Origin of the sequence: Sphingopyxis sp. HIX (assembly GCF_001468285.1) — a bacterium.
Taxonomy (GTDB): domain Bacteria; phylum Pseudomonadota; class Alphaproteobacteria; order Sphingomonadales; family Sphingomonadaceae; genus Sphingopyxis.
On record NZ_LNSB01000025.1, the window covers coordinates 1 to 55,129 of the forward strand.

At 68.3% G+C, this 55,129-nt stretch carries 56 protein-coding genes (1 of these 56 cut by a window edge); 30 read left to right on the plus strand and 26 right to left on the minus strand.

The window, feature by feature from the left end:
* From ATE62_RS12930 to ATE62_RS12950, 5 genes are all read left to right on the plus strand, one after another.
* On the plus strand, window positions 1-882 hold an 882-nt coding region (locus ATE62_RS12930; protein WP_231736263.1), incomplete at its 5' end, for a DsbA family protein.
* A gap of 4 nt (window positions 883-886) precedes the next feature.
* Window positions 887-2,482: a tetratricopeptide repeat-containing sulfotransferase family protein gene (locus tag ATE62_RS12935; protein ID WP_231736264.1), complete on the plus strand. Its 1,596-nt coding sequence runs from the start codon at window positions 887-889 to the stop codon at window positions 2,480-2,482.
* Between the two features lie 147 nt (window positions 2,483-2,629).
* Entirely contained in the window at window positions 2,630-5,092 is a 2,463-nt protein-coding gene (locus ATE62_RS12940; RefSeq protein WP_058810359.1) for a TonB-dependent receptor, read from the plus strand.
* Window positions 5,093-5,096: 4 nt separating this feature from the next.
* Window positions 5,097-6,425, plus strand: coding sequence for an APC family permease (locus tag ATE62_RS12945; protein WP_058810360.1), 1,329 nt, complete (start codon window positions 5,097-5,099; stop codon window positions 6,423-6,425).
* A gap of 244 nt (window positions 6,426-6,669) precedes the next feature.
* Window positions 6,670-8,661 carry an AAA family ATPase gene (locus ATE62_RS12950; RefSeq protein WP_058810361.1) on the plus strand — a complete coding sequence of 664 codons (1,992 nt, stop codon included), beginning with the start codon at window positions 6,670-6,672 and terminating at the stop codon, window positions 8,659-8,661.
* On the opposite strand, the gene ATE62_RS12955 is transcribed toward ATE62_RS12950, so the two are convergent.
* Window positions 8,620-10,227 carry a phytoene desaturase family protein gene (locus tag ATE62_RS12955; protein ID WP_058810362.1) on the minus strand — a complete coding sequence of 536 codons (1,608 nt, stop codon included), beginning with the start codon at window positions 10,225-10,227 and terminating at the stop codon, window positions 8,620-8,622. The two genes, ATE62_RS12950 and ATE62_RS12955, sit on opposite strands and share 42 nt — an antisense overlap.
* On the minus strand, window positions 10,224-11,399 hold the full coding sequence (locus ATE62_RS12960; protein WP_058810363.1) for an aromatic ring-hydroxylating oxygenase subunit alpha: 1,176 nt from the start codon (window positions 11,397-11,399) through the stop codon (window positions 10,224-10,226). The genes ATE62_RS12955 and ATE62_RS12960 overlap by 4 nt, the downstream gene beginning before the upstream one ends.
* Window positions 11,400-11,432: 33 nt before the next feature.
* Here ATE62_RS12960 and ATE62_RS12965 point away from each other — a divergent pair, with 33 nt between their 5' ends.
* Window positions 11,433-12,026, plus strand: coding sequence for a TetR/AcrR family transcriptional regulator (locus ATE62_RS12965; protein WP_231736265.1), 594 nt, complete (start codon window positions 11,433-11,435; stop codon window positions 12,024-12,026).
* 51 nt (window positions 12,027-12,077) lie between these two features.
* Here ATE62_RS12965 and ATE62_RS12970 read toward each other — a convergent pair whose 3' ends face one another.
* The gene (locus tag ATE62_RS12970) at window positions 12,078-12,809 is read right to left on the minus strand and encodes an SDR family oxidoreductase (RefSeq protein ID WP_058810365.1); all 732 of its coding nucleotides are present in this window, start codon (window positions 12,807-12,809) and stop codon (window positions 12,078-12,080) included.
* Window positions 12,810-12,973: 164 nt separating this feature from the next.
* On the opposite strand from ATE62_RS12970, the gene ATE62_RS12975 reads away from it, so the two are divergent.
* Complete coding sequence (locus ATE62_RS12975) at window positions 12,974-13,870, plus strand: AraC family transcriptional regulator (protein WP_058810367.1); 897 nt, start codon at window positions 12,974-12,976, stop codon at window positions 13,868-13,870.
* Between the two features lie 56 nt (window positions 13,871-13,926).
* Here ATE62_RS12975 and ATE62_RS12980 read toward each other — a convergent pair whose 3' ends face one another.
* From ATE62_RS12980 to dapB, 6 genes are all read right to left on the minus strand, one after another.
* The gene (locus ATE62_RS12980; RefSeq protein ID WP_058810658.1) at window positions 13,927-15,300 is read right to left on the minus strand and encodes a M20/M25/M40 family metallo-hydrolase; all 1,374 of its coding nucleotides are present in this window, start codon (window positions 15,298-15,300) and stop codon (window positions 13,927-13,929) included.
* A gap of 230 nt (window positions 15,301-15,530) precedes the next feature.
* Window positions 15,531-16,187 (minus strand): endonuclease III, encoded by a 657-nt coding sequence (gene nth / locus ATE62_RS12985; RefSeq protein WP_058810659.1) that lies wholly within the window; start codon window positions 16,185-16,187, stop codon window positions 15,531-15,533.
* A complete protein-coding gene (locus ATE62_RS12990; protein WP_058810660.1) occupies window positions 16,184-17,362 on the minus strand; it encodes a M48 family metalloprotease in 1,179 nt (392 codons plus the stop codon). Before ATE62_RS12990 ends, nth begins: the two co-directional genes overlap by 4 nt.
* 22 nt (window positions 17,363-17,384) lie before the next feature.
* Complete coding sequence (locus ATE62_RS12995) at window positions 17,385-17,918, minus strand: hypothetical protein (RefSeq protein ID WP_058810661.1); 534 nt, start codon at window positions 17,916-17,918, stop codon at window positions 17,385-17,387.
* Window position 17,919: 1 nt separating this feature from the next.
* A complete protein-coding gene (locus tag ATE62_RS13000; RefSeq protein WP_058818529.1) occupies window positions 17,920-18,858 on the minus strand; it encodes a YwqG family protein in 939 nt (312 codons plus the stop codon).
* Window positions 18,855-19,583, minus strand: a complete 729-nt coding sequence (dapB, locus tag ATE62_RS13005) for a 4-hydroxy-tetrahydrodipicolinate reductase (protein WP_058810032.1) — start codon at window positions 19,581-19,583, stop codon at window positions 18,855-18,857. The genes ATE62_RS13000 and dapB overlap by 4 nt, the downstream gene beginning before the upstream one ends.
* A gap of 167 nt (window positions 19,584-19,750) precedes the next feature.
* Between dapB and ATE62_RS13010 the strand changes: the two genes are divergently transcribed.
* Window positions 19,751-20,455 (plus strand): NAD-dependent deacylase, encoded by a 705-nt coding sequence (locus ATE62_RS13010; RefSeq protein ID WP_058810031.1) that lies wholly within the window; start codon window positions 19,751-19,753, stop codon window positions 20,453-20,455.
* Between the two features lie 46 nt (window positions 20,456-20,501).
* Here the strand turns inward: ATE62_RS13010 and tadA are convergent, their stop codons facing one another.
* Complete coding sequence (gene tadA / locus ATE62_RS13015) at window positions 20,502-20,957, minus strand: tRNA adenosine(34) deaminase TadA (protein WP_058810030.1); 456 nt, start codon at window positions 20,955-20,957, stop codon at window positions 20,502-20,504.
* 128 nt (window positions 20,958-21,085) lie between these two features.
* On the opposite strand from tadA, the gene rpmB reads away from it, so the two are divergent.
* Complete coding sequence (rpmB, locus tag ATE62_RS13020; RefSeq protein WP_058810029.1) at window positions 21,086-21,379, plus strand: 50S ribosomal protein L28; 294 nt, start codon at window positions 21,086-21,088, stop codon at window positions 21,377-21,379.
* Between the two features lie 37 nt (window positions 21,380-21,416).
* Here the strand turns inward: rpmB and ATE62_RS13025 are convergent, their stop codons facing one another.
* On the minus strand, window positions 21,417-22,400 hold the full coding sequence (locus ATE62_RS13025) for an esterase-like activity of phytase family protein (RefSeq protein WP_058810028.1): 984 nt from the start codon (window positions 22,398-22,400) through the stop codon (window positions 21,417-21,419).
* Between the two features lie 188 nt (window positions 22,401-22,588).
* Between ATE62_RS13025 and ATE62_RS13030 the strand changes: the two genes are divergently transcribed.
* The 4 genes from ATE62_RS13030 to ATE62_RS13045 all read left to right on the plus strand — a co-directional run bounded on the left by ATE62_RS13030 (window position 22,589) and on the right by ATE62_RS13045 (window position 25,558).
* Entirely contained in the window at window positions 22,589-22,996 is a 408-nt protein-coding gene (locus ATE62_RS13030; RefSeq protein WP_058810027.1) for a glycine zipper 2TM domain-containing protein, read from the plus strand.
* 222 nt (window positions 22,997-23,218) lie between these two features.
* Window positions 23,219-24,496 (plus strand): 3,4-dihydroxy-2-butanone-4-phosphate synthase, encoded by a 1,278-nt coding sequence (ribB, locus tag ATE62_RS13035; RefSeq protein WP_058810026.1) that lies wholly within the window; start codon window positions 23,219-23,221, stop codon window positions 24,494-24,496.
* Window positions 24,496-24,921 carry a 6,7-dimethyl-8-ribityllumazine synthase gene (gene ribH, locus ATE62_RS13040; RefSeq protein WP_058810025.1) on the plus strand — a complete coding sequence of 142 codons (426 nt, stop codon included), beginning with the start codon at window positions 24,496-24,498 and terminating at the stop codon, window positions 24,919-24,921. The genes ribB and ribH overlap by 1 nt, the downstream gene beginning before the upstream one ends.
* Window positions 24,914-25,558 carry a hypothetical protein gene (locus ATE62_RS13045; RefSeq protein WP_156420660.1) on the plus strand — a complete coding sequence of 215 codons (645 nt, stop codon included), beginning with the start codon at window positions 24,914-24,916 and terminating at the stop codon, window positions 25,556-25,558. The genes ribH and ATE62_RS13045 overlap by 8 nt, the downstream gene beginning before the upstream one ends.
* 104 nt (window positions 25,559-25,662) lie before the next feature.
* Here the strand turns inward: ATE62_RS13045 and ATE62_RS13050 are convergent, their stop codons facing one another.
* Window positions 25,663-26,748 carry an alkene reductase gene (locus ATE62_RS13050; RefSeq protein ID WP_058810023.1) on the minus strand — a complete coding sequence of 362 codons (1,086 nt, stop codon included), beginning with the start codon at window positions 26,746-26,748 and terminating at the stop codon, window positions 25,663-25,665.
* Between the two features lie 142 nt (window positions 26,749-26,890).
* On the opposite strand from ATE62_RS13050, the gene ATE62_RS13055 reads away from it, so the two are divergent.
* From ATE62_RS13055 to ATE62_RS13080, 6 genes are read left to right on the plus strand one after another with little or no spacing between them, the layout of a single operon-like run.
* Window positions 26,891-27,778, plus strand: coding sequence for a DMT family transporter (locus ATE62_RS13055; RefSeq protein ID WP_058810022.1), 888 nt, complete (start codon window positions 26,891-26,893; stop codon window positions 27,776-27,778).
* Window positions 27,779-27,783: 5 nt separating this feature from the next.
* Window positions 27,784-28,449, plus strand: coding sequence for a COQ9 family protein (locus ATE62_RS13060; RefSeq protein WP_058810021.1), 666 nt, complete (start codon window positions 27,784-27,786; stop codon window positions 28,447-28,449).
* A gap of 54 nt (window positions 28,450-28,503) precedes the next feature.
* Window positions 28,504-28,770 (plus strand): FeoA family protein, encoded by a 267-nt coding sequence (locus ATE62_RS13065; protein WP_058810020.1) that lies wholly within the window; start codon window positions 28,504-28,506, stop codon window positions 28,768-28,770.
* Window positions 28,767-30,632, plus strand: a complete 1,866-nt coding sequence (gene feoB / locus ATE62_RS13070) for a ferrous iron transporter B (protein ID WP_058810019.1) — start codon at window positions 28,767-28,769, stop codon at window positions 30,630-30,632. The genes ATE62_RS13065 and feoB overlap by 4 nt, the downstream gene beginning before the upstream one ends.
* Before the next feature lie 32 nt (window positions 30,633-30,664).
* Complete coding sequence (gene ssb / locus ATE62_RS13075) at window positions 30,665-31,222, plus strand: single-stranded DNA-binding protein (RefSeq protein ID WP_058810018.1); 558 nt, start codon at window positions 30,665-30,667, stop codon at window positions 31,220-31,222.
* Window positions 31,223-31,233: 11 nt separating this feature from the next.
* Window positions 31,234-31,704: an MmcB family DNA repair protein gene (locus ATE62_RS13080; RefSeq protein WP_058810017.1), complete on the plus strand. Its 471-nt coding sequence runs from the start codon at window positions 31,234-31,236 to the stop codon at window positions 31,702-31,704.
* 289 nt (window positions 31,705-31,993) lie between these two features.
* Here the strand turns inward: ATE62_RS13080 and ATE62_RS13085 are convergent, their stop codons facing one another.
* From ATE62_RS13085 to ATE62_RS23910, 6 genes are all read right to left on the minus strand, one after another.
* The gene (locus tag ATE62_RS13085; protein ID WP_058810016.1) at window positions 31,994-32,608 is read right to left on the minus strand and encodes a riboflavin synthase; all 615 of its coding nucleotides are present in this window, start codon (window positions 32,606-32,608) and stop codon (window positions 31,994-31,996) included.
* 7 nt (window positions 32,609-32,615) lie between these two features.
* Window positions 32,616-33,560, minus strand: a complete 945-nt coding sequence (ribD, locus tag ATE62_RS13090) for a bifunctional diaminohydroxyphosphoribosylaminopyrimidine deaminase/5-amino-6-(5-phosphoribosylamino)uracil reductase RibD (RefSeq protein ID WP_058818531.1) — start codon at window positions 33,558-33,560, stop codon at window positions 32,616-32,618.
* 33 nt (window positions 33,561-33,593) lie between these two features.
* Complete coding sequence (locus tag ATE62_RS13095) at window positions 33,594-34,100, minus strand: hypothetical protein (protein WP_058810015.1); 507 nt, start codon at window positions 34,098-34,100, stop codon at window positions 33,594-33,596.
* Between the two features lie 278 nt (window positions 34,101-34,378).
* On the minus strand, window positions 34,379-34,834 hold the full coding sequence (locus ATE62_RS13100) for an acyl-CoA thioesterase (protein ID WP_058810014.1): 456 nt from the start codon (window positions 34,832-34,834) through the stop codon (window positions 34,379-34,381).
* A gap of 2 nt (window positions 34,835-34,836) precedes the next feature.
* A complete protein-coding gene (locus tag ATE62_RS13105; protein ID WP_058810013.1) occupies window positions 34,837-36,663 on the minus strand; it encodes an aminopeptidase P family protein in 1,827 nt (608 codons plus the stop codon).
* 16 nt (window positions 36,664-36,679) lie between these two features.
* Window positions 36,680-36,829, minus strand: a complete 150-nt coding sequence (locus tag ATE62_RS23910; protein WP_231736266.1) for a hypothetical protein — start codon at window positions 36,827-36,829, stop codon at window positions 36,680-36,682.
* Between the two features lie 49 nt (window positions 36,830-36,878).
* Between ATE62_RS23910 and ATE62_RS13110 the strand changes: the two genes are divergently transcribed.
* Window positions 36,879-38,897, plus strand: coding sequence for a S9 family peptidase (locus tag ATE62_RS13110; protein ID WP_231736269.1), 2,019 nt, complete (start codon window positions 36,879-36,881; stop codon window positions 38,895-38,897).
* A gap of 104 nt (window positions 38,898-39,001) precedes the next feature.
* On the opposite strand, the gene ATE62_RS13115 is transcribed toward ATE62_RS13110, so the two are convergent.
* The gene (locus tag ATE62_RS13115; RefSeq protein WP_058810012.1) at window positions 39,002-39,622 is read right to left on the minus strand and encodes an ankyrin repeat domain-containing protein; all 621 of its coding nucleotides are present in this window, start codon (window positions 39,620-39,622) and stop codon (window positions 39,002-39,004) included.
* Between the two features lie 167 nt (window positions 39,623-39,789).
* Here ATE62_RS13115 and ATE62_RS13120 point away from each other — a divergent pair, with 167 nt between their 5' ends.
* Genes ATE62_RS13120 through ATE62_RS13130 form a run of 3 tightly spaced genes read left to right on the plus strand, consistent with a single transcriptional unit; the run spans window position 39,790 to window position 41,481 of the window.
* A complete protein-coding gene (locus ATE62_RS13120; protein WP_231736267.1) occupies window positions 39,790-40,338 on the plus strand; it encodes an SCO family protein in 549 nt (182 codons plus the stop codon).
* The gene (locus ATE62_RS13125; RefSeq protein ID WP_058810190.1) at window positions 40,326-40,769 is read left to right on the plus strand and encodes a YcgN family cysteine cluster protein; all 444 of its coding nucleotides are present in this window, start codon (window positions 40,326-40,328) and stop codon (window positions 40,767-40,769) included. The genes ATE62_RS13120 and ATE62_RS13125 overlap by 13 nt, the downstream gene beginning before the upstream one ends.
* The gene (locus tag ATE62_RS13130; RefSeq protein ID WP_231736268.1) at window positions 40,750-41,481 is read left to right on the plus strand and encodes a M48 family metallopeptidase; all 732 of its coding nucleotides are present in this window, start codon (window positions 40,750-40,752) and stop codon (window positions 41,479-41,481) included. The genes ATE62_RS13125 and ATE62_RS13130 overlap by 20 nt, the downstream gene beginning before the upstream one ends.
* 218 nt (window positions 41,482-41,699) lie before the next feature.
* Here ATE62_RS13130 and ATE62_RS13135 read toward each other — a convergent pair whose 3' ends face one another.
* The 5 genes from ATE62_RS13135 to ATE62_RS13155 form a co-directional block, all read right to left on the minus strand.
* Window positions 41,700-43,790 (minus strand): transglycosylase domain-containing protein, encoded by a 2,091-nt coding sequence (locus ATE62_RS13135; RefSeq protein ID WP_082662804.1) that lies wholly within the window; start codon window positions 43,788-43,790, stop codon window positions 41,700-41,702.
* Window positions 43,791-43,957: 167 nt separating this feature from the next.
* Window positions 43,958-44,362, minus strand: a complete 405-nt coding sequence (gene msrB / locus ATE62_RS13140) for a peptide-methionine (R)-S-oxide reductase MsrB (RefSeq protein ID WP_058810188.1) — start codon at window positions 44,360-44,362, stop codon at window positions 43,958-43,960.
* Between the two features lie 92 nt (window positions 44,363-44,454).
* Entirely contained in the window at window positions 44,455-45,552 is a 1,098-nt protein-coding gene (locus tag ATE62_RS13145) for an NAD(P)/FAD-dependent oxidoreductase (RefSeq protein WP_197411763.1), read from the minus strand.
* On the minus strand, window positions 45,549-46,214 hold the full coding sequence (locus tag ATE62_RS13150; protein ID WP_058810192.1) for a methyltransferase domain-containing protein: 666 nt from the start codon (window positions 46,212-46,214) through the stop codon (window positions 45,549-45,551). The genes ATE62_RS13145 and ATE62_RS13150 overlap by 4 nt, the downstream gene beginning before the upstream one ends.
* Before the next feature lie 52 nt (window positions 46,215-46,266).
* Entirely contained in the window at window positions 46,267-47,343 is a 1,077-nt protein-coding gene (locus ATE62_RS13155; RefSeq protein ID WP_058810187.1) for a type III polyketide synthase, read from the minus strand.
* Window positions 47,344-47,438: 95 nt separating this feature from the next.
* Here ATE62_RS13155 and ATE62_RS13160 point away from each other — a divergent pair, with 95 nt between their 5' ends.
* Both ATE62_RS13160 and ATE62_RS13165 read left to right on the plus strand, forming a co-directional pair.
* The gene (locus ATE62_RS13160) at window positions 47,439-47,951 is read left to right on the plus strand and encodes a DUF4402 domain-containing protein (RefSeq protein ID WP_058810186.1); all 513 of its coding nucleotides are present in this window, start codon (window positions 47,439-47,441) and stop codon (window positions 47,949-47,951) included.
* Window positions 47,944-48,690 (plus strand): hypothetical protein, encoded by a 747-nt coding sequence (locus tag ATE62_RS13165; RefSeq protein ID WP_058810185.1) that lies wholly within the window; start codon window positions 47,944-47,946, stop codon window positions 48,688-48,690. Before ATE62_RS13160 ends, ATE62_RS13165 begins: the two co-directional genes overlap by 8 nt.
* On the opposite strand, the gene ATE62_RS13170 is transcribed toward ATE62_RS13165, so the two are convergent.
* On the minus strand, window positions 48,687-49,349 hold the full coding sequence (locus ATE62_RS13170; RefSeq protein WP_058810184.1) for a YggS family pyridoxal phosphate-dependent enzyme: 663 nt from the start codon (window positions 49,347-49,349) through the stop codon (window positions 48,687-48,689). The genes ATE62_RS13165 and ATE62_RS13170 overlap by 4 nt on opposite strands.
* Before the next feature lie 62 nt (window positions 49,350-49,411).
* Between ATE62_RS13170 and ATE62_RS13175 the strand changes: the two genes are divergently transcribed.
* The gene (locus tag ATE62_RS13175) at window positions 49,412-49,999 is read left to right on the plus strand and encodes a thiamine phosphate synthase (RefSeq protein ID WP_058810183.1); all 588 of its coding nucleotides are present in this window, start codon (window positions 49,412-49,414) and stop codon (window positions 49,997-49,999) included.
* Window positions 50,000-50,171: 172 nt separating this feature from the next.
* Here ATE62_RS13175 and ATE62_RS13180 read toward each other — a convergent pair whose 3' ends face one another.
* Window positions 50,172-50,885: a hypothetical protein gene (locus ATE62_RS13180; RefSeq protein WP_058810182.1), complete on the minus strand. Its 714-nt coding sequence runs from the start codon at window positions 50,883-50,885 to the stop codon at window positions 50,172-50,174.
* A 268-nt stretch (window positions 50,886-51,153) separates the two neighbouring features.
* Between ATE62_RS13180 and ATE62_RS13185 the strand changes: the two genes are divergently transcribed.
* The 4 genes from ATE62_RS13185 to holA all read left to right on the plus strand — a co-directional run.
* Complete coding sequence (locus ATE62_RS13185; RefSeq protein WP_058810181.1) at window positions 51,154-51,615, plus strand: DUF3576 domain-containing protein; 462 nt, start codon at window positions 51,154-51,156, stop codon at window positions 51,613-51,615.
* Between the two features lie 48 nt (window positions 51,616-51,663).
* Window positions 51,664-54,213, plus strand: a complete 2,550-nt coding sequence (leuS, locus tag ATE62_RS13190; RefSeq protein ID WP_058810180.1) for a leucine--tRNA ligase — start codon at window positions 51,664-51,666, stop codon at window positions 54,211-54,213.
* A gap of 131 nt (window positions 54,214-54,344) precedes the next feature.
* On the plus strand, window positions 54,345-54,887 hold the full coding sequence (lptE, locus tag ATE62_RS13195) for an LPS assembly lipoprotein LptE (RefSeq protein WP_058810179.1): 543 nt from the start codon (window positions 54,345-54,347) through the stop codon (window positions 54,885-54,887).
* Window positions 54,884-55,129: the start of a DNA polymerase III subunit delta gene (gene holA, locus ATE62_RS13200; RefSeq protein ID WP_058810178.1), read on the plus strand. The gene runs 786 nt beyond the window's last position; only the first 246 of its 1,032 coding nucleotides appear in the window; the start codon lies at window positions 54,884-54,886; its stop codon lies off the right edge, out of view. The genes lptE and holA overlap by 4 nt, the downstream gene beginning before the upstream one ends.

Sequence of the window (55,129 nt, forward strand, 5' to 3'; positions counted from 1 at the left end):
GCGCGATGCGGGGTGCGGTCGTCGGCGGCGAAGCCCGCCAAGGCCGCGAGCGCAGCCCCGCCCCCCTCGATCTCGGCGCCCGCCGCCGACGACCGCACCCCGCATCGCGCCCCGCCGGGACGCGGCAACGGCGGCGGAAGCGGCGGCGGGGGTTTCGCCCTGCCCGCCCCCCTTTGGGCGCTCGCGCTCGGCGCGATCCTGCTGCTCGGCGCGACCTTCTGGCTCGGCGGCCGCTTCGGCGGCGGGATGAGCAAGAGCGAGGTCGAGACGATCGTCGCCGACTATATCAAGGCGAACCCGCAGATCATTCCCGAGGCGCTGTCGGCGCAGCGCGACCGCGAGATGGCGAAGGCGATCGACCAGATCCGCCCGGCGCTCGAAAAGCCCTATGCCGGGGCCTGGGCGGGCAATGCCGACGGCGATGTGACGCTGACCGTCTTCACCGACTACGCCTGCGGTTTCTGCCGCGCCAGCTTGCCCGACATCGACCGGCTGATCCGCAGCGACCGCCGCGTGAAAGTCGTGTTCCGCGAGCTGCCGATCATCTCGCCGCAGAGCCGCGACGCCGCGATCATGGCGCTCGCCGCGGCGCGCCAGGGCAAATATGACGCCTTCCACCACGCAATGTTCCGCGCCCCGTCGCTCGACGCCAGCGCGATCGCCGCAGCGGCGGAGAAGGCAGGCGTGGTCACCGACGGCAGCGCCGACGCGACCGCCAACGAGGCGCTCTTCCAGCGCGAACTCGACAGCAATCTCGCGATCGCCAGCCAGCTGCAGCTCAACGCCACCCCGACCTGGGTCATCGGCGACCAGCTGCTGCAGGGCCAGATCGGTTATGAAGGGCTGCGCGACGCGGTCGCCAAGGCGCGGGCGAAGGGCTGAGGCGATGACCGCGGGATCGGCCGAGACCTCGATCACCCGCGCGGTCCGCAACCCTGCGCTGATGGACGCCGCGCTCGCGCTCTACGAGGGACGGCTGCACGACGCCGAGCCGGTGCTGAAGGCGCATCTGAAGCGCGACCCGTTCGACGTCGCCGCGATGCGCATGCTCGCCGAGCTGGCGGCGCGGATCGAACGCTACCGCGATGCCGAGGCGCTGCTGCGCCGCGCGCTCGAACTCGCGCCCGAATTCCTCGCCGCGCGCTCGAACCTCGCGACCGTGCTCCACCGCCAAGGCCGGTCGGGCGAGGCGGTCGAGGAGCTCGACCGGCTGCAGCAACTCGACCCCGACAACCCGACCAACGCCAATCTAAAGGCCGCGGCGCTGGGCCGCGTCGGCGAGTTCGACGAGGCGCTCGAACTCTACGAACAGGTGCTCCAGAATTTCGGCAAGCAGCCGAAGATCTGGATGTCCTATGGCCATATGCTGAAGACCGTGGGGCGGCAGGTCGACGCGGTCGCCGCCTATCGCGAGGCGCTCGCGCTGAAACCGACGCTCGGCGAAGTGTGGTGGAGCCTCGCGAATTTGAAGACGCTGAAGTTCGACGACGGCGATATCGCGGCGATGCGCGCGGCACTCGATGCCGACGGCATCGGCGCGCCGGACCGGTTCCACCTGCATTTCGCGCTCGGCAAGGCGCATGAGGACCGCGGGCAGGCCGCCGCGGCCTTCGAGCATTATGCGACGGGCAATGCGCTGCGCAAGGAACTGCTACCCTACGATGCCGGCCAGACGCGCGCCGCGGTCGATCATGCGATCGCGCTCTATACCCCCGAATTTTTCGAAGCGCGCCGCGGCCATGGCGCGGCGGCGAGCGACCCGGTCTTCATCATCGGCATGCCGCGCGCCGGATCGACGCTGATCGAGCAGATCTTGTCGAGCCATTCGATGGTCGAGGGCACGATGGAATTGCCCGACATCCCGAAACTTTATGGCCAGGCGCGCGGCATGGGCGGCATCGCCCGGTTGTCGGCCGAGGACGCGCGCGTGCTCGGTGAACGCTATCTGCACGACACGGCGGTGCAGCGGAAGAGCGGCAAGCCCTTCTATATCGACAAGCTGCCCAACAACTGGCTGCACAGCGGTTTCATCCGGCTGATCCTGCCGAATGCCAAGATCATCGACGCGCGGCGCCACCCGATGGATTGCTGTTTTTCGAACTTCAAGCAACATTATGCCCGCGGCCAGGCGTTCAGCTACGACCTCGCCGACATGGGGCATTATTATGCCGATTATGTGCGCCTCATGGACCATTTCGACGCCGTCCTGCCCGGCCATGTCCACCGCGTCTTCCACGAGCGGCTGATCGACGATCTGGAAGGCGAAGTGCGCGCGTTGCTCGCTTATCTCGGCCTCCCGTTCGAGGCCGCCTGCCTCGATTTCCACACCAACGAGCGCGCGGTGCGGACCGCCAGTTCGGAACAGGTGCGGCGCCCGATCAACCGCGACGGCGTCGGCCAGTGGCGCGCGATGGAAGAATGGCTGGGACCGCTGGTCGATGCATTGGGGCCCGCGCTGACGCAGTATCCGGCGACGCCCTGAGGCGATTGTTGCAATTTTGTCATAGTGGCCGCGAAACGGCGGTCGCACGCCGTCATTTCGCGGGCGCCCGATTGACGGCGCGCCGAAACTGTTCAAGCTTCCCTTTCCGCCGCTGCAACGGCGATCGCACATATGAGGGGGTCTTTTATGCGGTTCCAATTTTCGCGCCGCGCGCTGCTTCTGGCATCGCTGTCCGGCACGGTATTGTCGGCCACGCCGGCGCTGGCGCAGGATGCTCCAGCCGACACCGGCGACGACGACGAGATCGTGGTCACGGCGCAGAAGCGCGAAGAAAATCTGCAGGACGTCCCGATCAGCATCCAGGCGCTCGGCACGCGCAAGCTCGACCAGCTGAACGTCGCCAATTTCGAGGATTTCTCGAAACTGCTGCCCAGCGTCTCCTTCCAGTCGAGCCAGCCGGGCGTGACCACCGTCTATATGCGCGGCGTCGCGAGCGGCGGCGACGGCAACCATTCGGGCTCGCTGCCCAGCGTCGGCGTCTATCTCGACGAACAGCCGGTGACGACGATCGGCGGCACGCTCGACGTCCATGTCTACGACATCGCGCGCATCGAATCGCTCGCCGGGCCGCAGGGCACGCTCTACGGCGCCTCGTCGCAGGCGGGCACGATCCGCATCATCACCAACAAGCCCGACACCAGCGGTTTCGAGGGCCGCGTCGACGGCGAGATCAACACGGTCAAGAGCGGCGGCGTCGGCGGCAAGGTCGAGGGCATGATCAACGCCCCGCTCAGCGACATGGCGGCGGTGCGCTTCGTCGGCTGGTACCAGCGCGATTCGGGCTATATCGACAATGTCCCCGGCACGCGCAGCTTCCTGCCGACGCCCGGCGGCATCACGGTCAACAACAATGCCTTCGTCGAAAAGGATTTCAACGACGCCGAAATCTATGGCGGCCGCGCCGCGCTGAAGGTCGACCTCGACGACAATTGGACGATCACCCCGACCGTCCTCTACCAGAAGCAGAAGAGCAGCGGCGTCTTCGTCCAGGATCCGCTCGTCGGCGACCTGCAGGTCCAGCGTTTCTATCCCGACCAGCGCCGCGACAAGTTCATCCAGGCGGCGCTGACGATCGAGGGCAAGATCGGCAATTTCGACCTGACCTATGCCGGTGCCTATCTCGACCGCAAGACGTACCAGATCAACGACTATACCGATTATGCCGAGGCCTATGACGCGCTCTATGCCGATTATGGCGGGCTGGCCGGCTATTTCTACCTCGAGGACAATGGCGGCAACGACATCGACCCGCGCCAGTTCATCATCGGGACCGACCATTTCCGCAAGATGAGCCAGGAAGTGCGCGTGTCGTCGCCGCAGGACGAACGCTTCCGCGTCGTCGCCGGGCTCTTCTACCAACGCCAGAGCAACGAAATCCACCAGGACTATATCGTCCCCGGTCTCGCGAGCGCGCTGTCGGTCAACGGCCGCCCGGGCACTCTCTGGCTCACCGAGCAGAAGCGCGTCGACAAGGATTATGCGGCGTTCGGCGAAGCGAGCTTCGACATCACCCCGACGGTCACGCTGACCGGCGGCGGGCGCTATTATAAATATGACAACAGCCTGATCGGCTTCTTCGGCTTCGGCCGCAACCCGAACGGCCCGCCGTTCAACGGCGCGGGCAGCTCGCGCACGGGCGTCGCCGGCTGTTATACGACGACGGGCGCGATCCTGCGCGATAATCCGGGCGGCACGCTGCTGCCCGCCGCGGTGCCGGGCGGACCCTGTACCAACCTTGCCGATTTCGTGGGCGGCGAGCTTGTCCCCAAGCGCACCAAGGATACGGGTTTCACCCACCGCGTGAACCTGACGTGGAAAGCCAGCGAGGATGTGATGACCTATGCGACCTGGTCGCGGGGCTTCCGTCCGGGCGGCATCAACCGGCGCGGGACGATCGCGCCCTATGACGCCGACTTCCTGACCAATTACGAGCTGGGGATCAAGACGACGCTGGCCGACGGCAAGGTCCGGCTGAATGCGGCGATCTATATGCAGGACTGGAAACGCTTCCAATTCTCCTTCCTGGGCGAGAACAGCTTCACCGAGATCCACAATGGTCCGAACGCGCGGATCAAGGGGATCGAGGCGGACGTCAATATCCGGGCGACCGACGGGCTGACCTTCACCGCGGCGGCCTCCTATACCGACGCCAAGACCCGGAATAATCTCTGCGCGATCGACGATCCGACCTATCAATGTACCGACCCGGGCAACTCGATTTCGGCGGCCAAGGGCACGCGCCTGCCGGTGACGCCGAAGTTCAACGGCAATGCGACGGTGCGTTACCAATTCCCGGTCGGGCCGGGCGAGATGCACTTCCAGTCGGTGATCGCGCATCGCAGCTCGGCCACCCCCGACATCCGCGTCGCCACCGCCAATGCGCTCGGCCGGATCAAGGGGTCGACCACGGTCGACTTCGGCGCCGGGTTCGAATGGAGCAACTACAGCTTCGAGCTGTTCCTGCAGAATGCGTTCGACGAGCGGGCACAGCTCGCGCGCTTCTCGAATTGCGGCCAGTGCGACGGGCGCGTGCAGGTGTTGGTGAACCAGCCCCGGACGATCGGGGCGCGACTGGGCGCCAAGTTCTGATCGGGTGACCGAACCGCAAACCAACAACGAAAGGCCGGGCCAAAAGCTCGGCCTTTTGATGTGCGTCGCGCTCGGCATGGGCAATATGATCGGGTCGGGGGTGTTCCTGCTCCCGCGCGATCTCGCGCCGCTCGGCTGGAACGCGATCATCGGCTGGGGCGTGTCGATCGCGGGGACCTTGTGCCTCGCCATCGTCTTTGCACGGCTCGCGAAGCGGCTGCCGACCGGATGCGCGGCCTATACCTATGCCGCCGAAGCCTTCGGCCCCGGCACCGGCTTCATCGTCGCATGGAGCTACTGGATCAGCTGCTGGACGGTGGTCGCGACGCTCGCGGTCGCGGCGCTCAGCAATCTGTCGATCCTGATGCCCTGGCTCGCCGACGCCGGCGCACTGACCGCGTGGATCGCGATCGGCTGCATCTGGCTTTTCACCCTCGTCAACCTCGCGGGCGTCCGGCGCGCGGGCGGCGCGCAGCTGCTGACGCTCGGGCTCAAGCTGATCCCGGTCGTCGGCGCGATATTCGTCGGCATCTGGGCGCTCGGCACCGGTACCGCGCCCCCGCCGACGATGGCCGGGACCGAGCCGGTCAGCCTGTCGGCGGTGAGCTCGGCGGCGACGCTGACCCTGTTCGCGCTCCTCGGTTTCGAAAGCGCGTGCGTGGTCAGCGACCGGGTCAAGGATCCCGAGCGCACGATCCCGCGCGCGACGGTGATCGCCGCCGCGGCGGTGGGCCTGCTCTACCTCCTGTCGTGCACGACGGTGACTTTGCTCGTGCCGCTCGACACGCTCCATAGTTCGAACGCGGCCTATGCGACCTTCTTCTCGCGGCTCGTCAGCCCCGAGGCTGGACAGGTCGTCGCGCTCTTCGCAGCGATCGCGGCGCTCGGCGCGCTCAACGGCTTCGTGCTGCTGCAGGGCGACATCCCGCGCGATCTGGCGCACCGCCGGCTGCTCCCCGCCGCCTTCGCGCGCGACAATCGTTTCGCCTCGCCGTGGATCACCCAGCTCGTGTCGAGCGGGCTGGCGAGCGTGATCGTCTATGCCAATTATTCGCGCGGGCTCGCCGACCTCTTTGCCTTCATGGTCAAGGTGACGACCTCGACCGCGATCATCCTCTATATCGTCGGCGCGCTCGCGGCGCTGTGGCTCGAGCGGCGGGGCGAGATGAAGGTCTCGGCGGGTTTCGTGGCGGCTACGGTCGCGGGCTTTCTCTACAGCGGCTGGGCCTTCTACGGCGCCGGGCTGGAGGCGAGCGTGTGGAGCCTGATCATGACCGCCGCAGGGCTGCCGATCTATCTGGCGATGCGGTACGCGAAGCCCGCGGCCGCCTGAAGCTTGATTCCGGCCGCCGAATCGCCTATCGGCGCGGTCCCACGAGCCCGGATTCGGGCTTTTCTGGAGAAATGACGTGTCGGACCGCCGGACCATCCAGGGTTTGAAACCCTGCGGCATCCGCCCGCTGTCGTAGCGCGTTTTTCCTGACGCGGTGCGCCCGGGCGCTGCCGCAATTTCCAACCCGCCCATCATCACTTCTGCCGCCGGGCGCCATGCGTCCGCCGGCCGCAGGCAGGTATCTATGTTGCACGACAGCCACTGGGCGCGTGCGCTCGCGCGCGCCATCGCCACGGATCATCCAGGCAAGACCAAGACCGGCCGGGCCCTGCTCGGCTGGGCCCGCGCGCGCGCCGCCGCGCTCGGGCTCGATGAAAGGAATATCTCGCGCGCGGCGCTGCTGGCGGAGCTCCCGGCCCCGCCCCCGGGCGCGCACGCGGACGAAGGCCTGATCCAGGCCGGCCGACTGGCCGAGGCGCTCGAGCTGCCCGGCGAGGAACGCGCGTTGCTGCTGCTCGCGACGGCGCTCGACCGCGCGCCGCTGACCCGCAGCCTCGAGCAGCTGATCGGCGCGGAGAAGCTCGACATGGAGGCCCTGGCGGGCGCGGTCACCGGGATCGCGCCGCACGCGCTGCGCCGCGCCGAGGTGGTGCGGCTCGACCTCGTCGGGCGCTGGACCGACAAGAGCGGCGGGGTCGAGTTCGGCCTCTGCTGGGCGTTCGAGCGGCTGCTCGACGCCCCGCCCGGGCGCCACGAAAGCCTGCTCGACGGCCTGCTCGGCGCACGGCAGGCCGCGCGCCACGCGCTCGAGGATTTCCCGGCGCAGCGCGGCGAGGCCGAGCTCGCGATCCGGCTGCTGCGCGGGGCGATCGATCGCGGCGCGCGCGGGATCAACATCCTGATCCACGGCCCGCCGGGGACGGGCAAGACCGAGCTGGCGCGCACGCTGGCCGCCGCGGTCGGCGAACCGCTGCACGGGGTCGGCGAGGCCGACGGCGACGGCGACGAGCCCAGCCGCTTCGACCGCGTCGCCGCTCTGCGGCTGGCGCTGCGCACGCTCGAAAAGCGCGGTCGCGCGCTGCTGCTGTTCGACGAGATGGAGGACCTGCTCGGTAATGCCCGGCGCGAGCAGGACGGCCGCGTGCGCGATCGCGCGGGGTCGAAGCTGTTCGTCAATCGCCTGCTCGAAGACAATGTCGTGCCGGTGATCTGGACGTCGAACGCGGTCGCCGACGTCGATGCCGCGATCCTGCGGCGCTTCAGCCTGTCGATCCATATGGACTTCCCCGGTGCCGCGCACAGCCCGGCGATGCTCGAACGCGTGAGCGCCGAGGAAAGCGTCGCGGTCGACCCCGCGCTGCAGGCGCTGGCCGCGACCGCGCCCGAGACGGCATCGCTGTTCCGCATCGCGGCACGCGCGGCCGCGCTCGCGGGCGACGCGGCGAGCGCCAGCCGCTTCGCGGGCTCTGTGCTCGGGACGCTGCGCGGCGAGACGATCGCACCGCGGCCGCAGGGCGCCTTCGACGAGACCTTGCTCGCCGCCGACACCGACCTGCCCGCGCTATTCGGCGCGCTGGCCCGCCCCGGCGCGCCCGCCGATTTCTCGCTGCTGCTCACGGGGCCGCCGGGCACGGGCAAGACCGAGGCCGTGCAGGCGCTGGCGCGGCAGCTCGGGCGGCCGCTGCATGTCAAGCGCGCGTCGGACCTGATGTCGAAATGGGTCGGCGAGACCGAACAGGCGATCGCAGCAGCCTTTGCCGAGGCGCGGCGGCAGGGCGCGATGCTCTTCTTCGACGAGGTCGATTCGCTGCTCGCCGACCGGCAGGGGGCGTCGCGAAGCTGGGAGGTCAGCCAGGTCAACGAACTGCTGACCTGGATGGCGGAGCATCCGCTGCCCTTTGCCGCGGCGACCAATCATGCGGCGAAGCTCGACCCCGCGTCGGCGCGGCGTTTCGTGTTCAAGGTCGAGATGCGCACGCTCGACGCCGGGCGGGCGCGGCGGGCGTTCGTCCATTTCTTCGGGCGCGAAGCACCGGCAGCGCTCGACCGGCTCGGCGGGCTCACGCTCGGCGACTTTGCGGTCGTCGCGCGGCAGATGCGCTTTACCGGCGCGGCGAACGATGCGGCGCTGGTCGAACGGCTGCGGCGCGAGCGCGCGGCGCGCCCGGCGATGCCGCAGCCGATCGGCTTCGGATCAGGCGCGCCAACGGGGCGCGAAGAAACCCCGGTCGCGTAGCACCACCTCGGCGGCATTGTGTCCCGGCGCGCCGGTGACCCCGCCGCCGGGGTGCGCGCCCGCGCCGCACATGTAGAGGTTCCTGACCGGCCCGCGGTAACCGCCGTTTCCGAGCACCGGGCGCGCGGCCCACAGCTGGTCGAGCGTCATATTGCCGTGCATGATGTCGCCGCCGATCAGCCCGAACTTGCGCTCGAGCCCCTTGGGCGACAGGCGCGTATGGCCGACGATGCTGGCGCGGAAACCCGGCGCATGCGCCTCGACGGTGTCGATGATCGCGTCGGCGGCGGCGCCTTCCTCATCGTCCCAGTCCCGGCCGTCGGGCAATTCGGGGGCGAACTGCTGGCAGAAGAGGCTGGCGACATGCTGGCCCGGAGGGGCGAGGCTGTCGTCGACGGTCGAGGGGATGAGCATCTCGACGATCGGCTTCTTCGACCAGCCGAACTGCTTCGCGTCGAGGAAGGCGCGATCCATATAATCGAGCGTCGGGGCGAGGATGATGCCCGACTGGTGATGCTCGCCCGGTTCCGGAAGACAGGTGAATTTGGGGAGTTCGCTGAGCGCGACGTTCATGCGGAAGGTGCCGCTGCCCGCCTTGAAGCCGCGGATGCGGCGCTGGAAATCGCCCGGCAGGTCGGACGCGTCCATCAGCCGTTCGTAGAGCAGTTTCGGCCCGACATTGGCGATGACCCGCGCCGCGGCGACCTCCTCGCCGCCGACGAGCTTGACCCCGACCGCCTTGTCGCCGTCGACGAGCACCTTCTCGACCGGGCTTTCGAGGCTGATCTCGACGCCCATGTCGCGGCAGACCTTCGCCATGATCTCGGTGATCTTGCCCATGCCGCCGACGCTGTGGCCCCACGCGCCCTTCTTGCCGTTCACTTCGCCGAAGACGTGGTGGAGCAGCACATAGGCGCTGCCCGGGGTATCGGGGCTCGCATAGTTGCCGACGACGGCGTCGAAGCCGAAGGCGGCCTTGACCGCCTCGCTCTCGAACCAGCTGTCGAGCATCGTGCGCGCCGATTTGGTGAAGAGGTCGAGCACGTCGCGCTGCTGTTCGAGGCTGAGCCCCGCGAAGCGTCGCCCCTGCCGTGCGCCGTCGATCAGCGTGCGGAAGCCTTCGCCCACATTGGGCGGCACGCGCAGCGCGAGGTCGCGGAGCAGTTCGGCGACATTTTCGAGCGCGTCATAATAGGCGGGCAGCACCTCGGCGTCGTGGTTCGAGAATTTGCGAAATTCGGCCTGCGTGCGTTCGAGACCGCCGCCGAGCTTCAGATAACCGCCATCCTCCTGCGGCAGGAAATTGCTGATCGGCCGCTCGATGACACGATAGCCGTGATCGGCGAGCTTCATGTCGGCGATCACCTTGGGCTGGAGCAGGCTGACCGTGTAGCTCGCGACCGAGTTGCGGAAGCCCGGCGCGAATTCCTCGGTCACCGCGGCGCCGCCGACGACGTCGCGCGCCTCGACGATGCGCACCTTGAGGCCCGCCTTGGCGAGATAGAAGGCGCAGACGAGGCCATTGTGGCCGGCGCCGATGATCAGCGCGTCATATTTTTTGGTCATTTTTGGCTCCATCCCGCACGCGGGGCTTGGTCGAGGCGGGATTCGGGGATCAGGTCGCGCATCCGCGAACAGAAATGCTTGAGGCAGACTTCCTTGTCGCTGAGCGGGCCCACCTGGAAACTCTTCGATTGCATGCCTTGCTGGACGCGCGTGATGAGTTCGGTGTCCTCGGCATTGACCTGGCGGTTGATGCGCCAGTTCAGATAGCGCGTCGCTTTCATCTCGCGGCGCTCATCGGGGAGGACATAGCTGATCTCGCGGATCAGGCAGGTCGTCGGGCCGGTCGGCAGCCACTGCATGAAGTCGACCTGGTCGGGATAGATGTCGAAGGCGACATTGGGCCAGAGCTTGAAATAGAGCCAGTGGCGCTGGCGATCCGCGGGCAAATGCGGGACCGGCGGCAGCAACCGCTGGTACATGCGCTCGGACCAATTGGCCGACGGCCGGTCGATCAAATCGCCCCACATACGGTCGACATTGTCCTTCGCCTCGACGCCATAGCTTTTGCCGAACAGACGCGTGAGGCCCGGGTGCGCGACGGGGATGTGGAGGCCGTCCGAATAATTATCGCCGACATTCTTCCAGTTCACCTCGCGCGGACGCAGCGTGACGCGCCCCAATGCGCCGAGTTCCTCGAAGCGATAGGGTTCGACCATCGCCTCGTATGGCGCCATCATCGTCGCGACCGACGGGCCGCCGTCATCCTCGAGCCGGACGAACCAGAAGCCGCGCCATTGTTCGAGCCCGACGGGGACGAGCCCCGCCCTGCCCTTGTCGAGCGTCGGGTAGCTCGCGCTGTCGGGCACGCCCGTGAGGCGGCCGTCGAGTTCGTAGGTCCAGGCGTGATAGGGGCAGACCAGCTTCTTCGCGCAGCCCGCCGCGCCGTCGAGCAGGCGCGAGCCGCGGTGGCGGCAGACGTTGGTAAAGGCGCGGACATTGCGGTCGGCGCCGCGGACCAGGATCACGCTCTCGCCGCAATAGTCGATGCTGTGCCAGTCGCCCACGTTCGGGATGTCGCTGTCGTGGCAGACGACCTGCCAGCTGGGGCGGAAGATGCGCTCCATCTCCACCGCGTGATACTCGGGGTCGCTGTAGGTCCAGGCGGGCAAGGACCAGCCGTCGAGTGGGTCGATGTTCCGGAAATTGTCGAAAGTGTCGCGCAGCGTTGCCATGAGTCGATCCTTATTGTACAAGTGTATAACAAGATGCAGCCCGCTCGCCAAGCCTTTACGCGCGAAAGCGCCGACGCCCGCCGCGCCGACCTGATCGAGGCGACCGCGGCGTGCCTCGCCGCGCTCGGCCTCGCGGGGACGAATGTGCGCGCGATCTGCGCGCGCGCCGGGGTGTCGCCCGGGCTCTTGCGCCATTATTTTGCGGGGATCGACGACCTGGTCGCCGCGACCTACCAGGCGACGAGCGACCGGATGGACGCGATCTTCGCCGCCGCGGTCGAGAGCGCCGGCCCCGACCCGCGCGCGCGGCTGAACGCCTATCTGACCGCGAGCTTCCGCCCCCCGGTGACCGATCCCGAGCTGCTCGGCGCCTGGACCGCCTTTTGGGCGCTGGCCCGAAGCGACGCGCGCATGACGCGTATCCATGCCGAAAGCTACGCCGGTTATCGCGCGCGGCTGAGCGAGCTGCTCGCGGCTTGCGGAGCACGCGATGCCGACCGGTTGGCGATCATGCTGACCGCGATGGTCGACGGGCTGTGGCTCGAACTGTCGCTCGATTCGACAAGCTTCGGCGCCGACGCGGCGACGGCGATGATCGAACAGGCGGTGGCGGCGCTGCTCGACTGAGCAACGCCGCCCTTTCCTTGTGGACCCCGGCTTTCGCCGGGGAACAGATCGTCAGAAGCTGCCCTTCACCGGACGAACGATGATTTCGCTGACGTCGACATCGGCGGGCTGTTCGACCGCGAAGCGGATCGCACGAGCGATCGCGTCGGGGGTGATCGCGATGCTGCGGAATTCGGCCATGGCGGCGGCGCTGTCCGGATCGGTGATGTCATGGCCGAGTTCGGATTCGACGACGCCGGGCGAGATGATCGTCGCGCGGATATCCTGATGTTCCTGGCGAATGCCGTCGGTGATAGCCCAGACGGCGAATTTGGTCGCGCAATAGACCGCACCGGTGGGCACGACATAATGTGCGCCCAAAGAGGCGACATTGACGAAATGCCCCGAACCCTGCGCGGTGAAGCCGGGCAGCGCGGCTGCAATGCCGTTGAGGACGCCGCGGATATTGACGTCGATCATCGCGTCCCAATTGGCCGTTTCGAGCGCGGCGAGCGGCGACAGCGGCATGATGCCGGCATTGTTGACCAGCACATCGACGCGGCCAAAGCGCTGGGTGGCATGATCGACGAAGGCCTGCATGTCGGCGCGGTTGGTGACGTCGAGCGCGCGAAACTCGGCAGTGCCGCCGGCGGCGGCGATCTCGGCCGCCAGCACTTCGAGCCGATCGGTACGGCGCGCGCCGAGGAGCAGTTTCGCGCCGGTGGCGGCGAGCTCGCGCGCCGTGGCGGCGCCGATACCGCTGCTCGCGCCGGTGATGAGGATGACTTTGTCGGTGGTCGTCATGGTCGGTCTCCTTGTCTGCCGAGCGGCGCCTTGCCGTTCGCTGGAGACTTATTGCACCCGGTCGGGATAGGAGCGGTAGATCGCAGCTCAGCGATGATTGCACGATCCTCCGCATGATGGGCTTTGCGCTTGCGGGGCCCAGATCGGGATGCGACACCGCGATCATGACGAGCTTGCAAGAAATGCGCGACATCCTGCTTCGCCACCGGCCGAGCGACGGCATCCACCCCTGCCCGCTACCGCGTATATCGCTTGTCCGTAGCTCCGAAGCGGGCGAACCGATGCCGGTGGTCTATGAGCCATCGTTGTGCCTCGCGATCAGCGGGCGCAAGCGCGTGCTGATCGGCGATACCGGCTTCGTTTACGACAGCGCGCAATATCTGGTGGTGTCGGTCGACCTGCCAGTGACCGGCATGATACTCGAGGCCAGCGCCGAGGATCCCTATCTGTGCCTGAAGCTCGACCTCGACGTCGCGGTGCTGAGCGAGTTGCTGCTCGCGCATGACGATCGTGTGCCGCGCGGCGACCATGCGGCATCGATCGCGGTGGGCGAGGTCGACCCTGCGATGCGCGACACCGCGTTGCGGCTGCTGCGCCTGCTCGACACGCCCGATGATATTCCCGCGCTGGCACCGCTGATCGAGCGCGAATTGCTCTATCGGCTGCTGTCCGGACCGCGGGGCGCGATGCTGCGCCATATCGCGACCGCCGACACAAAGCTGTACCAGATCAGCCGCGCGGTGGCGTGGATCAAGGATCATTATGCCGGAGCGTTCAGCATCGACCATCTGGCAGGGCTGGCGGGGATGAGCCCGTCGTCCTTCCACGAGCATTTCAAGAGCGTGACGCGATTCAGTCCGCTGCAATACCGAACCCGGCTGCGCCTGCTCGAAGCGCGGCGGTTGATGGTATCCGATGCGATCGACGCGGCAAGCGCGGGATTCCAGGTCGGCTATGACAGCCCGTCGCAGTTCAGCCGCGACTACGCCAAGGCATTCGGCATGCCGCCGCTGCGCGATGCGGCAAGGCTGCGGGCGATGCCGGCGGGGTTGGCGGGGTGAGGGATAGAGCCGATGTCCGCTCTCCCCCCCCCCCGCAGGCGCGAGGGGAGGATCGGCTACTTCGACAAATCCCTCAACAAGCTGTCCCAATGCGCCAGCGCCGGGGCAATCGCGTCGACCGGCACGCGCTCGTTGAGGCCGTGCGCATAGCTGTCGCTGGCCTTCGAGAAGAGCCCGGCGACGCCGTAACTCGGCACGCCCTGCGCGCGGAAATGATAGCTATCGGTCGCGCCCGCGCTCATCGACGGGATGATCGGCAGGCCCGGCGCGCGCGCATGGACCGCCTTCTTCACCGCCGCCATGACGTCGGGACGCAGCGGCGAGGCGTCGCTGGCGCTGGCGTCGGGATCGGGGTTCACCTTGACCGCGGGGTCGGCGATGACCTTTTCGAGCTCGGCGCGCACCGCCTCGACCGGCACCCCGGGAAAGATGCGGCAGTTGATGTTCGCGGTCGCGCGCTGCGGCAGCGCGTTTTCGGCGTGGCCGCCCTTCACCAAGGTCGGCACGCAGGTGGTACCGATCTGCCCGATATATTCGGGGTCGGCGCGGATCGCGGCGATCGCCTTGGCGTCGGCCGGGTTGGCGGCGAAGGCTTTCAGCGCCGCGCCGATGTCGCCGCCGACCTGGTCGGCGACGATCGGCATGCCGATCTTGGTCAGCTCGTTCTGCTGCGGGGTGAAGCGATAGGCGCCGACCTTCGCCAGCGCGTTCGACAGCTGGACGATCGCATTGCTGTCCGACGGGCGCGAGCTGTGGCCGCCAGCATTGGTGACCTCGAGCGTGAAGTCGGCATAGGTCTTTTCGCCTGCCTGCAGCCCGTAATATTGCGGCTTGCCGTCCTCGGCGATCAGCCCGCCGCCGCCGTCGCCGTTCAGCGCGAATTCGGCGTTCTTGTACTTTGCGGCGAGCGCGCGGGTGGTCGTCATCGACGTCTCCTCGTCGCCCGAGAGCAGCAGGATGATGCTACGCTTCGGCTTGAAGCCCTCCTTCTTGAGCTGCGCCATCGCGGCGACCATCATCGACACGTCGAACTTGTTGTCCTCCGACCCGCGCCCGAAGATATAGCCATTCTCTTCGACCGGCACGAAGGGGTCGCGCGTCCAGTCCTTCGCATCGGCCTCGACCACGTCCATATGGCCGAGCAGCACGATCGGCTTGGCCTGCGTCGTGCCGTGGAGCGTCGCGGCGAAGGTCGCGGTCTCGCCGATCGGGGTGATCTCGATATCGGCGTCGGCATAGCCCGCGGCCTTGAGCACGCCAGCGTAATAGGCGGCGAGTTCGGGAACCTTGCCGCGGCCCATGACGGTCGGGATCGCGATACTGTCCTTGAGGATCTTCTTCGCCGCCTCGGCGTCGGCGGGCTTGGCGTGGACGGGCGCGGCGGCGAGCAGGGCGGCGGCGAGGGCGAGCGGGGCGACAAGGCTTTGCATGAGAGCGGGTTATGGCGCGTCGCTCGGGTTGCGCAAGAGGCGTCGCGCGGCCCGATAGGGCACGATATATGTTTCGCGCAAAGACGCAAAGACGGGAAGATGTTCGTGCATGGCGCGGAGATTGCGTCCCAAAACCGCGCGAAGCGCTTTTATTTCGCCTGCGGCGGCAAGCCGGGCCGGAAAAATGGCGCGACCTCTTCGTATCTTTGCGTCTTTGCGCGAAACTCTTTTTACGCCGCCTTCTTCGCCTTCGGCGCCGGGGTCTTCGGCTTGAACCGGCAGAGGTCGTCGACCGGGCAGCGCCAGCATTCGGGCGTGCGCGCCTTGCAGATGTAGCGGCCGTGGAGGATCAGCCAGTGGTGCGCCCCGACGCGGAAGGGGCCGGGAGTTTCCTTGTCGAGCTTCTTTTCGACCGCGAGCACCGTCTTGCCGGGCGCGAGCCCGGTGCGGTTGCCGACGCGGAAGATATGCGTGTCGACCGCGAAGGTCTCCGCCCCGAAAGCGCAATTCATCACGACATTGGCGGTCTTGCGTCCGACCCCCGGCAGCTCGACCAGCGTATCGCGATCCGCAGGCACCTCACCGCCAAAGTCGCGGACGAGGATTTCGGAGAGGGCGATGACATTCTTGGCCTTGGCGTTGAACAGCCCGATCGTCTTGATGTGCTGCTTGAGGCCCGCTTCGCCGAGGTCGACCATTTGCTGCGGGGTCTTCACCTCCTGGAACAATTTGCGCGTGGCCTTGTTCACGCCAACGTCGGTCGCCTGCGCCGAGAGCACCACCGCGACGAGCAGCTGGTAGGTGTTGCCGAACTCCAGCTCGGTCTCAGGGCTGGGGTTCAGCTCGGCGAGGCGGCGGTAGAATTCGAAGATGTCGGCCTTTTTCATTGGGGGGCGGGCTGCTTTCCGGCGGGATGCGCCGCCTTCCACTCCATCGCGGCGCGGACGCGGCGCTCGACCGAGGGGTGCGAATAGAAGAGGAATTCCTCGACCGCGTTCGGGCGCGGGTTGCGATATTCGGCGGTCTTCACGAGCGCGCTCGCCATCGCGTCGGGCAGGTTGACGGTCTGCACCGAATAGAGGTCGGCTTCGGTCTCGCCCTTGCGCACGACCCAATTCTGCACCGGCTGCGCGAGCAGGCCGAACAGCGAGACGATGAACATCAGCACCGGGAAGCCGCGCGCCTCCGCAATCGTCGCGTCGCTGCCGAACAGCTTGGCGAAGCGGGGAAAGAGGCGGTCGGCGAGGAAGAAGAGCAGCACCGCGAGCAGCGAAAAGACCGCGACGAGCCACCAGACCTGGCCGAGGACATAATGGCCGATCTCGTGCCCGGTGACCGCCTGGACCTCGTCGAGCGAGGCGCCTTTGAGCGCGACGTCGGAGATCGCGATGCGCGCCGAATGGCCGAGCCCCGAGACATTGGCGGTGAAGTTGTTCGACTGGCGCGACCCGTCGAAGACGAAAATGCGATCGGGTTCGATGCCGGCTTCCTTCGCCTGCACTTCGAGCGCGTCGCGCACCGCGCCGGCGGGAAGCGGCTTGTAATCATTGAACATCGGCTCGATCACGATCGGCGAAAGCAGCAGGATGCCAAGGATCGCCCCCGCGGCGAGCCCGCCCGACCAGACCCACCAGCGCTTTCCGGCGCGGCGGACGAGCGCATAGATGCCGAGGAAGAAGAGCGCGCCGAACAAGGTTCCGATGACCAGCGAGATCGCAGACTGGCCGAGATAGTCGCCGAGCGGCTGGCTGGTGCGGCCATAGTCAGTTTCGCGATACCAGCCCGTGTACAAGTCCCAGGGCAGGGTGAGAAGCGCCGAGAGCAGCAGGAAGGTGGCGCAGATCAGGAAGGTGCGGAGCGCCCAGCCGCGGCGTTCGAGCCTTGCCGAAAGGCGGTCGAGGATGCGGGAGCGCACGAAGACGAAGGTCACCACCGCGGCTACGACGACGTTCCAGAGGAGCAGCCATTCGCTGCCGGTGGTATAGGCCGCGGCCTTGGCGAGCGCGGCAGGGCCGAGCCCGTCGATATAGGCGGCGGTGGCGGTCGCGGGGTCGAAGGTCATTACAGGCTCCCTGGCGGATGGATCAGCGCAGCCAGCGGCTGAGCGACGGAAAGGCGGGCTTGCCCTCGGCGAGCGCGGTGCGCAGGTCCGCGGTCATGCCATAGACGCCGAGCATCGGCGCGCCGATGAAGTGGCCGGTCGCGAAACTGGTCCGAAGCTTCGCCGAATCGCCGCGATAGCCGCCGTCGTGGAACAATTGCCGCAGCGGCAGTTCGCACGGCAGCGACGCGGCATAGGACCAGGCGATCGCGACCATCTCGTCGGTGGCATCGGCCTCGAGCGGGCCGAGCGTGGCGCGGTCCTCAGGCGGCACGGCGGCGATATGCCCCGCCTCGTGGAGCAGGTCGCCGGGCCACACCGGCGTGTCGGGGTCGATGAGGATGCGGCCGTTCACGATCGCGAGGCCGTCGAGAAGCTGCTCCTTCGCCTCGCCGATCCAGTCGACTTCGATCCCGATCTCCTCGAGAAAGGGCAGGATGCGCGCCGCCGCAGCCTCGCCGCCGCCCTCGTCGCGCCAGGTGCAGGCGGCTGCGGTGACTTTGGTCGTGTCGGTCATGCTAGTGGCAGTCCCATGAGAAAGCGACGCGCGAGAAATCGCGCGCGGCGAGGTCGGCGGCGCGGATCAGGAACACCGCCTCGCCGACGTCGCCCCAGAAGATATGATCGTCCGACGTCAGGCGCAGCAGCGTGCGGTCATAATCGTCCAAATGGCGCGGGCGGCGGAAATCAAACTGGGTGAAAGCAGGGTGACCGCCAACATGATGGACCATCGGTTCTTCGTGCGCGGGATCGTATAGCCAGTCGTCGATCACCTTGAAATTGGGCCTATTGCCGAGCCCGTCGATCAGCCCCTCGACACGGAAATCATTGAACGAGGGCTGGTGCATTGCCGGCGAGGCGACCAGCGTAATGCCGGTGTCGCGCGTGGCGTCGGTCAGCGGCCCGGTCGGCTCGTCCTGCGGCGGCGGCGGAACCAATCCGCCGGCGGGAAGCCCGTTCGGATGCCAGATCAGGCGGATCACCGAGCGGTCGGGATGGTCGAAATCGACCCCCATGATGTCCTCGCGCTGAGTGAAGAATTGCAGCACGCCGGTGGCGGGGAATCCGTCGAGCGCGGGCAGGTGCTCGAAATCGACTTGGGCGACGAAATCGAAAGGTCGGCCGTCGCCGTCGACCGGCCACTCCTGCCCCTCTGCGAGCCACACCGGACCGCCGAGGCGGCAGCCGTCGGGACGGACGGGGGCGGCGGGGTCGGGGCGCAACTCGGCGGCGGGCAGCGCGTGGGCGGGGAACCAATCCTTGATCGCCGCGATCTCGGCCTCGGTCAGCGGCGGGCCGGGCGGATTGCGCGCGTCATAACCGGCTTTCCATTCGGCGGTCTCGGTCTGCCATGCGCGCTGGCGCTTGCGTTCGGCCAACCAGCGGCGGACCGGACCGGCGAGGACGAGCGCCACGACGATCGCGGCGCAGAACAGGCCGAAAAGCTGCGCGGTCACGAAAGCCCCAGCACCTGCGGCATCGTGTAGCGCCCCGGCCGCTGGTGAAGCAGCCACAGCGCGGCCTTCACCGCGCCGCGCGCGAAGATCATGCGGTTTTCGGCGCGGTGCGAGAGGGTGATCATTTCCTCATTGCCCGCGAAGATCACGTCGTGATCGCCCGCGACGGTGCCGCCACGTATCGATGCGAAGCCGATCTTGCCATGGCCGCGCGCGCCGGTAACGCCGTCGCGGCCGCGTTCGGAGCAGCGATCGAGGCTGATGCCGCGGCCGTCGGCGGCGGCTTGCCCCAGCAGCAGCGCGGTGCCGCTGGGGGCGTCGACCTTCATCCGATGGTGCATCTCGACCACCTCGATATCCCAGTCGGCGTCGAGGCGCGCGGCCGCCTCCTTGACCAGATGCGCGAGCAGGGTGACGCCGAGCGAGGTGTTGCCGGTCTGGAGTATGGCGATCTCGCTCGCGGCATCGTCGATCAGCCAGTGATGGCGCTCCTCGAGCCCGGTGGTGCCGACCACGATCGGGGTCTTCGCCGCGATGCAGGCGTCGAGCGTCGCCTCGAGCGCCGCGGGCGAGGAGAAGTCGACGAGCACCTCGGCGTCGACGGCGAGCTTGGCAACATCGCCGCCCTTGTCGATGCCGCAATGGCGCGCGCCTGCCTCGGCCGCCGCGGCGGCGAGCACGACGCCCATCCGGCCCTGGCTGCCGACGATGCCGATGCTGGTCATGATCCGTCCCCTGAAATACGGCCTCCCTTTAACCGTTCGTGTCGAGCGAAGTCGAGACACGTTGGCGCTATCGTTCGCGTGTCCCGACTTCCCCCGTCGGTGGAAGTTTATCCTGAGCGCCTGCTAAAGGCAGTCGAAGGGCTCGACACGAACGGATATGGGGGAGCATGACCAAGATCGAAAATATCGTGATCCTGACGGGTGCCGGGGTGTCGGCCGAGAGCGGGATCGACACGTTTCGCGACGGCGGCGGCCTTTGGGAACAGCACCGCGTCGAGGATGTCGCGACGCCGGAGGCGTATATCCGCGACCCCGACCTGGTGCACCGCTTCTACGACGCGCGGCGCGAAGCGATCCAGACCAAGCAGCCCAATGCGGCGCACGATGCGCTGGCGCGGCTCGATGCCGAATGGGCGGGCGAGCTGCTGATCGTGACGCAGAATGTCGACGATTTGCACGAGCGCGCGGGGGCCAGGCGGCTGATCCACATGCACGGCGAGCATCTCAAAGCCTGGTGCACCGGGTGCGACGCGCGCAGCGCCTGGACGGGCACCTTGCTCGACCGGCCCGCATGCCCGGCGTGCGGCGTCGCCGGCCATCTCCGACCCGACGTCGTGTGGTTCGGCGAGATGCCGTACGCGATGGACGCCATCTATCGCGCGCTGAACCGCGCCGACCTGTTCGTGTCGATCGGCACCTCGGGCGCGGTCTATCCCGCCGCGGGTTTCGTCCGCGAGGCGCGCGCGAGCGGGGCGCGGACGCTGGAGCTCAACATGGAGCCGAGCCAGGGGTCGCACTGGTTCGACGAAGCGCGGCACGGGCCCGCGAGCCTGCTGGTGCCGGCTTGGGTGGAGGAAGTGCTGGCTCGTTGAACGATCAAGCGTCGGCTCTGGAAAAAGTTTCGCCCTCGATCTGGCGCTATCGCCGTCCGGCAAAAAATGCCTTGAGCAGCCCCGCGGCCTCGCGCGCGCCGATGCCGTCGTAAATCTCCGGCCTATGATGCACCGTCGGCTGCGAAAAGGTGCGCGGGCCGTGGACCACCGCGCCGCCCTTGGGATCGTCGGCGCCGTAATAGAGCCGCGCGATGCGGGCGTGGGCGATCGCGCCGGCGCACATCGCGCAGGGCTCGAGCGTGACATAGAGGTCGCAGCCGTCGAGCCGTTCGTTGCCGAGCTTCGCCGCCGCCAACCGAATCGCGACGATTTCGGCGTGCGCGGTCGGGTCGTGCGATTCGCGCGGGCGGTTGTGACCCTCGGCGATCACCACGCCGTCCTTGACCACCACCGCGCCGACGGGCACTTCGCCCCATTCGGCGGCGATCCGCGCGAGATCGAGCGCGCGGCGCATCGGTTCGGGGAGGGGAAAATGGGCCATGAAAGCGGCCTATGCGCTTGACGAATCTCCTGCAAGCCGATAAGCGCGCGCCTTTCCCGGCCCACCCGGTCCTTTAAGTGCCTTGCGGCACGACCGGCACGCCGCCCATTGATTCGAGGAAGAAGACCATGTCGCGCATCTGCGAACTCACCGGCAAGGGCCGCCAGGTTGGCCACAATGTGAGCCACGCCAACAACAAGACCAAGCGCACCTTCCTGCCCAATCTGCAGAATGTGACCCTGCTGTCGGACGCGCTGGGCAAGGGCGTGAAGCTGCGCGTGTCGACCCACGGCCTGCGTTCGGTCGAGCACAACGGCGGCCTCGACAACTGGCTGCTGAAGGCCGGCGACGACCAGCTGTCGGCGAACGCCCGCAAGCTGAAGAAGGAAGTGGCGAAGAAGCTGGCCGAAAAGGCCGCCTAAGCCCTTCACGCTTTCGAATCGCAATCAGGCCGCCGGTTTACCGCGCGGCCTTTTTGCTGCCCGGCAGGTCGACCAGCTCGAACTGGAGCAGCAGGCTGCGCTGCCAGCTGTTGAAATTATCGTCGGCGACGAGCCACAGGAAGGTGCGCCCGCCCTCGACCGATACTGCCGCGCCCTCGTAATTTTCGCGCAGCGCCTCGGGAACCGTCCCGACGATCAACGACCGCACCACCCCGTCCTTCGTGATGTCCGCGGGATCGACGATGGCGAGCGTGGTCGTGAACAGCGGCGACACGCCGAGCGAGCGGTGGACGAGGAGGATACGGCCGTCGGGAAGCGGGGCGGCGTCGCTGACTTGGCCCTTGCCCCCGGCATCGTAGAAGAAACGCAGGCCCCGCGCGCCCGGGCTGGCGGGGTCGCCGGTGAAGAGCAAAGCCTCGCGCCCGCGATCATCGTCGTCGGCATCCTCCGAAAAGACGATCATACGCCCGTCGGCGAGCCGCGCCATCGCCTCGGCGCCGCGATTCGCGGGCCAGTGCGCGAGCTGCGCCGATTTGTTGCGCGATTCGATCCGCGTCAGCGCGGGATCGAGCCGCCAGATCTGGTCGATCCCCTCGAGCGCGACCCAGATCCTGCCCGTCGCCGGATCGACCGCGACCGCCTCGGTATCGGTAAAGGCCTTGCTGCCCGGGTTGCGCAGCGGCAGCGGCAACGCGCCGATCGTCACCGCCTCCACCCCGCCCGCGCCGAGCGTCAGCCGCACGGCGCGGCCATTGTCGCCGAGCAGCAGGAAACGGCCGGGGCCGAGCCGCGCGAGCGCCGAGAAGCCGCCGAAGAAGCTGTTCGGGCTCGTCAGCCGCCAGCCGCGGACGAAGCGCAGGCTGCCGCTGGTTCCCGCGGGGTGGATCAGCGGGCGGGCGCTCGCACTCTGGCTGCGGTCGACGACGGTATAGCGATGGTGCGTCCCGGGCACCGGGCCGAGCGTCAGGAAGATGAGGGCGGCGGGGAGGAGGCGGCGCATCGCCGCGGGCGTAGAGCGAAGCGCGGGCAAAGGAAAGCGCGCGGAAGCGTGGGTCAAGCTGAACCTCGGGCAACCAAGGCTGAACGCCAGCCAACAGCCGCGTTCAGGGTCGGCTCAAGGCGAATCGCCTAGAACCTCTTCATCGACAACGCCCAGACGGGCTGAACGACGATAGAAGGAGACAGACAATGAAAAAGATGGTGACTCTCTCGATCGCCGCCCTGATGTCCACCGCGACGCTGGGCGTGGCGACTCCCGCCGCGGCGCAGAACGGCTATTACGACCGCGACGGCTATTCGAGCTATTACAGCGGCTACGACCGCGACGACCGTCGCTATGACCGTCGTTACGATCGCCGCGACAACCGCCGCGATTACCGCAACGACCGTCGTTACGACAATCGCTACAACAACCGCTATCGCGGCCAGCGCTGCGACAACGGCACCGGCGGCACGATCATCGGCGCGATTGCCGGCGGCCTTGCCGGTCACGAAATCGCCGGTCGCGGCGACCGCACGGTCGGCACGATCATCGGCGGCGCCGTCGGCGCCATCGCGGGCCGCGCGATCGACAAGGGGAATGACGGCTGCCGCTAAGGGCTGACCCGACCCCCAATATCTTCCCTCCCCCTTTGCCCCCGCCCGGTTTCGTACCGGGCGGGGTTTTCTTTTGGGGTGGGCGATGTCCGAAAGCGGGCGGAGCCGACCTTGGAAATCCTCCCCATCCCAAGGCTGCCTCTTCCCACCCTCCGCGCTTCTTCTTCACCGCAATGTGATTCTCCAATTGACAATCACATCATGATGTGAAAACTGCGCGGCATGTCTACGCAACTCATCGAGCGCATCCGCGCCATCGTCGATGACGGCGCCATGTCCCGTTCGGGGCTCGCGCGCGCCGCCGGTCTCCACGCCAACAGCCTGCGCGACCTCGATTCGCCGGGCTGGAACCCCACGGCGGACACGCTGCGCAAGCTGGAGAACTGGCTCGCGCACGGCAGCGACCTGTCGCCGATGGCGACCCCCGAGGAAATCATCGCCGAGGCGCGCAACGGCCGCATGTTCATCCTCGTCGACGACGAGGACCGCGAAAATGAGGGCGACCTGATCATCCCCGCGCAGATGGCGACCCCCGACGCGATCAATTTCATGGCGACGCACGGCCGAGGGCTCGTCTGCCTGACGCTGACCCGCGAGCGCGTCGAGCAACTCGGGCTCGAGCTGATGACGCGCAACAACCGCTCGCGCCACGGCACCGCCTTCACCACCTCGATCGAGGCGCGCGAGGGCATCGACACCGGCATTTCGGCGGCCGACCGCGCGCGCACCGTGTCGGTCGCGATCGACGCCTCGCAGGGCCGCGACGACATCGTCACCCCCGGCCATGTCTTTCCGCTGATCGCGGTCGACGGCGGCGTGCTGGTGCGCGCCGGGCATACCGAGGCCGCGGTCGACATCAGCCGCCTCGCGGGGCTCAACCCCTCGGGCGTGATCTGCGAGGTGATGAACGACGACGGCACGATGGCGCGCCTCGACGACCTCATCCCCTTCGCGCGGCGCCATGGGATGAAGATCGGCACGATCGCCGACCTGATCGCCTATCGCAGCCGCACCGACCGGCTGGTCGAATGCGTCGCCGACGAACCCTTCGAATCGGACTATGGCGGCGACTGGCGGCTCAAATCCTATCGCAACAAGACCGACGGCAGCATCAACCTGGTGCTGCAGAAGGGCACCGTCGACCCCGACGGCACGACGCTGGTGCGCATGCACCCCGTGTCGCTGTTCGACGACCTGATGGGGCGCCCAGGGCCGAAAAAGCGCCGCCTGCAGCGCTCGATGGACGCGATCGGCGAGGCCGGGTCGGGGGTCATCGTGCTGCTGATGCGCCCGCTGCCCGGATCGGCCGACGCCGACGCGGTGCCGCCGCCGACGGGGGGCATGGACCTTCGCACCTATGGCATCGGAGCACAGATCCTGGTCGACCTGGGCGTCCATGCGATGGAATTGCTGACCCCCTCGCACCATAATCTCGTCGGACTGGAAGGCTATGGCCTGTCGGTCGTCGGCGAACGCTCGATCCCCGGGGAGGCCGAATAATGGCGCATGTGCTGATCGTCGAAGCCCGCTTCTACAGCCATTTGAACGACATGCTGCTCGACGGCGTGCGCTCGGCGCTCGAAGCCGAGGGGCATAGCCACGAGACGGTGACCGTCCCCGGCGCTCTGGAAGTACCCGCGGCGATTTCGCTGGCGGCCGACAGCGGACGCTACGACGCCTATGTCGCGCTCGGCGTCGTGATCCGCGGCGAAACCTATCATTTCGAGGTCGTCTCGAACGAGAGCGCGCGCGGCATCATGGCACTGACGCTCGACGGGCTCGCGATCGGCAACGGTATCCTCACCGTCGAGAATGAAGAGCAAGCGCTTGCGCGCGCCGACAAGACGCGCAAGGATAAGGGCGGCGAAGCGGCCAAGGCCGCGCTCGCGATGCTGGCCCTGAAGGAGCAGTTCGGCATTGGCTGACCGACCACCCCCCAGCCGCTATTCCGTCGTCGAACGCGGCGGGCGGCTGGTGGTGATCGACAGGACGACCGGCCAGATCCCGCTGAGCGCCGCCGAGCGCATGGACCAGCACGACCGCGCGATGGGCGTCGAGCCGATTCGGCCCGAACGGAGCCGCACGCCTGCACCCGCCGCGACCCCTGCCCCGCGCGCCGACACGCGGCCGACGCCCCCGGCGGGCGACCGCGGCAATGCGTCGATGGCGGCGGCGGTCGCCGAACGCAATCGGCGGCCGTGGAGCAACGCGCCGACCAATCGGGACCGGCCGCCCCCTGCTCCAACAACTGCTCCCGCGCCAGCGCGAATCGCCGAGCGCCCGGCCCCGCCGCGCGGCGGCGCGCGCAAGACGATCGTCACCGCCAAATGGTGGGACAGCAAGGGCCCGCGCACGATCGAACTCGGGCCCAAGGGTCAGTCGGCGCTGAGCGGCGGTTTCGTCGCGATCGTGATCGGCGCGCTGATCGCGGCGGTCGTGCTGCTGATGATCGAGCCGGTGATCTTCTTCATCACCGGCTTCCTCCTCTTCCGCTTCGGCGGCGGCGTGCTCGGCCCGATCGGTGCGGGCATCGTCGACAAGGCGCTGGCGGAGCGCGATTAGCAAACCGTCGCCCCCGCGAAAGCGGGGGCCGCTGGCCGCCTTTCTCAGCAGCGCTGCGCAAAACCGATGGCGGCCCCCGCCTTCGCGGGGGCGACGCCGGTTTCCTACGCCACCTGCAGCGCCGGATAGTCGGTGTAACCCTCGGGGCCCGGCGAATACCAGGTCTGCGGATTGTCGGCCGACCATTCGGCGCCCGCGCGGATGCGTTCGACCAGGTCGGGGTTGCCGATGAACGGGCGTCCGAAAGCGATCGCATCGGCGAGCCCGCTCGTCACCGCCTCCTCGGCGAGCGCGACGTCATAGTCGCTGTTGAGGATCAGCGGGCCCTTGAACGCCGCACGAATCGCCGGCGACTGCTTGGGCACATCGGTGCGCCCGAAGGTGCCCTCGGGGCCGGGCTCGCGCAGTTCGAGGAAGCCGATGCCGAGCTCGCCCAGCGCCCCGGCCGCCGCCGGGAAGAGCTTTTCGGGCGCGCTGTCGTCGACGCCCTGCGTCGCGCCGTTCGGCGACAGGCGCACCGAAACGCGGCCGGCGCCCCACACGCCGATCAAAGCTTCGGTGACTTCGCGCAGCAGGCGGATGCGGTTCTGGGCCGACCCGCCATAATCGTCGTCGCGCAGGTTCGAATTGTCGCGCAGGAACTGGTCGATCAGATAGCCGTTGGCGCCGTGCAGCTGCACCCCGTCGAAGCCCGCCTTTTTCGCGTTCTCGGCGGCGTGGACATAGTCGGCGATCACGCGCGGGATCTCGTTCAGCTCGAGCGGGCGCGCGACCTCGAGGTCGCGGCGGCCGACCGGCGTATGCGCGCGGCCCTCGCCGACCGTGGCCGAGGCCGACACCGGCGGCTTGCCGTCGTTGAACACCGAATGGACCAGGCGGCCCATGTGCCACAGCTGCGCGACGATGCGCCCACCGGCCTCGTGCACCGCCTCGGTCACGGGCTTCCACCCTTCGACCTGCGCGTCGGTCCACAGGCCCGGCGCCGACGGCCAGCCGAGGCCTTCCTGCGAAATGCCGGTCGCTTCGGAAATGATCAGCCCCGCCGAGGCGCGCTGGCGATAATAGTCGCGCGCGAGCTCGTTCGGCACGAAGCCGGGGCCGGCGCGGCCGCGCGTCAGCGGCGCCATGATGATGCGGTTCGGCGCGTCGATGGCGCCCAGCTGGATCGGATCGAACAATGATGCGGACATGGAGATCTCCTCGTCTCGTTTTTAGGCGTCTCGTTTTTTAGCGACGCCCCCCGGGGTCGCCGCTATGGGCAGCGAAGCTATGGACAGCGATGCCCCGGCGCAAGCATGGGTAGCAAAAGAAAATCTAACGGCAGGACAAGCGGTGACCGAGGATAGCCCAGCGACACAGCCCGGCCGCTGGGCCTTTGCCGCGCTGCTCGCGGGCAATATGGCGCTGTCGATCGGCGCGATGCTCGTGCGGCTCGCCGATACGGGACCGACCGCCTCGGCCTTCTGGCGCATGACGCTCGCCGCGCCGGTGCTGCTCTTCCTCGCCTGGCGCGAGACCGGCGGGCGGCTGCCGCCGCGCCCGGCCATGCTGATCGCCGCCGCCGCGGGCATCTTCTTCGCCTTCGACCTCGCCGCCTGGCACATCGGCATCCTCCAGACCAAGGTCGCCAACGCGACCCTGTTCGGCAATTGCGCCAGCCTGCTGCTCGTCATCTGGGGCATTTTTCTGACCCGCAGCCTGCCGCGCGGGTGGCAGGCGCTGGCGATCGGCCTCGCCTTCGCGGGGTCCGCGCTCCTGATGGGACAAAGCTACGAACTCTCGCCCGACTATCTGGTCGGCGACCTGCTCAGCCTGCTCGCGGGCATTCTCTACACCGGCTACGTCATCCTGATGCAGCGCGTGCGCGGCACGATCGGCGCCTGGTCGGCGCTCGCCATCGCCTCGCTCGTCTGTCCGCCGATCCTGCTCGGGGTGGCCTTCGCGCTGGACGAAGTGGTGATGCCGCACAATTGGACCCCCCTCCTCCTGCTCGCGCTGACCAGCCAGATCGTCGGCCAGGGACTGATGATCTGGTCGCTGCCGCGCTTCAGCCCGCTCGTCATCGGACTCACCCTGCTCGTCCAGCCCGCGCTCGCCGCGCTCGCGGGCTGGCTGATGTTCGGCGAGCTGCTCGGCCCGATCGACCTGATCGGCGGGCTGATGGTCGGCGCGGCGCTGGTGCTGATCCGGTTGCCGAGCCGCGGCGAACGGCCTATCTGAATCTTATGGCCTCCACCCTGCACGCCGACCCCACGCTCGAAGAGATTCGCGCCGCGCTCGCGCCGCTGATCGCCGCGAACGCCGCCTTCGACGGCTTTAGCGAAGCCGCTTTGGCCGATGCAGCGGCGCGCGCCGGGGTCGACGCCGACGTCGCGCGGCTCGCCTATCCCGGCGGCGGGCGCGACATGGTCGACGCCTGGTTCGCCGGTATCGACGGTGCGATGGCGGCGCAATGGCCGGCCGAGAAGCTCGCCACGCGCAAGATTCGCGAGCGGATCACCACGCTCGTCGAAATGCGGATCGACCTGCTCGCGCCGAATCGCGAAGCGCTGCGGCGCGCGCTCGCGCTGCTCGCCTTGCCGACCAACGTGCCCTTCGCGGCAAAGCTCGGCTGGCGCGCCGCCGACCTGATGTGGCGCCTCGCGGGCGACACCGCGACCGATTATAATCATTACAGCAAGCGCGCGATCCTCGGCAGCGTCTATGGCGCGACGATGGCGGTGTTCCTGAACGATGAGAGCGAGGGCCACGCCGACACCCGCGCCTTCCTCGCGCGCCGCATCGACCAGGTGATGCGCTTCGAAGGCTGGAAGCACCGCCGCGCCGCGACCAAGGTCGAACGCCCCAGCCTCGCGCGCTTCATCGGGCGATTGCGCTACCCGGGACGCTGAAGCGTTTCCATAAAGGACTGGCGCCGCGCGGGCGATATTGATAATCGCTCGCAAATGACTGCTTTGCTCGATAGCGCGCCGCTGGGCGTCGCGGTGCGGATCGCCGGGATCGACTGGTCCGCCATGTCCGAGGACGAAGGCCGCCGCCTGCGCGAATTCGGTTTGATGGAAGGGGTCGAGATCACCCCGCTGCACCGCGGCAGCATCTTCTCGCGCGACCCGCTCGCGCTCGCGGTCGGGCGGATGCGCGTGATCATCCGTGCGCGCCAGGCGGCGATGATTTCGGTCGAGTCTCCGGTCAGCGAGCCCGCCGAATCATGACCGGCGCCGTCCCCACCATCGCGCTCGTCGGCAATCCCAATGCCGGAAAATCGAGCCTGTTCAACGCGCTGACCGGCGCGCGGCAGAAGATCGCCAATTATCCCGGCGTCACCGTCGAGCGCAAGGCAGGGCACGCGAGCTTCGCCGACGGCCGCCCGATCTCGCTGATCGACCTGCCCGGCACCTACAGCCTGATCCCCGCGAGCCCCGACGAGGCGGTGACGCGCGACGTGATCCTTGGGCGTCAGGAGGGCGAGCGCCAACCCGACGCGCTGATCGTCGTGCTCGACGCCGCCAATCTCGACAATCATCTCTGCTTCGCGCTCGAATTGATCGCGCTCGGGCTGCCGACGGTGGTCGCGCTCAACATGCTCGACCTCGCCGAACGCGACGGGCTGACGCTCGACCCCGCGCGGCTCTCGAAGGAACTCGGCGTGCCCGTCGTGCCGACCGTGGCGGTGCGCAAGCGCGGCATGGCCGAGCTGCTCGGCGCGGTCGACGAGGCGCTGCGCGGCGCCAAGCCCGCCGCGCCGATCGCGCAGGTCCCGACCCCGAGCGACGCTGCGCTGCACAGCCGCGCGCGTGCGATCTCGCGTGCGGCGACGCTGTCCGAAACCCCGGTGCGCCGCTGGACCGCGCGCGTCGATGCGGTGGTGCTGCACCCCGTCGTCGGTTTCCTCATCCTGCTCGCGCTGATGTTCGTGATGTTCCAGGCGGTCTATGCCTGGGCCGGCCCGCCCGCCGACGCGCTCGAAGCCGGCGTCGGCGTGCTCCAGAGCTGGGTCGTCGAGAACATTCCGCAGAATTTCCTGCGCGACCTGGTCGTCGAGGGGCTGCTCGCGGGCGTCGGTGCGGTCGTCGTCTTCCTGCCTCAGATCCTGATCCTCTTTCTCTTCATCCTGCTGCTCGAGGCGTCGGGCTACATGACCCGCGCCGCCTTCCTCATGGACGGGCTGATGGCCAAGGTCGGCCTCTCGGGCCGCGGCTTCATTCCGCTGCTGTCGAGCTTCGCCTGCGCGGTGCCCGGGATCATGGCGACGCGCGCGATTCCCGACGAAAAGGACCGGCTGACGACGATCCTGATCGCGCCGCTGATGACCTGTTCGGCGCGGCTGCCCGTCTATGCGCTGATCATCGCCGCCTTCATCCCGAACCGCGGCGTCGGCGGCACCGGCATCGGGCTGCAGGGGCTGGTGCTCTTCGGCCTCTATCTCGCGGGCATCGTCGGTGCGCTGATCGTCGCCTTCGCGCTGCGCCGCACGGTCGCCAAGGGCAATGCCGCGGGCTTCATGATGGAAATGCCGCGTTACCAGATGCCGCAGTGGCGCGACGTGGCGCTCGGGCTGTGGCAGCGCGCATGGATATTCCTGCGCCGCGCGGGTACGATCATCGCGATGACCACAGTCGTCCTCTGGCTGCTCCTGACCTTTCCCAAGGCGCCGCCGGGCGAGAGCCAGGTCGATTACAGCGTCGGCGGTCGCATTGCGAGCGGGCTGGAGGTCGTGGTCAAGCCGATCGGCTTCAACCACGATATCGCGCTCGCGCTGATCCCCGCGATGGCGGCGCGCGAGGTCGCGGTGTCGGCGATGGCGACCGCGAACGCGATCGACGCCGGCGACGACGAGGAAGCGATGGCCGAGACGCTGGGCGAGCGGCTGCAGGGCAAGTGGAGCCTCGCCACCGCGCTCGCCTTCCTCGCCTGGTTCGTCTTCGCGCCGCAGTGCATTTCGACGATCGCGATCACGCGACGCGAGACCAATGGGTGGAAATGGCCCATGTTCATGGTTGGCTATTTGTTCCTGCTCGCCTATGCCGCAGCAGGTATCACTTATTGGACGGCGGTCGCCTTCGGTCTCGGCTGACGTCCCCTCAATCTATCGGGAGCGGAGCGGCGATGGCTGGCAGCGTCAACAAGGTTATTCTGATCGGCAATCTGGGCGCGGACCCGGAGATCAAGTCGTTCCAGAACGGCGGCAAGATCGCCAATATCCGCATCGCGACGAGCGAACAGTGGAAGGACCGCATGTCGGGCGAGCGTAAGGAGCGCACCGAATGGCATAATGTCGTGATCAACGGCGACGGGCTGGTCGGGGTGGTCGAGCGCTATCTGAAGAAGGGCTCGAAGGTCTATATCGAGGGCTCGCTGCGCACCCGCAAGTGGCAGGACCGCGACGGCAACGACCGCTACACGACCGAAGTCGTGATCGCGGGCATGGGGGGCAACCTCACCATGCTCGACGGCGCGCCCGGCGGTGGTGGCGGCTCGCGCGGCGGTGGCGGCGACTGGGACAATGGCGGCGGCGGCGGCGGCGGCTGGAACCAGGGCGGCGGTGGTTCGGGCGGCAACTCGGGCGGCGGTTGGAACCAGGGTGGCGGCGGCAGCTCGGGCGGTGGCTCGGGCGGCGGGCGCCCGCCGTTCGACGACGATCTGGACGACGACGTCCCCTTCTGAGGCGCCGATCCATGGCGAGTGACCTGCTGATCGCCGCCGACGTCGCGCGCGGCGTGTGCCGGCTGTTCGCGCAGCAGGGTCTCGTCGCGATCCCCGAGGTGCCGCTCCCGAACGGGCGGCGCACCGACCTCACCGCGATCGATGCCAAGGGCCAGATCACGATCGTCGAGATCAAGGTCAGCCGCGCCGACCTGCACGGCGACGGCAAATGGCCCGACTATTGCGACTGGTGCGACCGTTTCTACTGGGCGCTCGCGGCGGGGCTCGATCCCGCGATCCTCGAGACTCCCGAATATCGCCCCGAGACCTCGGGGCTGATCGTCGCCGACCGTTATGGCGCCGCGGTGGTGCGCGAGGCGGCAAGCTGCAACCTCGCCCCGGCACGGCGCAAGGCCGAGCTGCTGCGCATCGGCCGCCTGGCGATGCGGCGCTCGATGGTCGCGATGGATCCCGAAATCGCGGCGGGCTGGGTCGAGGGCTGATACCGCTTGCGTGGGCGCGGAAAAATTATCTCAGGCAAAGGCGCGAAGGCGCAAAGCGGGCAGCCAGCGCGGCGGGCCTTTCGATAATCTCACACAAAGACACAAAGAGGGCGACTTGCCCAAACGCCGCAGTGTAAGGCCGGCGCGAAGCGCCTTTTCATGGTCGCCTGCGGCGACAGGAGACGGCCGCGCAATACCACGCCCTCTTTGTGTCTTTGTGTGAGATTCTTCTTCTTTGCGCCTTCGCGCCTTTGCGTGAGACATTCGCGTAACCAGCCTCGAAGGCCGATCACCCCCGCGCCTGCATCCGCGCGAGATAGCGCGCGAGGATGTCGATCTCGAGGTTCACCGGCCGCCCCTCGGCCGCCTCGTCGAGCGTCGTCATCGCCTGTGTGTGCGGGATGATGTTGAGCGTGAAATGCGCCTCGCCCGACGCGAGGTCGGCGACCTCGTTGACGGTCAGCGACACGCCGTCGACGGTGATCGAGCCCTTGGCCGCGATATGCGGCGCGAGCGCGGGCGGCGCCGCGACGGTGACCGCGATGCTGTCGCCGACCGGCGTGATCGACACGATGCGGCCGACCGCGTCGACATGGCCGGTGACGATATGCCCGCCGAGTTCGTCGCCGACCTTGAGCGCGCGCTCGAGGTTCAGCCGGCGCCCCGGCTCCCACATCCCCGGCGCGGTGCGCGCGATCGTCTCGGCGCTGGCGTCGATCGCGAACCAGTCGCCGTCGGCGGCCTTGCCCTTTTCGACGACGGTCAGGCACGCGCCCGAACAGGCGATCGAGGCGCCGAGGTCGATGCTGTCGGTATCATAGGCGGTGGCGATGACGAGCCGCGCGTCGCCGCGATCCTCGCGCGCGCGCACGGTGCCGATGTCGGTGATGATGCCGGTGAACATGGGGCTCTTATCCTTCTCTGACGCGCTCGTAGACGTCGAGCCGGTCGCTGCCAAGCAGGCGGCTGTCGGCCAGCCGCCAACGCCCGTGCGCGTCGGCGAGATCGGCCAGCCCGATGTCGCCGAGCGCCGCCTTGCCCGCGCCGATCAGGATCGGCGCGCGATAGAGCAAAAGCCGGTCGACGCGGTCGGCGGTGAGGAAGGCCGACGCCGCGCCCGCGCCGCCCTCGACGAGCAAAGAATCGACGCCCGCAACCGATTCGGGCGACGCCACTGCAGTCCAGCCCGCCGGTGCTGCGCCGTGCGTCAGCAGCAGGCGCCGCGGCCTGCGGTCCTCGAGGCCGGGCAGGCGCACGTCGAGCGTCGGCGAATCGGCTTCATAAGTACCGCGCCCGACCAATATCGCCTGGTGCATCGCGCGTTCGAGATGGCCGTGCGCGCGCGCGCGGGCGCCGGTGATCCAGCGGCTCGCGCCGTCGGCGCGCGCGATCCGGCCTTCGAGCGAGGTCGCGAGCTTGAGCGTCACGAACGGCCGCCCCTCGGCCTGCCGCGTCCACCACGGCGCCATCGCGGCGCGCGCCTCGGCGGGCATGACGTTGAAGACGACCTCGATCCCGGCATCCTGCAGCCGGGCGATCCCCCGACCGTCGGTCCGCGAATCGGGATCCTGTGCGGCGATCATGACGCGCGCGACCCCCGCGGCGATCAACGAATCGCTGCACGCCGGCCCGCGCGCGCTGGCGTGCGCGCAGGGTTCGAGGCTGACATAGGCGGTCGCGCCGCGCGCCGCGTCGCCGGCGGCGGCGAGCGCCACCGCCTCGGCGTGCGGCCGCCCGCCCGCCTGCGTCCAACCGCGCCCGACGACTCGCCCGTCCTTAACGAAGATGCAGCCGACATTGGGGTTAGGCGCCGAGGCGGGGCGCCCGCGCCGCGACAGCGCGATCGCCGCCGCCATCCAGTCGGCATCGGCGCGGAGGCGCTGCATCGACTAGCGGGCGGTCGCGGCGAGGGGCGTGGCGGTCGCGGGAGGCGGCGCGGCAGGCGCTGCCTTCGGACCCCGCGCGGCGCGTTCGGCGAGCGTCGAGCGCTTGGGCGGCTCGGGTTTCTTCTTCGCCGCCGCCGCGGCATCGGCGCCCAGCGTTTCCTGCGTCAGCTTGTCGGCCTCGGCCGAATCATATTCGACCCCCATCATGTCGGCGAGGCGCTGATATTCGGCGCGCTTTTCGGCGTTGCGCTGCGTGATCTCCTTGGCGCGCGCGACCCAGTCGGCGCGGATCTCGGCATCGCTGCGCGTCTCGGCCCAATTCTCGAAATAGACGATCTGCGCCTTGGGCTTCTCATAAGGGATCAGATATTGCGACACGCCGTTGAACACGAGGTAGGTCAGGGCGATCGCGACGCCCCAGACTGCCCAGCGATGCGGGCGCGGCTCGCGGACATAGGCCCAGAAATCGGACAGGCCGCCGCCGATATCGGGAGTGGTGAACATGCGCATAGGCGTAATTTAGGCGATGTCGTGCCGATTTGCGAGGGGGTAGCGATTGCGCGCGCCGCAAGCCGCCCGGTGTCTCGATTGCAAAAAATGCAATTGCAGATGCTCATTTCGCAGTTGCACAAATTTTTGTGCGCTGCAATATGAGCATGCCTTTTAGGCATCCTCTCCCAAAACTTTCACGGGCCACCTTCGGGTGGCCCTTTTTTTTGCCCGAAACCGCCGATTTCTCGACTTTTTGAGTCGAGAAACGCGATCCGGTTCGAATCAGCGGCGGCGAATCACTGCTGGACGGGCGTCCGCGATTCGAATCGCCGCACCTCGGCGATGAAGCTGCCCGGCAGCGCGGTCGGCTGGCCACTGTCGCTGTCGATATGGGCGTAGCTGATTGCGATATCGGTAAGCCGCTGCGAATTCCGGAAAATTCCGCAATGGAGCGTGAAGCTCGTGCGCCCGAAGGCGCTGATTCGCGCGGCGATGGTAATCAGTTCGTCGAGCCGCGCGGGCGCATGATAGTCGATCTCGCAATGCGTCTCGCGAATGTCTGTACCATATTGGTGAAAATAGGGCCCGGGCTGCCCCTCACCGAGCGCGCGGAAATATTCGGTCACGCCGATGTCGGCATAGACCAGATAATGGGCGTTGAAGACGATATTCTGCCCGTCGATCTCGTTGAAGCGCACGCGCACCGTCTCGTGCACGCGAAAATCGCCGAGCGGAAGCTGTTCGATCGCCATGGTCAGGCGGCGAGCGCGGCGGGGGCGCGGTCGAGCGGGGCACACGCCGCTTCGAGCCATTCGCGATCGTCGCCGTCCATGCCGGGCGCCAATTTCTCGAACACCTGCGCATGATAGGCGTCGAACCAGTCGGCCTCGGCGGGCGAGAGCAGCGCAGTATCGACGAGATCTCTCGCGATCGGCGCGAAGGTGATCGTCTCGAACCCCAGCATATCCTCTTCGGCGCCGTCGATGCGCTGCGGCACCACGATCACCAGATTTTCGATGCGGATGCCAAAATGCCCCGCCTTGTAATAGCCGGGCTCGTTCGAGAGGATCATGCCCGCGTGGAGCGGCTCCTCGGTCCCCGCTTGCCCGCCCGACGGCTTGGCGATGCGCTGCGGCCCTTCGTGGACCGCGAGATAGGTGCCAACGCCGTGCCCGGTGCCATGCGCATAATCCACCCCATCGGCCCAGAGATATTGTCGCGCGAGGATGTCGAGCTGGCTGCCGCGCGTGCCCTTGGGGAAACGCGCGGTGGCGAGCGCGATATGCCCCTTGAGCACCTGCGTGAAGCGGCGGCGCATCTCGGCGGTGGGCGTGCCGATCGCGATGGTGCGCGTGATGTCGGTGGTGCCGTCGGCGTATTGCCCGCCCGAATCGACGAGGTAGAGCGTGCCGGTCTCGATCGCGCGGTTGGTGGTCTCGTCGACCTTGTAATGCGGCAGCGCGCCATTGGGACCGGCGGCCGAGATGGTGTCGAAGCTCAGATCGACGAGCCCGCCGTTCGCCTCGCGGAAGTCGCGCAGCTTCGCCGCGGCGCCAAGCTCGTCGAGGCCGCCCTGCGGCGCGACATCCTCCATCCACTGCAGGAAGCGCGCCACCGCGACGCCGTCGCGGACATGCGCGGCGCGCGTGCCGCCCAGCTCGACGTCGTTCTTGATCGCCTTGGGCAGCACCGCGGGGTCACGGTGGCGCTCGATCCTGGCGCCCGCCGCCTCGAGCGCGGTGAAGATCGCCGCGACCGCCGAGCCGGGGTCGACCGCGACTTGTCTGTCCTTGAGGGCCGCGAGCGCCGCCTCGAACGCGGAGCGATCGTGGATGCGCACGCTGTTGCCCAGATGCGCGCGCACCGCGTCGGTCATCTTTTCGGGCGCGATGAACAGGTCCGCCGTCGCATCGGCATGGAGCAAGGCGAAAGCGAGCCCGACCGGCGTATGGCTGACGTCCTGCCCCCGAATATTGAAGGTCCAGGCGATCGAATCGAGCGCGGTCATCACGCTGGTGTCGAGCCCCTTGTCCTTCAGCCAGTCGGCGATCACCTGCCTTTTGTCGATCGCGCTCTGCCCCGCGAGCTTGACGTCGTGCACCGCGACCGGCGCGTCGCTCGGCGCGGGCTGGTCGTCCCACACCGCATCGATCGGGTTGCTGTCCACCGCGACGAGCTCGGCGCCCTTGGCCTTGAGCGCGTTGGCGGTGGCATTGGCCCAGTCGATGCCGTGGAGCCAGGGATCGTACCCGATTTTCTGCCCCGCGCTGACGTTGGCGCCAAGCCATTCGGCGACGCTCGACGCCGGCACGCCGACATAGTCGAACAGGGTGCCGTCGACCTGGTCGCGCACCTGCACCGTATAGCGCCCGTCGATGAACACCGCGGCCTTGGCGGGCAGCACCGCCGCGGTCCCCGCCGATCCGCCGAAGCCCGTCAGCCACGCCATGCGCTGCGCATAGGCGCCGACATATTCGCTCATATGCTCGTCGCTGATCGGCACGACGAAGCCGTCGATCCCGCGCTTCGCGAGGGTGGCGCGCAGACGGCTCAGGCGGTCGGCATGGACAGGGCTGGACATCGGATGTTCCTTGTTCCTACATCGCGGCAATCCCGCCCGTTCCGGGCGACACCGCGGGGGTTTTTGCGATGCGCGCTATTTGGATGTTTCTGGCGGCAATTGCCACCCCGCTTGTCGCGCCCGCCGGCGCTTTCGCCGAAGAGAAAGAGACGAATTTGACCGACACGCCCCCCGCCTTGGCCGCCGCCCCCGTCGCGGACAAGCGCCCGCACGAAATGACGCTGCACGGCAAGACCCTCTCGGACCCGTATCACTGGCTGAAGGACGAGAGCTATCCGGTGATCGACGACAAGGATGTCCTCGATTATGTGAAGGCCGAAAATGCGTATTTCGACGCGGCGATGAAGCCGCACGCCGACCTCGTCGAAACCCTGTTCCAGGAAATGAAGGGCCGCATCAAGGAGGCCGATTCGTCGGTGCCGCAGAAGGACGGCGACTGGGTCTATTGGGTCGAGTTCGAAGAGGGCGCCGAGTATAAGAAATGGTACCGCAAGCCCGTCGCGGGCGGGGAGCCGGTGCTGATCCTCGACGAGGTCGCGATGGCCGCGGGCAAGGATTATTTCCGCCTCGCCGAGCTGTCGATCAGCCCGAACGGCAAGCTGATGGCCTATTCGTTCGACGACAATGGGTCGGAACGCTTCGAGGTGCGCATCCGCAACCTCGAGACCGGCGAAATGCTGCCCGACGTCATCCCCGGCACCTTGTCGTCGCTGATCTGGACCTCCGGCAATGACGCGATTTTGTACGGCCTCGCCAACGAGAATTGGCGCACCGACAATGTCCGGCTGCACAAGCTCGGCACGCCGATTACCGACGACAAATTGCTCTACAAGGAGCCCGACATCGGTTTCGGGGTCGGCATCGGCAAGACCGCGGCCGACAATTATATCGTGATCGCGACGGGCGATAACGAGACGAGCGAGGTCTATCTGCTCCCCGCCGACAATCCCGAAGCCCCGATGCAGCTGGTGTCGGCGCGCAAGAAGGGCCGCGAGTATAGCGTCGATGAGCGGGACGGCACGCTCTACATCCACACCAACGACGAGCATCCCAACTTCCGCGTCGCCACCGCGAGCATCGAGACGCCGGGGACATGGAAGACGCTGATCGCCGGGTCGGATCACAGCTACATCACCGGATTGTCGGTGTTCCGCGACTATTTCGTGATCGAGGCGCGCGAGGACGGGCTCGACCAGGTCGACATCCGCCAATATGACGCGCCGCTGACCCCCGGCCGGATCCAGTTCCCCGAAGCGACTTATGTGGCGGGGCTCGGCGACAACCCCGAATATCATCAGGACAAGCTGCGGCTCGACTATGAATCGATGGTCACCCCCGACACCGTCTATGATTATGATCTCGCGAGCGGAAAGCTCGAGACGCTGAAGGTGCAGGAGATACCTTCGGGTTACGACGCGACGCAATATGTAACCGAACGGGTTAGCCTGCCGAGCCGCGACGGCAAGACGATGATCCCCGCTTCGCTCGTCTACAAGAAGGGGACCAAGCTCGACGGCAGCGCGCCGATGCACCTCTATGCCTATGGCTCTTATGGCTACCGCGTGCCGCCGGGCTTTTCGACGACGCGGCTCAGCCTCGTCGACCGCGGCATGGTCTATGCGATCGCGCACGTCCGCGGCGGCGACGACCTCGGCCGCGCCTGGTACCTCGCGGGCAAGACGACCGAGCGCAAAAACACGTTCAACGACTTCATCGACGTCGCGAAGGGACTGATCGCCAAAAAATATACCGGCGCGGGCAAGATCTCGGTCGAGGGCCGCTCGGCGGGCGGGCAGGTGATGGGCGTGATCTATAACGAGGCGCCCGAACTGTGGGGCGCGGTGCTCGCGGGGGTGCCCTTCGTCGACGTGATCAACACGATGGTCGACGAGACGCTGCCGCTGACCCCGGGCGAGTGGCCCGAATGGGGCAATCCGGTCACCGACAAGGCCGCGTTCGACTATATGCTGAGCTACAGCCCGTACGACAATGTAACGGCGAAGGCCTATCCGCCGATGCTGGTGTCGGCGGGGCTCAACGACCCGCGCGTGACCTATTGGGAGCCGGCGAAATGGGTCGCCAAGCTGCGCGCGACGCGGACCAACGACGCGACCCTGCTCCTGCGCACCAACATGGGCGCGGGCCACGCGGGCAAGTCGGGCCGCTGGGGCGCGCTGCGCGAAGACGCCGAGGAATTCGCTTTCGTGCTGACGCAGCTGGGGGTGGAGAAATAGATTTGGGTCGATCGCGTACGGGTCGGCTTTAGGGCGGAGAGCGGACGTTCGCTATCTCTCGCAAAACTATGCGATCTCAGCGTCTCTGCGCGAATCCGGCCGGCCTATTTGGGCCCGAAGGTCGTCCCCAGGTCGCGTACCGGCGCGTCGGCCTTGGCGTCGAGCATCGCGAGCAATTGCCCGCTACGGTCGTCGCGCCGGGCATAATCGCGCGCCGACATGCCCGCGATATGGTCGGCCTTGTCGGGATTGGCGCCGCGGCGGACGAGCAGGCGCACCATCGCGCTGTTCTTGGCCTGCACCGCCAGGATCAGCGCAGTCTCGCCGCGCCGGTTCGCCTGGTCGACCGGCGCCTTCCTGTTCAGCAGCTCGTCGGCGACGTCGGTGGTGTTGAGCAAGGCGCTGTGCATCAGCGCGGTCATCCCCTGGCGGTCGCCGATCGACGGATCGCCGCCCTTGTCGAGCAGGAAGCGCACCCACATCGTGTCGCGGCGCTTGGTGACCAGGACCAGCGCGGTCTCGCCGGTGTCGGGGTTGCGCGTGTTGACCAGCGCCGGGTCCTCCTTCAGCGCGTCGGTCGCCTTGGTGCCGTCGCGGCTGTCGACCGCCTGCAGGAAGGCGTAACCGCCGCGGAACTGCGCCTGCACCGCGGGAGCAAAGGCGAGCGCGGCGCCGGCGGCGACCAGCGACAGCGAGGCGAGGCGAAAGGCGGTGCGACGAAGCATGACCAGCGGGACCCTGTTCGAAAAGGCCGTGCGTCCCTTTTGGCGGGAACGACGACAAAGGTTGATTTTCTGCGCCTAGCCCAGCAAGGCTGGCGCGATGATGAATAAGCTGAATATGGGCCAAAAGGCCGTTCGTGCAAGCCTGCTCCTGCTCGCCGGTATCGCGCTTGCCGGTTGCGGCGGTCCCGCCAAAAGGGACGCACGGCCTTTTCGAACAGGGTCCCGCTGACCAGGACGGCAAGACCGTCCGCGACACCGACTTCGCGGGCAAATATCGCCTCGTCTATTTCGGCTACAGCTTCTGCCCCGACATCTGCCCGGTCGACGTCCAGAAATTGATGCGCGGGCTCGCCGCTTTCGAAAAGAGCGACGCGGCGCGCGGCGCCAGGGTGCAGCCGATCTTCATCACCGTCGATCCGGCGCGCGACACGCCCGCGGCGCTGGGGCCCTTCGTCGCGCGCTATCATCCGCGGTTGCTCGGGCTGACCGGCACGCCCGAACAGATCGCCGCGGTCGCCAAGGCCTTCGTCGTCACCTATCACAAGGTCGATGGCTCGGCGCCCGATCGTTATCTGATGGCGCATAGCCAGCTCGCTTTCCTGATGGACCCCGCCGGCAAGCCGCTGGTGCTGCTGCCGCTCGACGATCCCTCGACCGATGTCGACGAGGGCGCCCCCGAGAAGGTCGCCGCCGACCTCCAGAAATGGGTGAAGTGACGACGCGGCGCTTCTGGGAAATGCCGCTCGCCAGCCTCGACGCCGGCGAATGGGAGGCCTTGTGCGACGGCTGCGGCAAATGCTGCCTGCACAAATTGGAGGATGAGGACACGGGCCGCATCTATCCGACCAATGTCGCGTGCCGACTGCTCGACCTTACGACCGCGCGCTGCGGCGACTACAAGCACCGGCGGCGCCACGTCCCCGACTGCCTGACGCTGACCAAGGCGAGCGTCGCCGACATCGAATGGCTGCCGCAAAGCTGCGCCTATCGCCTGCGCGCCGAGGACCGGCCGCTGCCCGAATGGCATTATCTGATCAGCGGCGACCGCGACGCCGTGCACCGCGCGGGCCAGTCGATCACCGGCTGGACGGTCGCCGAACAGGTTGCGGGGCCGCTGGAAAATCATCTTGTCGAACGCATCGTCTGAACTGAAGGCGGCCGAGGGGCCGCATATCCGGGTGGGCGAGACGCTGTGGCCGGTGCGGCTGGTGCACCATGCGCAGTCGCGCCGCTACCGCCTCGTCTTCGACGCCGCGCGCGCCGAGCTCCGCCTCACCCTGCCGCGCCGCGGCAGCGCGGCGAAGGCGCTGCGCTGGGCGAGCGAGCAGCAGGACTGGCTGGTCCAGCAGGTCGGCAGGGCGGTGCTGCCCGTCGACATCGCGCCGGGCGCGCGCGTGCCGCTGTTCGGGACCGAGCGCCTGATCGTCTGGGACCCGGCCCTGCCGCGTGCGCTGCGCGTTGAGGATGACATATTGGCGCTTGGCGGCCCCGCCGACGGCGTCGGCCGCCGGATCGAGCGCTGGCTGAAGGCGCAGGCGCTCGAACTCATGGCCGGGGAAAGCCGCGCGATCGCCGCGCGCGCGGGGCTCAGCGTCGGGCGCGTCGGGGTCGGCGACCCGCGCAGCCGCTGGGGCAGCTGCACCGCGACGGGCGATTTGCGCTATAGCTGGCGGCTCGTCATGGCACCCGACCATGTCCGCCGCGCGACCGTCGCGCACGAGGTCGCGCACCTCCGGCACATGGATCACGGCCGCGCCTTCCACGCGCTGGTCGACGAGCTCCACGACGGCGACGTCGCCGCCGCGCGCGCATGGCTGCGCCGCGAGGGGCGCGGGCTGCACCGGTATCGGTTCGGGTAGCGGAGCCACCTCGTCATCCCCGCGAAGGCGGGGATCCAGCTTTTTCCTTCTTCGCGTTCTTTGCGCCTTTGCGCCTTTGCGTGAGATAAATTTGAATCACGCAAAGGCGCAAAGAACGCAAAGGGTCATAGGTTCAGCCGTTTGTGCTCGCTCGCGGACAACGCAAGAAGCTGGATCCCCGCCTTCGCGGGGATGACGATATTTTATAAATGCCGAGTCTAATTATTCTGCCCCGACCCGCTCTGCACACGCACCGTCGAACTCTTGACCGCCGGCGGAAGCGCCTTGTTCGCGGGCGGCGCTTTCGGCGCGGGCTGCGGCGCCTTGGGCTGGGCGCCATTGCCGCCGCCGGTCTGTTCGTCGAGCCAGCGCTGGTCCATCACCGGCGGCTCGACCTGCGGCTCGTTCCCCTCGCCGCCATCGCTCGGGGGGCGGTTTTCGCTGCCGCCATAGGGCAGCTCGACCGGCATGCCATTCTCGTCGACGAAGCCGCCCTCGCCGGGCTCGCCCAGATAGGCCTCATCCTCGTCCTCGAGCTGCCAGTCGGGCAGCTTGACCTCGGTGTCGAATTGCTCGACCGGGCGCCGCGCGACGGCGACGCGCATGAAATCGGCAAAGGCCTTGGCGGGCGCGCGCCCGCCCTGCAGCCCGCCGACCGCCTTGGCATCGTCGCGGCCCATCCACACGCCCGTGGTCAGCCCGCTCGAGAAGCCCAGGAACCAGCCGTCCTTGTTGCTCGACGTCGTTCCGGTCTTGCCCGCGACGGGACGGCCGATCTGCGCCGCGCGCCCGGTGCCGGTGGCGACCGCGGTCTGCATCAGGTCGGTGATTCCCGCGGCGACCCAGTCGTCGACCAGCACCGTGCCGCGCTCGGGCGCGCGCTGGTAGAGCAGGCGGCCATCGGCGGTGGTGACCTTGGTGATGCCATAGGGCGCCGCCGACACCCCCTTGCGCGAAATCGCGGCAAAGGCGGCGGTCATGTCGATCACGCGCACGTCGGAGGTGCCGAGCACCATCGACGGCTGCGTGTTGATCGGGGTCGAGATGCCGAAGCGTCGCGCCATGTTCGCGACCGACGAAGTGCCGACCTCGTCGCCGAGCTTCGCGGCGACGGTGTTCACCGAATAGGCAAAGGCGCTGCGCAGGTCCATCGCGCCCGAGAAGCGCCCCGACGAGTTGCGCGGCGACCAGCCGCGGATCGTCACCGGCTCGTCGACCACCTCGTCGCCGAGCTTATAGCCCGATTCGAGCGCGGCCATATAGACGAAGACCTTCCACGCCGAGCCCGGCTGGCGCACCGCCTGCGTCGCACGGTTGTAGTTCGACGCGACATAGTCGGTGCCGCCGACCATCGCGCGCACCGCGCCGTCGCGGTCGATCGACACCAGCGCGCCCTGCGCCCCGCCGGGTACATTGGCCTGGATCGCCGCGGTCGCCGCGCGCTGCATGCCGAGGTCGATGGTGGTGTAGACGTCGATCGCCTCGCTGCCCTCGTCGATCAGCATGTCGAGCTGCGGCAGCGCCCAGTCGCTGAAGTAACGCGCGCTGTTCTGCCCCGTTTCCTGCGCCATCTGGACGTCGGCGGGCTTGGCGCTGTCGGCCTGCGACTGGGTGATCACGCCCGCATCGACCATCACGGCGAGCACGACGCCCGCGCGGCCGAGCGCGGCCTGCGCGTCGGCGGTCGGCGAATAGCGCGACGGCGCCTTGACGAGCCCCGCGATCACCGCGGCCTCGGACAGCGACATTTCGGTCGCGCTATGCCCGAAGAAGCGCCGCGACGCCGCGTCGATGCCGTAGCTGCCGCCGCCGAAATAGACCTTGTTGAGATAGAGTTCGAGGATCTCGTCCTTCGAGAATTTCCATTCGAGCGCCATCGACAGGATCATCTCGCGCGCCTTGCGCGTCCAGGTGTAGCTGTTCGAGAGGAAGATGTTGCGCGCGAGCTGCTGGGTGATCGTCGATGCGCCCTGCAGACGGCGGCCGGTGCCGCGGTTCTGCACCGCGACGACCGCGGCGCGCGTCATGCCGACGGGATCGACCCCGGGATGGTAGCGAAAGCGCCGGTCCTCGACCGCGACCATCGCGTCCTGCATCACCTGCGGCGTCTCGCGCAGCGTCAGCCAGCGTCCGTAATTGGGCCCGAGCGAGAGGAACACCGTGCCGTCGGCGGCGTGGACGCGGATCGTCTGCCCCGCGGGCGATTTCTTGAGCTCCTCGAAGCTCGGGATGCGCTGCACCGCGATGCCGACCGCGACCGCCAGCGCGACCGCGCCGACGAGCACGAGGCCGAGGCCCCAGCGGATCATGCGGCGCAGCCACAACCGCCAGCGCGGCGGCTCGCCCTTGGGAGCCGAACCGCCCGATCGGGTGCTGGCCGGTGATTTACCTGCGGAAACCTGCTGTCTTTCGCGGCGCAAAGCCGATGTCCTTCCCTCGCTGCGCCCCTGTACGCGTCAGCAGCGAGGGTCGGTGGTCAACCCTCGCCGGTGGATGCGTCATCCGGCGAGCGGTCCGCGAAGTCAAGCGCCGCGCTGTTGATGCAGTAGCGCAGCCCCTCGGGCCCGGGGCCGTCGGGGAAGACATGGCCCAAATGGCCTTCGCACTTCGCACAGCGCACCTCGGTGCGGACCATGCCGTGGCTGGTGTCGGTCACCTCGGTCACCGCAGCGTCGGCGGCGGGCGCGGTGTAGCTCGGCCAGCCCGATCCGCTGTTGTACTTGGTGGTGCTGTCGAACAGGGGCGCGCCGCAGCCGGCGCAATGATAGACGCCGTCGCCCTTGTGGTCGGTATATTTGCCGGTGAAGGCGCGCTCGGTGCCGCCCTCGCGCAGCACATGATGCGCCATCGGGTCGAGCGGCTTGGTGTTGGGATCGGTCATCGGATGATCTCCTGTTGACGGGCCCCGCGGGGCGCCGTTTTCTTGTGGATAATATCGGTCGGGGAACGCGCCGCCGCAAGGGGCAGGAGGGGTCAGCCGCTGCGGATGCGCGTCGTTCGCGATGCTATTCGCACCAAGGACGGAAAAAGTGACGCCGCTGCGGTCATGGGCCCCGCCGTCCGTGGATTCTCACCCAGTCGCCAGACAAGATTCGCCAGCGCAAAGGGCCGCGCCATGCGCGCCGCGAGCGCGCGCTGATACTCCGGCGCCGCATCGCCGCCGCCGCGCCGCCATGCCGCCACCGCCGCATCGGCGCTCGCGACCGCGAGCCCCATGCCTTCGCCCGCGAGGCTCGGGATCACCCCCGCCTGGTCGCCAAGGCGGAACAGCCCGGGCGCGGTGTCGGCGGTGCGCCAGCCATAGGGAACATGCCCGATCGCATCGACGCCGCGCGACCAGTCGGCAAAAGCGAGCCGTTCGCCGAGCCGCGGCAGCGCGTCGCCCAGTACGCGGAGCAGCGCGCCGGGATCGCCCCCGGCCTCGTCGAGCCGCGACTTGTGCACGGCGAGGCACAGGTTGCTGCTGCCGTCCTCCTGCCGCACCAGCCCGGCGTAACCGCGGTCGAAGAGATGCAGCTCGACCGCTTCGCCGACGAGCCGCTCGAGCGCTGGATGCGTCGGCAGCCGCAGCCGCAGGCCCATCACGGGGTCGCTCCGCTGCCACGCGGCGGGCTCGCGCGCAAAACCGCGAAAGCCATGCTTGCCCGCCGCAAGGAAGATCGCCGATGCCGCCAGCGCCGCGCCGTCGCGCGTCTGCACGCTGCCGTCGGCGATCGCGGTCGCGTGGACGCCGCGCTCAAGCCCGGCTCCAGCCGTCTCGGCAGCGACCTGCAGCACCGAATCGAGCCGGTGGCGCGACACGCCCAAGGCGGCTTCAGGCAGCCGCGCCTCGCTCATCCGCTTACCCGCGAACAAGCGCACGCCGGTGACGCGCTGCCCGCCCAGGGTGTCCGCCGCGATGCCGATTGCTTCCAGCCGCGCGAGCGTCTGCCAGCTGAGAAACCCGCCGCACAGCGCATCGCCCGTTTCGCGCGCGCGTTCGAGCAGAAGCACTTGCGCGCCGCTCCGCGCCAGCCCGATCGCCGCCGCCGACCCGGCGGGCCCGGCGCCGACGATCAGCGCTTCGGTCACCGGATGCGCTCGACGCAGAGGCGGTAGGGGAAGCTGCGGAAGATGCGGCAATCGCCCGCCGCGTCGGGCAGGGCTTCCACCAGCATCGCCGTCCATTCGCTCCGGCGAAAGCTGCGCCCGACCGAGAGCTGCCCGTCGCGCCGCACGATCGGATCGACCCATGCCAGCGTCGCGAGCAACGGATAGCCCGCGAAGGGCAGCCGCTGGCGGTGCAGGTCGTTGACCAGCCAGCCGCGCGCCACCTCGCGCTCCATGAAGCGCAGGAACTCGCTGCGCTGGATCGGGGTCATATGGTGGGCGACGAGGCTCGACATCACAATGTCCCACCCCTCGCCCGCGAGGTCGCGATAATCGCCGGTGACCAGCCGCACGCGTCCGTCAAGCCGCACTTCGGCAACGGGAGCGCTGTTGGGATTGAGGTCGACCCCCACGAGATCGAGCGCCACCCCGCGCTTGTCGCCCCAGCGCGCGATCCGCGCCAGCATGTCGCCCGCGCCGAAGCCGACGTCGAGGATGCGCCACGGCCGCGCGCCGATCCCGCGCGCCCGCACCCGCTCCAGAAATCCCAGCGTCGGCCGCGCGGCGAGCGTCAGCGCATTGATCCGCGACAGGTCGGCGAGCACCTTGGCATAGCGCGCGGGCGCGAGTTCGACCGCGTCCATCTCCTCTTCGGCCTCGATCGGCACGGCGAGGCTGGCGAAGGGGTTCACGTTCTTATATATCCTTGGGGGCGGTGAAGCGGATCGCTTCGGCGGCGAGCCCGGGGCCGAAGGCGATCGCGATCCCCTCGCCCTGCGCCCGCCGTTCCATCATGTGCGCGAGCACGAAGAGGATCGTCGCCGACGACATATTGCCCCACGCCGCGAGCACCGCGCGGCTGTCGGTCAGCGCGTCGGCGGGGACGTGCAGCGCCGCCTCGACCGCGTCGAGCACCGAGCGCCCCCCGGCGTGGATCGCGAGCAGCGGCGGCGGTGCGCCATCGAAAAGCTGCGCTTGCACCGCCGGCTCGCCGAGCGCCGCGCGCAGCCGCCCGGGCACCTCGCCCGACAGCTGCATCTCGAACCCCTTGTCGCCAATATCCCAGCGGATGAGGTCCTCGCTCGCCTCGAGCGCAAGGCTGCGGCCTTCGCCGAGCGCCAGCCCGCCGGGCTCGCTCGAAACGATCCCCGCCGCGGCGCCGTCGCTGAACTGGAGCATCGCGAGCAGGGGCTCGGGCTGGTCGGCGAGGCTGAGGTGCAGGGTGGAGAGCTCGACGCTCACGACCAGCACCACGGCACCCGGCTCCGATCGCACGATGTGCCGCGCATTGCGGAGCGCGGTCACCCCGGCGTAGCAGCCCATGAAGCCGATCAGCACGCGCTCGACCGTGGGCGCGAGGCTCAGCCTGCGCGCGATGATCTGGTCGATCCCCGGCGCGACGAAGCCGGTGCAGCTCGCAACCACCAGATGCGTCACCCGCGCGGGATCGAAAGCGGTGCCGAGCCCCGCGATCGCCTGCAAGGCGAGGTCGGGCGCATGGCTCGCATAGGCCGCCATGCGCACCGAGGTCGGCGGCAGCCCGGGCACGTCGTAGAATCCCCCCGGCGCGACCGGCGACCCGCCGGCGGCGGTCGGCGGCAGCACCGACCAGCGGTGCGCGATCCCCGACCGCGCCGCCATGCGCGCAAACAGCGCACGCGTGCGTTCGTCGGCAACGCGCGGCGTTGCCCAGTCGATGAAGGCCTGATGGATATCATGATCGGGCGTCGCGGTGGCGAGCGCGTTGAGCCAGGCGGGGGGAGCGGGGGGCATGGCGCTGCTTTGGGCCAAAAACGGGAGACTCGCCAGCGGATAAGCGCTTCGCCGCCTTTACCGCGGCTTAACCATGAAAGGGCTAGTGCACAGGCGTGGGACCGCGCCTTTTCCTTGCCCTTGCCCTGCTCGCCGCGTCGTCGCCGGCCTCCGCGCAATGCCTGCTGTGCGGGCAGGACGGCACATCGGACGCAAAGGCCGCACGCCAGGCCGAGACGCCGCTGCGCGTCGAGGTCGAAACCCAGCTCGATTTCAGCCGCGTCGCGGTCGGCGCGATGGGCGGCGCGGTCGAGCTCGACCCGCTGTCGGGCGCGCGCCGCCTCAGCGGCGACGTCGTCGACCTCGGCGGCTTCGCGGTCACCGGGACGGTGACGGTCACCGGCGAGCCCGGCGCCGCGGTGCGCGTGATCCTGCCGACCAGCGTCGATCTCGAAGGCGACCGCGGCCGCAGCGCGCGCGTCAGCGGCCTCGTCACCAACCTCTCCGCCGCACCGCGCCTCGGCCCCGACGGGCGGCTGCAATTCCGCTTCGGCGGCCGGCTCCAGATCGCCGGACTCGACGACGGCGACTATCGCGGGCGGATTCCGGTGACGGTGGAATATGAATAGGCGGGCGATAGCGGCGCTGGCCGCCGCCACCCTGCTCACGGGCTGTTCGGATTCGGAATATGGACCCAAGCTCACGCGCGCCGACGTCGAGGAACTTGCCGAGGAAATCCGGGTCACTGTCGGCGACACGCCGCTGGTTTTCCCGCGCGTGGCGCTGCACGGGCGCGACGAAGCGCAACCTTTCCCGGCAGCCGGTGCGAAGCTCGACCGTATCGAATTGGGTATCGGTCCCTATGGCTGGAGCGATTTCGAGCCCGAAATCCGCAAGATCTGCCCGCTGCTCGCGCGCCGCTGGGTGGCCTCGGTGTGCAAGGACCCATGGGCGCCTGTCGAACAGGCGATGCCGTACGGAAGCTTCTTTCTCGTCGATCGCGACGCGATGGGCTTTTTCGACCGGCATCATACGGCAGCGGGCCGGACGTGGGGCGAGCGGCTCCGCGCCATGCGGATGGCGCCGGGCAAGGCGATCGCAGAATGCGACCGCGACGAAGAGTCGGGCCGGAACAGCTGCACCGCGGCGCTTCTGCTCTCGCCGCAGCTGGTCGCCGTCTGGTCGGTGGGGGGCAGCGAGCGCGAGACCGCAGAGGCGAAAGCCGGGCGCGAAGGCAAGGCGATCGCGGCCTTCGTACGCTACGCCATCGCGCCCGCGGAGGATTTCGACCGGCTGCTCCCGGCGATGTGCGAACTGCGCCGTCCAGAGGCCAGGGAAGGCCCCGACGGCGACCCCTGCAAGGTTTAGCCGCGCACCCCGAACAGCGCGGTCCCGACGCGCACGTGCGTCGCGCCGAGCATCACCGCGCCCTCATAATCGCCGCTCATCCCCATCGAACGCAAAGGCAGGCCGTGGCGTTCGGCGAGTTCGGCGAGCAGCGCGAAATAGGGCGAGGGGGAGACATCGGCCGGGGGAATCGCCATCAGGCCTTCGATTTTCAGCCCCGCGTCGGCCGCTTCGGCGAGCAGCGCGGGCAGGTCGGCGACCGCAACGCCGCCCTTCTGTTCCTCGTCGCCGATATTGACCTGGACGAAAAACTGCGGCTGGCGGCCCAACTTCGCGCAGGCCTTGGCGAGCGCCTGCACCAGCGACGGGCGGTCGACCGAATGGATCGCGTCAAAGAGCGCCACCGCCTCCTCGGCCTTGTTCGACTGCAGCTGGCCGATCAGGTGGAGCGTGATATTGGGGGTCCCGGTCCGCAGCGCGGGCCATTTACCCGCGGCCTCCTGCACGCGATTTTCGCCGAAATGGCGCTGGCCCGCGGCGATCAGCGGGCGGATCGCGTCGGCGTCATGCGTCTTCGACACCGCGATCAGCGTCACCTCCTCGGCCTTGCGACCCGCGCGCGCCGCGGCGGCGGCGATTCCCGTTTCGACTTCGGCCAATCGCTGCGCTGCGTCTTCCATCGCTGATCCTTCGCTGGCGGCGGCGCGTTGCGCGCGGCGGCGACGCGCCTATAGAAAAGCCGATGCCCCGGCGCCACCCCCTCCCAACCCTCTGGCCGCAGGCCTGGCTGTTCACCGACGCGCGGCTCGGCGACGCGCTGTTCGCCGCGGTCGCCACGCTGCCGCCGGCGAGCGGCATCGTGCTGCGCCACGACGAACTGGCGCCGGGCAAACGCTGGCGCCTCGCACGCCGCCTCGCGCGCACCGGGCACCTGCTGCTGCTCGCCGGCCCGCCCGCGCTCGCGCGGCGCTGGGGTGCTGACGGCGTTCACCTGCGCCAGCCGTCCGCGAAGCAGGCGGCGCAGGCGCACCGCCTCGGCCTCATCGTCTCGATGCCGGTGCATAATGCCCGCGAAGCCGGCGCCGCGCGCCGCGCGCGCGCCGACCTGGCCTTCGTCTCGCCGCTCCATGCCACGCGCTCGCATCCCGGCGCTCCGGCGCTCGGGCAAAAGACATGGCTCCGCCTCGCGCGCCTGACCGGCGCGCAGCCCGTCGCGCTCGGCGGCATGACCGCAAAACGCGCGCGCTCGCTTGGCCGGGCGAGCGCAGCAAGCGGCATTGCGCCCGGCTGGGCTGGAATCGATGCGTGGATGAGTCTTGCGGGGCGTTAGAGGACAGGCCGCCCTATAAATCCCGTTCGTGTCGAGCGAAGTCGAGACACGCCGAGTTCGTGCGCGCCTTCCCGTGTCTCGACTTCGCTCGACACGAACGGGAATAGGGAAGGGTCTGGAAGCTGCCATCGACCGGAGTTCTCCAATCGATACGGTAACGAAACCCCACGCGTTAAAAACGGAACGCGGTACCCACATACACCGCCTGGCTGTCGCGGCGGGCGTCGGTCAGCGGCTGGACGCCATCGTCGCTCTTGTAGCGCACGCCCGCGGTGACATCGAGGTTCTTGGTCACGCGATAGCTGCTGACGACGTCGACGGTCTGGTCGTCGCCGGGTGCGGTCAGGCGGTCGGTCGCGCCGGCGGGGTCGCTCGGCCGCGCGGTCATGCGCGTCGCGAAGCGCGACTTCTTCTCATTCTGCTCGGGCGCCTTGGCCTGCGGCAGGTTGCGGAGGTCCAGCCCGCGCGGCAGCGCCGGGGTGACGAATTTCTCGAACCCGACCGATGCGCCGAGGTTGTAGGCGACGGGGGTGATCGCGACCGGCGCCTTGCGGCCCTGAACCAGCGCCGAGGTCAGCGCGGCGCTCGACGATTCGTCGCGGCTGCGCACGACGACGGTGATCGCGCGGTTGCCGCGATTCTCGTCGGTCAGCGCGGGGGTGAAGCTGAAGCTGCGGCGTGCGTCGGCCGACACCTTGGCATAGCGTGCGATCAGCCGCGGATCGCCCGATGCGGGGGTGAACTGCCCCAGCAGGGTGTCCGACAGCGACGTTTCGCGGATGCGGTCGGCGCGGCTCATCGCGGCGAGCGCGGGGGGCAGGGCGAGCGGAATGGCCGCCAGAACGACGACCCCTGCTTTCCAGAAATGGCGCGATGTGCGCGGCATTGTCTGCGACTCCAACCCCAGTACCCAGCCTGAATAGGCCTGTTGCGCCGACTTTTCCAGTGATTCGCACGAAAGCAAATCTTTAGCCCCTGAATTTTTGCGGGCCTGTTGCGCGATGACCACAGTGGGGGCGTCACCTGACTCCCCGATGAACGGCGCAAACAAGCGCATTGCCGCGCTTGCCGCCGCGCGAGAGGCGCGATAGAGACGCTCGCAATTCTTTAGCAGCGCGGCGGTCGCCCGCGCCATTTTGATAAGGTGTTTCGGCATGTCCAAGCTTTCCGTCCTTGCCCTGACCGGTCGCCGTACCGCCACGCTCGCGCTCGTTAGCGTCGCGGCGCTCGGCCTTGCGGCGTGCGGCGGCAAGGAACGGCCGCGCGCCGATCTCGCCGCGTCGCAGGTCACCACCATCGGCGTGAACAGCTATTTGTGGCGCGCCTCGCTCGACGCCTTGTCGTTCATGCCCCTGCTCCAGGCCGATTCGTCGGGCGGGGTGATCATCACCGACTGGTATGCGAACCCGGGCAACCCGAACGAGCGGATGAAGGTCACCGTGTCGATCCTCGACCGCGACCTTCGCGCCGACGCGCTCCGCGTCGCGGCCTCGCGTCAGGTCGCGCAGGGCGGCACCTGGGTCGACGCGCCGGTGCAGGCGGCGACGGTGCAGAAGCTCGAGGAAATCATTCTCACCCGCGCCCGCGACCTGCGCCGTTCGGCCTTCGAGGGCTAATTTCCGGGCGCGGACGCGCGCCGCCAGACATCAACGGGGTAAGAAATAATGACCCGCGAACCGCGCTTCGGCGCCCTCGCCGCCGACGCCCGCTGGCAAAAGGAGTGGGAGGCGGCGAACAGCTTCGCCACCACCGATACCGACGGCAAGCCCAAGGCCTATATCCTCGAGATGTTCCCCTATCCCTCGGGGCGCATCCACATGGGGCATGTCCGCAACTATGCGATGGGCGACGTGCTCGCGCGCTTCAAGCGGATGACCGGGCACGACGTGCTCCACCCGATGGGCTGGGACGCCTTCGGCATGCCGGCCGAAAATGCGGCGATGGAAAAGGGCGTGCACCCCGGCGGCTGGACGCGCGACAATATCGCCGCGATGCGCAGCCAGCTGAAGCGCCTCGGCCTCGCGATCGACTGGAGCCGCGAGCTCGCGACGTGCGAGCCCGATTATTACGGGCAGGAACAGGCGCTGTTCCTCGACCTGTTCGCCGCGGGGCTCGTTACGCGCAAGCACAGCTACGTCAATTGGGACCCCGTCGACATGACCGTGCTCGCGAACGAGCAGGTCATCGACGGCCGCGGCTGGCGCTCGGGCGCGCCGGTCGAGAAGAAGAAGCTGTCGCAGTGGTTCCTCAAGATCACCGACTTCGCCGACGAGCTGCTCGAAGGGCTGCAGAGCCTCGACAAATGGCCCGACAAGGTCCGGCTGATGCAGGAAAACTGGATCGGCAAATCGCAGGGGCTCGAGTTCAGCTTCCGCATGGCGGGCGGCGCGGTGGGCTTCGACGTCTTCACGACGCGCCCCGACACGCTCTATGGTGCGAGCTTCGCGGCGATCTCGCCCGACCATCCGCTCGCCGAGAAGCTGGCGAAGGATTCGCCCGAGCTCGCGGCGTTCATCGAGGAGTGCCGCCGCCAGGGCACCGCCGCCGAACAGCTCGACACCGCCGAAAAGATGGGTTTCGACACCGGCCTCGCGGTCGAGCACCCGCTCGACCCCAATTGGCACCTGCCCGTCTGGGTCGTGAACTATGTGCTGATGGACTATGGCACCGGCGCGATCTTCGGCTGCCCCGCGCACGACCAGCGCGATCTCGACTTCTCGCGGAAATACGGCCTGCCCGTCCACCGCGTGATCGCCGACGGCGAGGAGACCGGCCAGGTCTTCCATAGCGACGAGGCCTACACCGGCCCCGGCCGCCTCGTGAACAGCCACTTCCTCGACGGCATGACGATCGACGAAGCCAAGGCCGCGATCATCGCGCGCGCCGAGCATGAGGGCTGGGGCAAGGGCACGACCGTGTGGCGCCTCCGCGACTGGGGCGTCTCGCGCCAGCGCTATTGGGGCACGCCCATCCCCTTCATCCATTGCGACGCGTGCGGCCTGCTGCCGGTGCCCAAGAGTCAGCTTCCCGTCGTCCTGCCCGAGGACGCCGATTTCTCGGTCCCCGGCAATCCGCTCGATCGCCATCCGACGTGGAAGCATGTCGCCTGCCCGAGCTGCGGCGGCGAAGCGGTGCGCGAAACCGACACGCTCGACACCTTCGTCGATTCGTCCTGGTATTTCCTGCGCTTCGCCTCGGCTCCGGCGGACAAGCCCTTCGATCCCGAGGTGATCCGCCGCTGGCTGCCCGTCGACCAATATATCGGCGGCATCGAGCATGCGATCCTCCACCTGCTCTACGCGCGCTTCTGGACGCGCGCGCTGCAGAAGATGGGGATGATCGACATCGCCGAACCCTTCGCCAGCCTCTTCACGCAGGGCATGGTGACGCACGAGACCTACAGCCGCGAGCAGGGCGAAGGCCTGCCGCCGATCTTCTTCACCCCCGAAGAGATCACCCGCACCGCCGACGGCGCAACGCTCAACAGCGAAGGCACGCCGGTGCAGGTCGGCCGCGTGATCAAGATGTCGAAGTCGAAGAAGAATGTCGTCGATCCCGACGCCATCCTCGACCAGTACGGCGCCGACGCCGCGCGCTGGTTCATGCTTTCCGACAGCCCGCCCGAGCGCGACCTGCCGTGGAGCGAGGCGGGGATCGAGGGTGCGTGGCGCTTCGTCCAGCGCCTGTGGCGGCTGTTCGGCGACACCGAGACCGTCGGTGACGGCGCCGAGGACAAGGCGCTCGCGCGCAAGCTACACCAGGCCATCGCCGGGGTCGCCGCCGATATCGAGGCTTTGGGCTTCAACAAGGCGGTCGCCAAGATCCACGCGCTCGCCAACGACATCGAGAAGGCCGTGCCCTCGGCGACGCGCGCCGAAGCGTGCCGGACGCTGATCCTGCTCGTCGCGCCGATGCTGCCCCATCTCGCCGAGGAGGCCTGGGCCGCGCTGCCCGAAGGCCAGCGCAGCACCGCGATGATCGCCGACGCCGCCTGGCCCGCTGCCGATCCCGCGCTGCTCGTCGACGACGAAGTGACGATCGCGATCCAGGTCGCGGGCAAGCTGCGCGACACGATGACCGCCGCCAAGGGGGCCGCCAAGGACGACCTCGAAGCCGCGGCACTCGCGCGCCCGCGCATCGTCGAGCTGCTCTCCGGCGCCGCGCCGCGCAAGGTGATCGTCGTCCCCGACCGGCTCGTGAACATCGTTCCCTGACAAGCCGCCCTCGGAACCTATGGCCCCCACTCTCCGTTCGCATCGAGCGAAGTCGAGATGCGTGTGGCACAGCGCCAGCGTGTCTCGACTTCGCTCGACACGAACGGGGATAGGGGGCATTAGAGTCTCATATGCGTAAGCTTCTCACTGCCTCGATCATCGCCGCCTCGCTGCTCCTCGGCGGCTGCGGCCTGCGCCCGCTCTATGCCAGCGGCAGCGACGGCGCGGTGGCGACGATCCTCGCCGACGTGGACGTCGCGCCGATCGAGGGGCATCAAGGCTGGCTCGTCCGCAATGCGCTGCGCGACCGGCTCGTCGCCGCGCAGAACGGGCAGGGTGCGGGCAAGCGCCTGCGGCTCGACGTGCGGCTCGAGGACAGCATCACCGGCTTCGGCGTGCGCGCCGACGATGCGGTGACACGCGAGCGCCGGACGCTGCGCGCCCGCTACCAGCTCGTCGACGCCGGCACCGGGCAGGTGCTGCTCGACGCGACCGCCTTCTCCGACGCCGGGATCGACGTCGTCGGCAGCGAATATGCGACGATCGCCGCCGAATCGACCGCGCTCGAACGCCTGTCGCAGGCGGTCGCCGACCAGATCGTCGCGCGCATCGCGGTCTTCGCCGACCGCGGCGGCGGCCGCACCCCCGACGCCCCCGCCTCCCCGGGCTCGTGAAGAGCGTCAAACCCGCCGAGCTGGAACGCGTCGGCCGGCTCGACCCCGCGGTCCGCCTCACCCTGCTCACCGGTCCCGACGAAGCGACGATGGAGACGCTCGCCGCGCGGCTGGTGAGCCTCGCGGGCAAGGAGGCCGAGCGGCTCGACCTCACTTCGTCGCAGATGAACCAGGACCCCTCGCTGCTCGCCGCCGAGGCCGCGTCGATGTCGCTCTTTTCGAGCGCGCGCGTGATCCGGCTC

What these genes read in the sequence shown, in the direction of transcription:
- ATE62_RS12935 (WP_231736264.1), top strand. Translation starts at nt 887, where the DNA reads ATGACCGCGGGATCGGCCGAGACCTCGATCACCCGCGCGGTCCGCAAC.
- ATE62_RS12940 (WP_058810359.1), top strand. Translation starts at nt 2,630, where the DNA reads ATGCGGTTCCAATTTTCGCGCCGCGCGCTGCTTCTGGCATCGCTGTCC.
- ATE62_RS12950 (WP_058810361.1), top strand. Translation starts at nt 6,670, where the DNA reads ATGTTGCACGACAGCCACTGGGCGCGTGCGCTCGCGCGCGCCATCGCC.
- ATE62_RS12955 (WP_058810362.1), bottom strand. Translation starts at nt 10,227, where the DNA reads ATGACCAAAAAATATGACGCGCTGATCATCGGCGCCGGCCACAATGGC.
- ATE62_RS12960 (WP_058810363.1), bottom strand. Translation starts at nt 11,399, where the DNA reads ATGGCAACGCTGCGCGACACTTTCGACAATTTCCGGAACATCGACCCA.
- ATE62_RS12965 (WP_231736265.1), top strand. Translation starts at nt 11,433, where the DNA reads ATGCAGCCCGCTCGCCAAGCCTTTACGCGCGAAAGCGCCGACGCCCGC.
- ATE62_RS12970 (WP_058810365.1), bottom strand. Translation starts at nt 12,809, where the DNA reads ATGACGACCACCGACAAAGTCATCCTCATCACCGGCGCGAGCAGCGGT.
- ATE62_RS12975 (WP_058810367.1), top strand. Translation starts at nt 12,974, where the DNA reads ATGACGAGCTTGCAAGAAATGCGCGACATCCTGCTTCGCCACCGGCCG.
- ATE62_RS12980 (WP_058810658.1), bottom strand. Translation starts at nt 15,300, where the DNA reads ATGCAAAGCCTTGTCGCCCCGCTCGCCCTCGCCGCCGCCCTGCTCGCC.
- nth (WP_058810659.1), bottom strand. Translation starts at nt 16,187, where the DNA reads ATGAAAAAGGCCGACATCTTCGAATTCTACCGCCGCCTCGCCGAGCTG.
- ATE62_RS12990 (WP_058810660.1), bottom strand. Translation starts at nt 17,362, where the DNA reads ATGACCTTCGACCCCGCGACCGCCACCGCCGCCTATATCGACGGGCTC.
- ATE62_RS12995 (WP_058810661.1), bottom strand. Translation starts at nt 17,918, where the DNA reads ATGACCGACACGACCAAAGTCACCGCAGCCGCCTGCACCTGGCGCGAC.
- dapB (WP_058810032.1), bottom strand. Translation starts at nt 19,583, where the DNA reads ATGACCAGCATCGGCATCGTCGGCAGCCAGGGCCGGATGGGCGTCGTG.
- ATE62_RS13010 (WP_058810031.1), top strand. Translation starts at nt 19,751, where the DNA reads ATGACCAAGATCGAAAATATCGTGATCCTGACGGGTGCCGGGGTGTCG.
- tadA (WP_058810030.1), bottom strand. Translation starts at nt 20,957, where the DNA reads ATGGCCCATTTTCCCCTCCCCGAACCGATGCGCCGCGCGCTCGATCTC.
- rpmB (WP_058810029.1), top strand. Translation starts at nt 21,086, where the DNA reads ATGTCGCGCATCTGCGAACTCACCGGCAAGGGCCGCCAGGTTGGCCAC.
- ATE62_RS13025 (WP_058810028.1), bottom strand. Translation starts at nt 22,400, where the DNA reads ATGCGCCGCCTCCTCCCCGCCGCCCTCATCTTCCTGACGCTCGGCCCG.
- ATE62_RS13030 (WP_058810027.1), top strand. Translation starts at nt 22,589, where the DNA reads ATGAAAAAGATGGTGACTCTCTCGATCGCCGCCCTGATGTCCACCGCG.
- ribB (WP_058810026.1), top strand. Translation starts at nt 23,219, where the DNA reads ATGTCTACGCAACTCATCGAGCGCATCCGCGCCATCGTCGATGACGGC.
- ribH (WP_058810025.1), top strand. Translation starts at nt 24,496, where the DNA reads ATGGCGCATGTGCTGATCGTCGAAGCCCGCTTCTACAGCCATTTGAAC.
- ATE62_RS13050 (WP_058810023.1), bottom strand. Translation starts at nt 26,748, where the DNA reads ATGTCCGCATCATTGTTCGATCCGATCCAGCTGGGCGCCATCGACGCG.
- ATE62_RS13060 (WP_058810021.1), top strand. Translation starts at nt 27,784, where the DNA reads ATGGCCTCCACCCTGCACGCCGACCCCACGCTCGAAGAGATTCGCGCC.
- ATE62_RS13065 (WP_058810020.1), top strand. Translation starts at nt 28,504, where the DNA reads ATGACTGCTTTGCTCGATAGCGCGCCGCTGGGCGTCGCGGTGCGGATC.
- feoB (WP_058810019.1), top strand. Translation starts at nt 28,767, where the DNA reads ATGACCGGCGCCGTCCCCACCATCGCGCTCGTCGGCAATCCCAATGCC.
- ssb (WP_058810018.1), top strand. Translation starts at nt 30,665, where the DNA reads ATGGCTGGCAGCGTCAACAAGGTTATTCTGATCGGCAATCTGGGCGCG.
- ATE62_RS13080 (WP_058810017.1), top strand. Translation starts at nt 31,234, where the DNA reads ATGGCGAGTGACCTGCTGATCGCCGCCGACGTCGCGCGCGGCGTGTGC.
- ATE62_RS13085 (WP_058810016.1), bottom strand. Translation starts at nt 32,608, where the DNA reads ATGTTCACCGGCATCATCACCGACATCGGCACCGTGCGCGCGCGCGAG.
- ribD (WP_058818531.1), bottom strand. Translation starts at nt 33,560, where the DNA reads ATGGCGGCGGCGATCGCGCTGTCGCGGCGCGGGCGCCCCGCCTCGGCG.
- ATE62_RS13095 (WP_058810015.1), bottom strand. Translation starts at nt 34,100, where the DNA reads ATGCGCATGTTCACCACTCCCGATATCGGCGGCGGCCTGTCCGATTTC.
- ATE62_RS13100 (WP_058810014.1), bottom strand. Translation starts at nt 34,834, where the DNA reads ATGGCGATCGAACAGCTTCCGCTCGGCGATTTTCGCGTGCACGAGACG.
- ATE62_RS13105 (WP_058810013.1), bottom strand. Translation starts at nt 36,663, where the DNA reads ATGTCCAGCCCTGTCCATGCCGACCGCCTGAGCCGTCTGCGCGCCACC.
- ATE62_RS13110 (WP_231736269.1), top strand. Translation starts at nt 36,879, where the DNA reads ATGACGCTGCACGGCAAGACCCTCTCGGACCCGTATCACTGGCTGAAG.
- ATE62_RS13115 (WP_058810012.1), bottom strand. Translation starts at nt 39,622, where the DNA reads ATGCTTCGTCGCACCGCCTTTCGCCTCGCCTCGCTGTCGCTGGTCGCC.
- ATE62_RS13125 (WP_058810190.1), top strand. Translation starts at nt 40,326, where the DNA reads ATGGGTGAAGTGACGACGCGGCGCTTCTGGGAAATGCCGCTCGCCAGC.
- ATE62_RS13135 (WP_082662804.1), bottom strand. Translation starts at nt 43,790, where the DNA reads ATGATCCGCTGGGGCCTCGGCCTCGTGCTCGTCGGCGCGGTCGCGCTG.
- msrB (WP_058810188.1), bottom strand. Translation starts at nt 44,362, where the DNA reads ATGACCGATCCCAACACCAAGCCGCTCGACCCGATGGCGCATCATGTG.
- ATE62_RS13150 (WP_058810192.1), bottom strand. Translation starts at nt 46,214, where the DNA reads ATGGACGCGGTCGAACTCGCGCCCGCGCGCTATGCCAAGGTGCTCGCC.
- ATE62_RS13155 (WP_058810187.1), bottom strand. Translation starts at nt 47,343, where the DNA reads ATGCCCCCCGCTCCCCCCGCCTGGCTCAACGCGCTCGCCACCGCGACG.
- ATE62_RS13165 (WP_058810185.1), top strand. Translation starts at nt 47,944, where the DNA reads ATGAATAGGCGGGCGATAGCGGCGCTGGCCGCCGCCACCCTGCTCACG.
- ATE62_RS13170 (WP_058810184.1), bottom strand. Translation starts at nt 49,349, where the DNA reads ATGGAAGACGCAGCGCAGCGATTGGCCGAAGTCGAAACGGGAATCGCC.
- ATE62_RS13175 (WP_058810183.1), top strand. Translation starts at nt 49,412, where the DNA reads ATGCCCCGGCGCCACCCCCTCCCAACCCTCTGGCCGCAGGCCTGGCTG.
- ATE62_RS13180 (WP_058810182.1), bottom strand. Translation starts at nt 50,885, where the DNA reads ATGCCGCGCACATCGCGCCATTTCTGGAAAGCAGGGGTCGTCGTTCTG.
- ATE62_RS13185 (WP_058810181.1), top strand. Translation starts at nt 51,154, where the DNA reads ATGTCCAAGCTTTCCGTCCTTGCCCTGACCGGTCGCCGTACCGCCACG.
- leuS (WP_058810180.1), top strand. Translation starts at nt 51,664, where the DNA reads ATGACCCGCGAACCGCGCTTCGGCGCCCTCGCCGCCGACGCCCGCTGG.
- lptE (WP_058810179.1), top strand. Translation starts at nt 54,345, where the DNA reads ATGCGTAAGCTTCTCACTGCCTCGATCATCGCCGCCTCGCTGCTCCTC.